The 51369-nt window shown below is 44.4% G+C and carries 55 protein-coding genes, 4 tRNA genes and 2 rRNA genes; 23 read left to right on the forward strand and 38 right to left on the reverse strand.

Annotated elements, in window-relative coordinates:
* The 4 genes from O8C68_09645 to O8C68_09660 all read right to left on the reverse strand — a co-directional run.
* Positions 1-707 (reverse strand): 23S ribosomal RNA (locus tag O8C68_09645); the annotation flags it as partial.
* Between the two features lie 171 nt (positions 708-878).
* Positions 879-951, reverse strand: a tRNA-Ala gene (locus tag O8C68_09650).
* A gap of 104 nt (positions 952-1055) precedes the next feature.
* Positions 1056-2524 (reverse strand): 16S ribosomal RNA (locus O8C68_09655).
* Positions 2525-3163: 639 nt separating this feature from the next.
* Positions 3164-3238 (reverse strand) — tRNA-Met (locus O8C68_09660).
* A 105-nt stretch (positions 3239-3343) separates the two neighbouring features.
* Between O8C68_09660 and O8C68_09665 the strand changes: the two genes are divergently transcribed.
* From O8C68_09665 to cofD, 3 genes are read left to right on the forward strand one after another with little or no spacing between them, the layout of a single operon-like run.
* The gene (locus O8C68_09665; protein ID MCZ7396063.1) at positions 3344-4342 is read left to right on the forward strand and encodes an ATP-binding cassette domain-containing protein; all 999 of its coding nucleotides are present in this window, start codon (positions 3344-3346) and stop codon (positions 4340-4342) included.
* Positions 4339-5106 (forward strand): ABC transporter permease, encoded by a 768-nt coding sequence (locus O8C68_09670; protein ID MCZ7396064.1) that lies wholly within the window; start codon positions 4339-4341, stop codon positions 5104-5106. Before O8C68_09665 ends, O8C68_09670 begins: the two co-directional genes overlap by 4 nt.
* A 1-nt stretch (position 5107) precedes the next feature.
* Complete coding sequence (gene cofD, locus O8C68_09675) at positions 5108-6022, forward strand: 2-phospho-L-lactate transferase (protein MCZ7396065.1); 915 nt, start codon at positions 5108-5110, stop codon at positions 6020-6022.
* Here cofD and O8C68_09680 read toward each other — a convergent pair.
* Both O8C68_09680 and O8C68_09685 read right to left on the reverse strand, forming a co-directional pair.
* The gene (locus tag O8C68_09680) at positions 6002-6310 is read right to left on the reverse strand and encodes a hypothetical protein (protein MCZ7396066.1); all 309 of its coding nucleotides are present in this window, start codon (positions 6308-6310) and stop codon (positions 6002-6004) included. The genes cofD and O8C68_09680 overlap by 21 nt on opposite strands.
* The gene (locus O8C68_09685) at positions 6310-6528 is read right to left on the reverse strand and encodes a dodecin family protein (protein ID MCZ7396067.1); all 219 of its coding nucleotides are present in this window, start codon (positions 6526-6528) and stop codon (positions 6310-6312) included. The genes O8C68_09680 and O8C68_09685 overlap by 1 nt, the downstream gene beginning before the upstream one ends.
* A 127-nt stretch (positions 6529-6655) precedes the next feature.
* Between O8C68_09685 and O8C68_09690 the strand changes: the two genes are divergently transcribed.
* Entirely contained in the window at positions 6656-6784 is a 129-nt protein-coding gene (locus tag O8C68_09690) for a hypothetical protein (protein ID MCZ7396068.1), read from the forward strand.
* On the opposite strand, the gene O8C68_09695 is transcribed toward O8C68_09690, so the two are convergent.
* Positions 6781-7605, reverse strand: a complete 825-nt coding sequence (locus O8C68_09695) for a hypothetical protein (protein ID MCZ7396069.1) — start codon at positions 7603-7605, stop codon at positions 6781-6783. The genes O8C68_09690 and O8C68_09695 overlap by 4 nt on opposite strands.
* An 89-nt stretch (positions 7606-7694) precedes the next feature.
* Between O8C68_09695 and O8C68_09700 the strand changes: the two genes are divergently transcribed.
* Positions 7695-8003 (forward strand): MTH1187 family thiamine-binding protein, encoded by a 309-nt coding sequence (locus tag O8C68_09700; GenBank protein MCZ7396070.1) that lies wholly within the window; start codon positions 7695-7697, stop codon positions 8001-8003.
* Here the strand turns inward: O8C68_09700 and O8C68_09705 are convergent.
* Positions 8000-8776, reverse strand: a complete 777-nt coding sequence (locus tag O8C68_09705; GenBank protein ID MCZ7396071.1) for an MBL fold metallo-hydrolase — start codon at positions 8774-8776, stop codon at positions 8000-8002. The genes O8C68_09700 and O8C68_09705 overlap by 4 nt on opposite strands.
* Positions 8777-8860: 84 nt before the next feature.
* On the opposite strand from O8C68_09705, the gene O8C68_09710 reads away from it, so the two are divergent.
* From O8C68_09710 to O8C68_09720, 3 genes are all read left to right on the forward strand, one after another.
* The gene (locus tag O8C68_09710; GenBank protein ID MCZ7396072.1) at positions 8861-10771 is read left to right on the forward strand and encodes a molybdopterin biosynthesis protein; all 1911 of its coding nucleotides are present in this window, start codon (positions 8861-8863) and stop codon (positions 10769-10771) included.
* A 39-nt stretch (positions 10772-10810) separates the two neighbouring features.
* Positions 10811-11794, forward strand: coding sequence for a hypothetical protein (locus O8C68_09715; protein ID MCZ7396073.1), 984 nt, complete (start codon positions 10811-10813; stop codon positions 11792-11794).
* Between the two features lie 94 nt (positions 11795-11888).
* Positions 11889-12095 carry a DUF5371 family protein gene (locus tag O8C68_09720; GenBank protein ID MCZ7396074.1) on the forward strand — a complete coding sequence of 69 codons (207 nt, stop codon included), beginning with the start codon at positions 11889-11891 and terminating at the stop codon, positions 12093-12095.
* 3 nt (positions 12096-12098) lie between these two features.
* Here O8C68_09720 and endA read toward each other — a convergent pair whose 3' ends face one another.
* The gene (endA, locus tag O8C68_09725) at positions 12099-13154 is read right to left on the reverse strand and encodes a tRNA-intron lyase (GenBank protein ID MCZ7396075.1); all 1056 of its coding nucleotides are present in this window, start codon (positions 13152-13154) and stop codon (positions 12099-12101) included.
* A gap of 3 nt (positions 13155-13157) precedes the next feature.
* Positions 13158-13514: a DUF192 domain-containing protein gene (locus O8C68_09730; GenBank protein MCZ7396076.1), complete on the reverse strand. Its 357-nt coding sequence runs from the start codon at positions 13512-13514 to the stop codon at positions 13158-13160.
* A 56-nt stretch (positions 13515-13570) separates the two neighbouring features.
* Between O8C68_09730 and yciH the strand changes: the two genes are divergently transcribed.
* Positions 13571-13879, forward strand: a complete 309-nt coding sequence (yciH, locus tag O8C68_09735; GenBank protein ID MCZ7396077.1) for a stress response translation initiation inhibitor YciH — start codon at positions 13571-13573, stop codon at positions 13877-13879.
* A 115-nt stretch (positions 13880-13994) separates the two neighbouring features.
* Here yciH and O8C68_09740 read toward each other — a convergent pair whose 3' ends face one another.
* The gene (locus O8C68_09740; GenBank protein ID MCZ7396078.1) at positions 13995-14822 is read right to left on the reverse strand and encodes a F420-dependent methylenetetrahydromethanopterin dehydrogenase; all 828 of its coding nucleotides are present in this window, start codon (positions 14820-14822) and stop codon (positions 13995-13997) included.
* Positions 14823-14968: 146 nt separating this feature from the next.
* Here O8C68_09740 and O8C68_09745 point away from each other — a divergent pair, with 146 nt between their 5' ends.
* The 3 genes from O8C68_09745 to O8C68_09755 all read left to right on the forward strand — a co-directional run bounded on the left by O8C68_09745 (position 14969) and on the right by O8C68_09755 (position 17004).
* The gene (locus O8C68_09745) at positions 14969-15502 is read left to right on the forward strand and encodes a hypothetical protein (protein ID MCZ7396079.1); all 534 of its coding nucleotides are present in this window, start codon (positions 14969-14971) and stop codon (positions 15500-15502) included.
* 40 nt (positions 15503-15542) lie between these two features.
* Positions 15543-15983: an FAD synthase gene (locus O8C68_09750; protein ID MCZ7396080.1), complete on the forward strand. Its 441-nt coding sequence runs from the start codon at positions 15543-15545 to the stop codon at positions 15981-15983.
* Positions 15984-16098: 115 nt separating this feature from the next.
* Complete coding sequence (locus O8C68_09755) at positions 16099-17004, forward strand: right-handed parallel beta-helix repeat-containing protein (protein MCZ7396081.1); 906 nt, start codon at positions 16099-16101, stop codon at positions 17002-17004.
* 29 nt (positions 17005-17033) lie between these two features.
* Here the strand turns inward: O8C68_09755 and O8C68_09760 are convergent, their stop codons facing one another.
* A complete protein-coding gene (locus O8C68_09760) occupies positions 17034-18173 on the reverse strand; it encodes a pyridoxal phosphate-dependent aminotransferase (GenBank protein ID MCZ7396082.1) in 1140 nt (379 codons plus the stop codon).
* A gap of 50 nt (positions 18174-18223) precedes the next feature.
* On the reverse strand, positions 18224-18556 hold the full coding sequence (locus O8C68_09765; protein ID MCZ7396083.1) for a hypothetical protein: 333 nt from the start codon (positions 18554-18556) through the stop codon (positions 18224-18226).
* 654 nt (positions 18557-19210) lie between these two features.
* Between O8C68_09765 and O8C68_09770 the strand changes: the two genes are divergently transcribed.
* Entirely contained in the window at positions 19211-23821 is a 4611-nt protein-coding gene (locus O8C68_09770) for a CehA/McbA family metallohydrolase (protein ID MCZ7396084.1), read from the forward strand.
* 26 nt (positions 23822-23847) lie between these two features.
* Here O8C68_09770 and O8C68_09775 read toward each other — a convergent pair whose 3' ends face one another.
* The gene (locus O8C68_09775; GenBank protein ID MCZ7396085.1) at positions 23848-24762 is read right to left on the reverse strand and encodes a ribonuclease Z; all 915 of its coding nucleotides are present in this window, start codon (positions 24760-24762) and stop codon (positions 23848-23850) included.
* A 60-nt stretch (positions 24763-24822) separates the two neighbouring features.
* Positions 24823-25006, reverse strand: a tRNA-Tyr gene (locus O8C68_09780).
* A gap of 89 nt (positions 25007-25095) precedes the next feature.
* Here O8C68_09780 and O8C68_09785 point away from each other — a divergent pair.
* Positions 25096-25170: transfer RNA gene (locus O8C68_09785), tRNA-Arg, on the forward strand.
* A gap of 121 nt (positions 25171-25291) precedes the next feature.
* On the opposite strand, the gene O8C68_09790 is transcribed toward O8C68_09785, so the two are convergent.
* The 17 genes from O8C68_09790 to O8C68_09870 all read right to left on the reverse strand — a co-directional run bounded on the left by O8C68_09790 (position 25292) and on the right by O8C68_09870 (position 37312).
* A complete protein-coding gene (locus O8C68_09790; protein MCZ7396086.1) occupies positions 25292-25576 on the reverse strand; it encodes a GYD domain-containing protein in 285 nt (94 codons plus the stop codon).
* 140 nt (positions 25577-25716) lie between these two features.
* Positions 25717-26964 (reverse strand): nickel pincer cofactor biosynthesis protein LarC, encoded by a 1248-nt coding sequence (larC, locus tag O8C68_09795; protein MCZ7396087.1) that lies wholly within the window; start codon positions 26962-26964, stop codon positions 25717-25719.
* Positions 26965-27038: 74 nt separating this feature from the next.
* Complete coding sequence (locus O8C68_09800) at positions 27039-27614, reverse strand: GNAT family N-acetyltransferase (protein ID MCZ7396088.1); 576 nt, start codon at positions 27612-27614, stop codon at positions 27039-27041.
* Positions 27614-27796: a hypothetical protein gene (locus tag O8C68_09805; GenBank protein MCZ7396089.1), complete on the reverse strand. Its 183-nt coding sequence runs from the start codon at positions 27794-27796 to the stop codon at positions 27614-27616. Before O8C68_09805 ends, O8C68_09800 begins: the two co-directional genes overlap by 1 nt.
* A gap of 286 nt (positions 27797-28082) precedes the next feature.
* Entirely contained in the window at positions 28083-28994 is a 912-nt protein-coding gene (locus O8C68_09810) for a DUF475 domain-containing protein (protein MCZ7396090.1), read from the reverse strand.
* Between the two features lie 69 nt (positions 28995-29063).
* A complete protein-coding gene (gene mtrH / locus O8C68_09815; GenBank protein MCZ7396091.1) occupies positions 29064-30014 on the reverse strand; it encodes a tetrahydromethanopterin S-methyltransferase subunit H in 951 nt (316 codons plus the stop codon).
* 23 nt (positions 30015-30037) lie between these two features.
* The gene (gene mtrG / locus O8C68_09820; GenBank protein ID MCZ7396092.1) at positions 30038-30268 is read right to left on the reverse strand and encodes a tetrahydromethanopterin S-methyltransferase subunit G; all 231 of its coding nucleotides are present in this window, start codon (positions 30266-30268) and stop codon (positions 30038-30040) included.
* Positions 30269-30272: 4 nt separating this feature from the next.
* Positions 30273-30488: a tetrahydromethanopterin S-methyltransferase subunit F gene (locus O8C68_09825; protein ID MCZ7396093.1), complete on the reverse strand. Its 216-nt coding sequence runs from the start codon at positions 30486-30488 to the stop codon at positions 30273-30275.
* A 13-nt stretch (positions 30489-30501) separates the two neighbouring features.
* Positions 30502-31224, reverse strand: coding sequence for a tetrahydromethanopterin S-methyltransferase subunit A (mtrA, locus tag O8C68_09830; protein ID MCZ7396094.1), 723 nt, complete (start codon positions 31222-31224; stop codon positions 30502-30504).
* A complete protein-coding gene (gene mtrB, locus O8C68_09835) occupies positions 31224-31535 on the reverse strand; it encodes a tetrahydromethanopterin S-methyltransferase subunit B (protein MCZ7396095.1) in 312 nt (103 codons plus the stop codon). The genes mtrA and mtrB overlap by 1 nt, the downstream gene beginning before the upstream one ends.
* A gap of 2 nt (positions 31536-31537) precedes the next feature.
* Positions 31538-32308: a tetrahydromethanopterin S-methyltransferase subunit C gene (mtrC, locus tag O8C68_09840; protein MCZ7396096.1), complete on the reverse strand. Its 771-nt coding sequence runs from the start codon at positions 32306-32308 to the stop codon at positions 31538-31540.
* Complete coding sequence (mtrD, locus tag O8C68_09845; protein MCZ7396097.1) at positions 32305-33063, reverse strand: tetrahydromethanopterin S-methyltransferase subunit D; 759 nt, start codon at positions 33061-33063, stop codon at positions 32305-32307. Before mtrD ends, mtrC begins: the two co-directional genes overlap by 4 nt.
* Positions 33063-33965, reverse strand: coding sequence for a tetrahydromethanopterin S-methyltransferase subunit E (gene mtrE / locus O8C68_09850; GenBank protein MCZ7396098.1), 903 nt, complete (start codon positions 33963-33965; stop codon positions 33063-33065). Before mtrE ends, mtrD begins: the two co-directional genes overlap by 1 nt.
* A 105-nt stretch (positions 33966-34070) precedes the next feature.
* On the reverse strand, positions 34071-34949 hold the full coding sequence (locus O8C68_09855) for a universal stress protein (GenBank protein ID MCZ7396099.1): 879 nt from the start codon (positions 34947-34949) through the stop codon (positions 34071-34073).
* Positions 34950-35009: 60 nt separating this feature from the next.
* Positions 35010-36101, reverse strand: coding sequence for a DUF1646 family protein (locus O8C68_09860; GenBank protein MCZ7396100.1), 1092 nt, complete (start codon positions 36099-36101; stop codon positions 35010-35012).
* Positions 36102-36126: 25 nt separating this feature from the next.
* The gene (locus tag O8C68_09865; protein ID MCZ7396101.1) at positions 36127-36972 is read right to left on the reverse strand and encodes a DUF2099 family protein; all 846 of its coding nucleotides are present in this window, start codon (positions 36970-36972) and stop codon (positions 36127-36129) included.
* A 1-nt stretch (position 36973) separates the two neighbouring features.
* Positions 36974-37312 (reverse strand): hypothetical protein, encoded by a 339-nt coding sequence (locus O8C68_09870; protein MCZ7396102.1) that lies wholly within the window; start codon positions 37310-37312, stop codon positions 36974-36976.
* Between the two features lie 64 nt (positions 37313-37376).
* On the opposite strand from O8C68_09870, the gene mqnB reads away from it, so the two are divergent.
* Together mqnB and O8C68_09880 are read left to right on the forward strand one after the other, a co-directional pair.
* Positions 37377-38081, forward strand: a complete 705-nt coding sequence (gene mqnB, locus O8C68_09875; GenBank protein ID MCZ7396103.1) for a futalosine hydrolase — start codon at positions 37377-37379, stop codon at positions 38079-38081.
* On the forward strand, positions 38078-38905 hold the full coding sequence (locus tag O8C68_09880; protein ID MCZ7396104.1) for a 1,4-dihydroxy-6-naphthoate synthase: 828 nt from the start codon (positions 38078-38080) through the stop codon (positions 38903-38905). The genes mqnB and O8C68_09880 overlap by 4 nt, the downstream gene beginning before the upstream one ends.
* Here O8C68_09880 and O8C68_09885 read toward each other — a convergent pair.
* A complete protein-coding gene (locus O8C68_09885; GenBank protein MCZ7396105.1) occupies positions 38902-39213 on the reverse strand; it encodes a hypothetical protein in 312 nt (103 codons plus the stop codon). The genes O8C68_09880 and O8C68_09885 overlap by 4 nt on opposite strands.
* A gap of 326 nt (positions 39214-39539) precedes the next feature.
* On the opposite strand from O8C68_09885, the gene purN reads away from it, so the two are divergent.
* From purN to O8C68_09905, 4 genes are all read left to right on the forward strand, one after another.
* Positions 39540-40148, forward strand: a complete 609-nt coding sequence (purN, locus tag O8C68_09890) for a phosphoribosylglycinamide formyltransferase (GenBank protein ID MCZ7396106.1) — start codon at positions 39540-39542, stop codon at positions 40146-40148.
* 15 nt (positions 40149-40163) lie between these two features.
* Positions 40164-41408 carry a serine hydroxymethyltransferase gene (locus tag O8C68_09895; protein MCZ7396107.1) on the forward strand — a complete coding sequence of 415 codons (1245 nt, stop codon included), beginning with the start codon at positions 40164-40166 and terminating at the stop codon, positions 41406-41408.
* Positions 41408-42283 carry a bifunctional methylenetetrahydrofolate dehydrogenase/methenyltetrahydrofolate cyclohydrolase gene (locus O8C68_09900; protein MCZ7396108.1) on the forward strand — a complete coding sequence of 292 codons (876 nt, stop codon included), beginning with the start codon at positions 41408-41410 and terminating at the stop codon, positions 42281-42283. The genes O8C68_09895 and O8C68_09900 overlap by 1 nt, the downstream gene beginning before the upstream one ends.
* Positions 42284-42381: 98 nt before the next feature.
* On the forward strand, positions 42382-42666 hold the full coding sequence (locus tag O8C68_09905) for a non-histone chromosomal MC1 family protein (protein ID MCZ7396109.1): 285 nt from the start codon (positions 42382-42384) through the stop codon (positions 42664-42666).
* 121 nt (positions 42667-42787) lie between these two features.
* On the opposite strand, the gene O8C68_09910 is transcribed toward O8C68_09905, so the two are convergent.
* Positions 42788-42970 carry a hypothetical protein gene (locus O8C68_09910; protein MCZ7396110.1) on the reverse strand — a complete coding sequence of 61 codons (183 nt, stop codon included), beginning with the start codon at positions 42968-42970 and terminating at the stop codon, positions 42788-42790.
* A 201-nt stretch (positions 42971-43171) separates the two neighbouring features.
* Between O8C68_09910 and O8C68_09915 the strand changes: the two genes are divergently transcribed.
* Genes O8C68_09915 through engB form a run of 3 tightly spaced genes read left to right on the forward strand, consistent with a single transcriptional unit; the run spans position 43172 to position 46433 of the window.
* Positions 43172-44929 carry a hypothetical protein gene (locus tag O8C68_09915; GenBank protein MCZ7396111.1) on the forward strand — a complete coding sequence of 586 codons (1758 nt, stop codon included), beginning with the start codon at positions 43172-43174 and terminating at the stop codon, positions 44927-44929.
* Complete coding sequence (locus tag O8C68_09920; GenBank protein MCZ7396112.1) at positions 44926-45861, forward strand: DHHA1 domain-containing protein; 936 nt, start codon at positions 44926-44928, stop codon at positions 45859-45861. The genes O8C68_09915 and O8C68_09920 overlap by 4 nt, the downstream gene beginning before the upstream one ends.
* Positions 45858-46433, forward strand: coding sequence for a GTP-binding protein EngB (engB, locus tag O8C68_09925; GenBank protein MCZ7396113.1), 576 nt, complete (start codon positions 45858-45860; stop codon positions 46431-46433). The genes O8C68_09920 and engB overlap by 4 nt, the downstream gene beginning before the upstream one ends.
* A 5-nt stretch (positions 46434-46438) precedes the next feature.
* On the opposite strand, the gene O8C68_09930 is transcribed toward engB, so the two are convergent.
* The 4 genes from O8C68_09930 to O8C68_09945 form a co-directional block, all read right to left on the reverse strand.
* The gene (locus tag O8C68_09930) at positions 46439-47239 is read right to left on the reverse strand and encodes a methyltransferase domain-containing protein (protein ID MCZ7396114.1); all 801 of its coding nucleotides are present in this window, start codon (positions 47237-47239) and stop codon (positions 46439-46441) included.
* 10 nt (positions 47240-47249) lie between these two features.
* The gene (locus tag O8C68_09935; protein ID MCZ7396115.1) at positions 47250-49331 is read right to left on the reverse strand and encodes a DUF2298 domain-containing protein; all 2082 of its coding nucleotides are present in this window, start codon (positions 49329-49331) and stop codon (positions 47250-47252) included.
* Positions 49332-49333: 2 nt separating this feature from the next.
* Positions 49334-50518 (reverse strand): hypothetical protein, encoded by a 1185-nt coding sequence (locus O8C68_09940; protein ID MCZ7396116.1) that lies wholly within the window; start codon positions 50516-50518, stop codon positions 49334-49336.
* Positions 50519-50603: 85 nt separating this feature from the next.
* Positions 50604-51369 (reverse strand): S-layer protein domain-containing protein (locus O8C68_09945; GenBank protein ID MCZ7396117.1); only part of this gene is annotated, 766 nt, incomplete at its 5' end.

Below are 51369 nucleotides of genomic sequence, written 5' to 3' on the forward strand. Positions count from 1 at the left end.
GCTTCGGCTGCTCTTTCAATTAGCCTCGCCACTTGGGTACACTCCCTGGCCCGTTCTTCAAAACGTAATATACAACGCTGGCAGTATAGCCCGTACTAATGCCTCGCGACATATTCCTTCGCTATACAGATCCTTTCACGCTGTATCGCTCCATCACCATCCGATTTCAGGCGCTTTGCACCTCCCTTCTTGGGGTACTTTTCAGTTTTCGTTCACACTACTACTACGCTATCGGTCTCAAGACGTATTTAGTTTTGGAAATTGATGACTCCCAAATTCCCGCGAGAATTCCGACCCACGGTACTCAAGACCAAGCCACAGTCCACCAGTTTACGTCTACGTGACTATCACACTCTATGGTCTGACGTTCCAGACAAGTTCAACTTCGCTGGTTTGCACTGTATATGGCCTGGCTTATGACACTACATCTCCCTATCCTTTCGGTAGGGATTCGGTTTAAACTATGCCGTTTTCACTCGCCGTTACTGGCGGCATCTCTATTGATTTCTTTTCCTGCCCCTACTAAGATGTTTCAATCCGGGGCGTTCCCGATCCTTTCGGATCAGCACTTGCGCACTGAGAGGTCTCATTAGGAGATCCTCGGTTCAAAACCTCCATGCGGTTCGCCGAGGCTTATCGCAACTTGGTACGTCCTTCTTCAGCGCTTGAGCCGAGCCATTCACCGGATGGTATAATTTGCCAGAACACGCTTCACTACATTCAGTTAGCGTCCGGGTTGCGCTTATACACGGTTTCATTTAGCATAATTTTGGTCTAAAATCGCTAATCTACCCTTCCGCAGCGGCATTACACCGCTGAGTGCATTGGTAAGTCCCCGTCATGCCCTGTATTTAAATACGGGGAGTTTCGAGGTCTAATGGACTCGCTGGGACTCGAACCCAGGGCCTCCGCCTTGCAAAGGCGGCGATCTTCCAACTGATCTACGAGCCCTTTCTCGTGGTCTCGTATGGCCCACGAATCTTTCTCTGTTGGCTTGACAGTTTTTCGGTTTCCAATCGATAGACAATTTGTAGCACACGTTTGTGTGCTGCGTTAGGAGGTGATCCAGCCGCAGATTCCCCTACGGCTACCTTGTTACGACTTAACCCCACTCGCGAAGCCTAAATTCGAACTTGTTAAAGCAAGCCCTCATTCAGACCTCACTCGCATGGTTTGACGGGCGGTGTGTGCAAGGAGCAGGGACGTATTCACCGCGTGATGTTGATACGCGATTACTACGGATTCCGGCTTCATGAGGGCGAGTTGCAGCCCTCAATCCGAACTAAGGCTGGGTTTAGGAGATTACCATCACCTCTCGGTGTAGGTGCCCATTGTCCCAACCATTGTAGCCCGCGTGTAGCCCGGATGATTCGGGGCATACTGACCTACCGTAGCCCGCTCCTTCCTCCGCTTTAGCAGCGGCGGTCCCCACAGTGTGCCCATCTCTCTTGCGAGAATGCTGGCAACTGTGGGCACGGGTCTTGCTCGTTGCCTGACTTAACAGGATGTCTCACGATACGAACTGACGACGGCCATGCACCTCCTCTCAGCGAATTCGGTAAGGTCTTTAGCCTGACCTTCATATTGCTGTCTGACCCGGTAAGCTTTCCGGCGTTGAATCCAATTGAACCGCAGGCTCCACCCGTTGTAGTGCTCCCCCGCCAATTCCTTTAAGTTTCAGCCTTGCGACCGTACTTCCCAGGTGACTCGCTTCAAGTTTTCACTGCGGCACCAGATGCGGTCGCACCGCACCTGACACCTAGCGAGCATCGTTTACAGCTGGGACTACCCGGGTATCTAATCCGGTTCGTGCCCCCAGCTTTCGTCCCTCACCGTCGGACCCGTTCTGGTGGGATGCCTTCGCCATCGGTGGTCCCCCAAGGATTACGAGATTTCACCCCTACCCCTGGAGTACCTCCCACCTCTCCCGGTCCCAAGCCTGTCAGTATCTCTTGGACGCCTGACGATTAAGCCGCCAGATTTCCCAAGAGACTTAATAGGCCGGCTACGGACCCTTTAAACCCAATAATAACGGCTACCACTCGGGCCGCCGGTGTTACCGCGGCGGCTGGCACCGGTCTTGCCCGGCCCTTGCTAACCACTGTTGTTTGGACAGCGGGACAGCCAGTACTAGGTACTGGCACTCGGGGTCCCCTTATCGCTATTTCTAGCAGTGTAAAGTTTTCGCGCCTGCTGCACCCCGTAGGGCCTGGATTCATGTCTCAGAATCCATCTCAGGGCTCTTGCTCTCACAACCCTTACCCGTCGTAGGCTAGTAGGTACGTTACACCCACTACAACCTGATAGGCCGCAGACCCATCCTTGGGCACCGGAGTTTTGGACCAAGGAACATTCCAGTATCTTTGATCTATCCGGTATTAGTCCCAGTTTCCCGGGGTTATCCCGGACCCAAGGGCAGGTTATCCGCGTGTTACTGAGCATTACGCCGAGGGCTTACCCCTCTCAACTCGCATGGCTTAGTCGGACCCCGATAGCAGTAGCCTCTGGCAGGATCAACCAGAATTGTTTGATATCTCGTTGATATCTGCACACGAAGTATTGTTTAAACTATCGGAATTTTAGGAGGAACTATTATATAAGGTACAATAGTTCCTTGTTAATTCCTATCTATCGATTGGAATTAACCGAACTGTCACGCCAACGTCAGACGAGAACATCCGTTCTTGTCTCCATTTAATGTATCATGGTTGGAAGACAGCCCTTCACATTCAGGTGTTACCTATAATCCGGGCCGACGCCAAATATTTACCATGAATTAAGGCGGTGATAAAAAGTTGTTTTTAAACAACATTCCTCTGTGATTAGTCCTCGTATTTATATACGAGGTCTCTTTAACACATAGGAAACATCATATCTGTCTTTTACCGTATATAACACTTTCCCTCGTGTATGATTTTATACACGAGTTCATCGTTTTTTATACATAATCAGAACGTTTTCTGATCTGCATATTTTGTATATATATGGGCTTGGCAGGTTAGTGCCGAGCTTCCGCCTCTACCATTCCATCATATATAAGAGTTGCGGGCGGCCAGCGCCTGCAGCTGTACCACGGTTCCATTACGCAAACTTTGTGTTTACAATTGCAAACTTTATGCGCCTATTCGCAAACATTATGGCTCCTCACAACAACAGCTATGTATAGCGGGGAATGGATTCGAACCATTGATCTACGGGTTATGAGCCCGTCGGGATATCCTGACTACCCTACCCCGCTTCTGGAGTAAAAATAGCATTCTTGAATATGAATGATAAATGATAAAGACTTCGGTTACGGGTTTGGGAATAGCTCTATAATCTTTAAAATAAATACTGGGAAAACATGCTCTATGCCGTTGAAACGTCAGGGATAACGAAGCACTTCGATGATATTACTGCTGTAAATGGGGTCAGCATCGCTGTAAAACCGGGTGAATTATTCGGGCTCCTCGGTCCGAACGGGGCAGGAAAAACCACGCTCATAAACATGCTCTCCACGATGACAGAACCCTCAGGCGGCAGCGCTTTTGTATGGGGTTTTGATGTGAAAAAACAGGAAGAGTTAGTGCGGCAGAACATCGGGATGGTATTCCAGGATACCACACTGGATGACCGCCTCACCGGGAGGGAGAATCTCGACCTTCACGGCAGGCTCTATGGTCTTGACAGTAAAACCAGAAAAAAAAGGATAAAAGAAGTTCTTTCGCTCGTTGAACTCACGGACAGGGCAGATGCTCTCGTCAGGACATATTCAGGCGGAATGATGAGACGCCTTGAAATCGCACGCGGGCTTATGCACCACCCAAGGGTCTTATTCCTTGACGAACCCACACTGGGGCTTGACCCGCAAACGCGAAATCATATCTGGGAATATATAAAATCCCTGAATAAAGAGGAGGGTGTGACCATCATGCTCACCACGCATTACATGGAAGAGGCTGACCACCTCTGCCACAGGATTGCGATAATCGACAATGGCGAGATTGTTGCACTCGATACACCTGAAGCCCTGAAAAGCATGCTCGGCGGAGATGTCATCACCCTGGAAATTGAAAACCCCGATAATTTAGCCCGCCTTTGCGACCTCTATAAAAAAAATGGGTGCGCAAACATAATTTCACAGAAAAAGAACGAGGTCTTTATTACGGTAAAGGAGGGTGAGCGCCAGATTCCCCATATACTGGCTCTTGCCTCGAATGCAGGCATATCCATTCTTTCGGTCAGCCTGCGGAAACCCACACTGGATGATGTATTTCTTCATCACACGGGACGAGCCATAAGGGATAAAGAAGCAAGCGAATTAGAACAGGTTGGATATAAGATCCGGGCACGGAGGAAATGATGGTAAAAAAGGCGGTCAATACGGTCTATACCATGTGGCTGCGGGAAATGCTCCGATTCTCGCGTTCCAAATCGCGTATCATTGGCGCTCTTGCAACCCCGCTTTTTTTCCTGGTCATCCTTGGGGCAGGATTCAGTTCGTCTTTCCCGATCCGCGGAGGCGGGGCTTCTTACACAAGCTATCTTGCGCCGGGTTTAATAGGCATGGCGGTGCTTTTTTCATCACTGATGGGAGGGGTGTCAATTATATGGGACAGGGAGTTCGGCTTCCTTAAGGAAATCCTCATCGCACCTGTAAGCCGTTTCTTTGTGGCGCTGGGGAAAGCCGTTGGAGGGGTTACAACAGCCATGATTCAGGGGATATTGATTATGATTATTGCATGGTTAATAGGGGTGAAATATGTCTCGATCCCGGGCGTGCTCGCAAGTATTCTTATCATGTTTATCTCAGGCATCGGGTTTATCGGGCTCGGTATTGCGCTCGCCTCAAGAATCGATAGCCACGAGGGATATCAGATGGTAATGAGCTTCCTTACGATGCCGTTGGTTCTTCTAAGCGGGGCATTTTTTCCAATATCAAACCTTCCTGAGTGGCTCAAGGTGTTTGTGTATGCAAATCCCCTCACCTATGGGGTTGAAGCGCTTCGATATTGTTTGTTCGGTGTCTCCACTATTCGAATTGAGCTGAGTATTACAGTACTGATATTGTTTGCTCTCGCCATGATAGGTCTGGGTGGAAAGATGTTCGGGAAAATGAGGGTTTGATGTGATTGTTCTTTCTGGAGGAACGGGCTCGCCCAAGCTCATCCAGGGCCTTCGCAGATTGATCCCTGATGAGAAGATTACGGTAATAGTGAATACGGCAGAGGATATTATGGTATCTGGAAATCTCGTCTCGCCTGACCTGGATACGGTCTTATATCTTTTTTCGGGTGTGCTGGATGTCGAAAAGTGGTGGGGGATTAAAAATGATACCTTTCATACGTATAATACCTTAAAAAAAATCGGCATCAATGAAAAACTTATGATAGGGGATGCCGACCGCGCAACCCATGTTTTCCGCTCGGAATTAATGCGAAAAGGAGCAAGTCTGACAGCGGCAACTATGCAGCTTTCGTTAAGAGCGGGAATTAAGGCCAGAATTCTTCCGATGTGCGATGAAAAGGTCGATACGATGATTAATACGCCAGAGGGGTTTGTGCATTTCCAGGATTTCTGGGTAGGAGCTAAAGGCGAAGCCGATGTCCTGGATGTCAGGCTAACGGGCATCGAAAAGGCAAAGCCCACGAAGGAGGTGGCAGCGGTTCTTGAGTCCGAGGACACTGTGATAATAGGGCCAAGCAACCCAATAACAAGTATCGGGCCCATCCTGGCTTTAAAAAGAATGCGAAAAATATTAGCTCAAAAAAAAGTAATCGCGGTAAGCCCGATAATCGGGAATTCACCCGTGAGCGGACCTGCAGCGAAGCTTTTGTCTGCCTGCGGATTTCCCGTTTCCTCTAAGGGTGTTGCTGAGTGTTACACTGATATTCTCGATAGACTGGTGATTGATGATAGGGATACTGCTGATGAAAATGACTTCGCTGTCAGAACTGTGAGATGCGATACACTTATGAATTCAGTTGAAAAAAGTGAAGCGCTTGCCGGATTCGTAATCAAGCTATTTAGGGATGTTAGGTAAAAGCGCAAGTCCCCTGTCCGTGAGCCTGTAGGTATCGTTCTCGATCTTGATGTAATTCCCTTTTATCAAAAAATCCGTCTGGAAATTGAATATTGCATCATCCACGCCAACATCTTTCTGGAGCTCGCCCTTCTTTTTTCCAAACACTCCTATAGCCTTAATCAGCCTGCGCCGAACCTGATGTTCCAGCGCCTTGACCATGAGTTCATGGTCTGCGACCTTTGCTTCGCGCACCGAAGGACGGCGCTCAAGCATTGCCTCAAGTTCATCGTCGCTTATTTCCGGCATCACTCGGTACCGCTAAGGAACATCTCCACCCTGCAAAGGTAGGCTGCTATTTTATTATCCCTGATTTCTACGTCAAAGCCCTTGATCGTAGCTTTTGTAATTACGCCTTTCCTTTTGAAAATCGGAAGGTCTGAGGCTTCTTCTATCGCATTCTTCGCTGCTCTCTCCCAGCTTTCCGGGGATGAGCCCACTGTGTCGATTATTTTAACGAATGGCATTCTGGTCACCGAGGGTATGTTGGGTTGGAAGATTAATAAAGGTCTCTGAGGTTTTATGGTTTAAATATAATATCAGAAAATATAACAATAATTATACCTAAAAAGCGTTATAGAGCAAAATAATTAAATGAAATCCAAGAAAGATCAAGTGGAAATACCAGAAAATATCCCCATCATAACCCCAGAAATGATGGAGAAAACCGCAATCGAAATCGCTAAAAGGCGCGCAGGGTTTAAAGATACGACCTCTGACTAATCTATTCTTTTTATCGCATCCAAAGCCAGCGTTTTATAATATTCCCTCGTAATCCCGGACGAGATTACAGAAGCCTCTTTCAAAAGCTTCTCATCATGCTTCTGCGCTCCAACCGCAATCTCGGTTTCCACTATTTTTAACAATATCGCGGATTTCTCGAAAACGTCTGCAATATCATCAGCCAGTGCTATCGCCCGTGTGATGAACCCGTAACTTCTCTCATCATTCAATTTAGCAAGCTGAGCAGCGATATCACAGAAAGCAGAAATGAAATAAACAGGCTCGATGCCTTTACTTTTTTCTATCAACTCGATTGCAGTCTCAAGCAATTCAAGCGCCCTTTTTGGATTTGCGCCTGCGTGTAATTTTGCAATATTTCGAAAAGCAGAGGAACGGTATGTGTCCAGCGGAACTTTCTCTGTTAAATTCAGGGAATAAGATAATATTTTCTCATCCTTTTTATCAATACCAATTTTTGCAAACGCAACCACAAGCTCATGCAGCGCCACCGAAAGGTCAAGGCTGTTGTCTATTCTTTCTGTTATTTTGAGAGCATTCCTGGGAATTTTCTCATCTTTCCGGTTTGTTCCAATTCTTGCCATGGCACGGATAATATCCACATAAGCCTTGGACGGGTCAATGGTAACAAGTCCTGCAGTTTTTAGGGCTTCTTCAAGATACCATGTGTCGCCTGACCGCACTGCTTCCTGAGCCAGAATCCCAACAATATTGCGGTATTTTCTTGACCGCTCCTCAGGTTCTTGAATCGCGGCAGTAGAAGTAAGCATAACCCGTATCTTATTTTTCATATCCTCTGGCATATTGCAAAATAAACAGGTGTTCCATATATAATTTTGTGAGCAACAGAAAGTATTTTGCCTCCAACGGCCTACTCAATATTGTGGTTAGTATGAAATCATTAATTACAGCGGAACTTGAGATTGTGGCTCTCGGAACAGGAGATACGGGTATGAGCAAACATATAGCCGATGCTGTGAAAGCAATAGATAAACTTGGTGTGAAATACCAGTTAACGCCTATGGGCACGGTACTGGAGGTTAATTCCATTGATGATGCTTTTCGTGCAGTAAAGGCAGCCCACGAAGTGCTGGTCAAAAGCGGTGTAAAAAGGGTGGTCACCCACCTGACCATCGATGACAGAAGGGACAATCCGAAAGGAATGGCAGAGAAAATAGAAGCTGTAAGGCGAAAGCTTTAGAACCACTTCTTGGTTTCCCGCTCATCAAAATTTACGCTCATGCTGTCGTACGCAGCGCTGACTTCTACCCCGGTTTTTTCTGAGATGTTCCTTGCCTGAAGTTCAGGGGAGGATTTCAATACCTGTAAGCCAAAATGTGTCAGTATCGCCCTTTTCGGTCTTATCTCATTGATCAACTCAGCTGCCTCGTCTATATTGAGATGGCGGATTTTCTTGTTCGTTTTCATTCTCACAACATTGATTATCAGGAAATCAACACCCTTGTAAGCCCCAGCCAGTTCAGGAAAATATTCTGTATCCGGTATATAACCGAGGCGCCCGGAGCTGAAAGTGTAAATCGCCCCGTATGTTTCAACAGGGTGCATATTCTGGAGCGGGAACCCGATTTTGATACTCCCAAGAGTTATTTCCATACCTTTTTTTATTTCGGTTATTTCAACAAAAGGTCGTATGTATTGAAGCACCACAGGATCGGAATTCAGGCAATCGGAAGGCACAATTAGCCTTCCTCGTGGTTGGAAACCTCCCAGCGTCATTGCTTCAACCATGACATTGACATCGTTTGAATGGTCGATATGCCTGTGGGATAATATAATTGCATCAAGGTTTCTCGGCTTGAGGTGGAGCTGGTGAACCATGACGAGCGAACCCGGTCCAGGATCCTGTAGTATATTCACGTCGTCCAGTTTAAGCCAGAAACCTCCGCTTTTGCGCAGCTGGTTGAGCACCACCATCCTTCCGCCACCCGTTCCCAGAAAAGTTACACTTGACATATATCATTAAATGTAGAAGTTATACAAAAAAATATCTGAATTGTTCAGGATTGGATAAACGATTTAACCGATGGATTCGTGATAATGGGTGTGAGAGAATTCAGAAAACTCGTTACTGTGGATGAAGCAAAGGGCATAATCCAAAGCCTTGATATCCATCCTCGTATAATTGAGGTTGAGCTTGAGAACTCTCTGGGATGCGCTCTTGCCGAGGATGCCGTTTCTGAGGTGGATGTACCTCCTTTTAACAGGGCTTCGATGGACGGCTATGCGGTTTGTGCCTCTGATACCTATGAGGCGAGAGAGGATAGACCTGTACGTCTTGGGCTTGCGGGCTCAATCCCGGCCGGGATAAATCCTGATTTTCGCATAAGGAAAGGAGAATCTGCTGAAATTGCAACAGGTGCTGTAATGCCGGAAGGTGCTGACTCTGTGGTTATGGTGGAGTACACAAGTGTTGACACAGAGCTGCATGTCAGGCGCCCTGTTTCCATCAATGAAAATGTAATGCCCGCAGGCTCGGACATAATGGTCGGGGAGAGGGTTTTGAAAAAGGAAACACTTCTTGGCGCAAGGGAAATCGGGGTGCTGGCAGCAATCGGCAAAAAAAAGATTGGTGTTTATGGATTGAATGCTGGAATAATCTCCACGGGCAACGAGCTTGTGGAGCCGGGCTGTGAACTCCAGGCGGGAAAAATCTACGATATTAATTCTTTTTCTCTTTTTTCGGCAGTAAAGGAGTGCGGAGGAAATCCTGTTCGTTACGGCATAGTAGGGGATAATGATAATGAGATAAAGAGCACCTTGCATGAAGCTGCGCAAGACTGCGATATTATCCTTACTTCAGGAAGCACATCGGCAGGTTGGGGCGATATCATGTACAGGATAATAGAGGAGAATGGCACGCTTCTTGCTCATGGAATAGATATTAAACCAGGAAAGCCTGTTATAATTGGAATGCTATTCGGAAAGCCTTTTTTCGGTCTTCCGGGATATCCAACCTCCTCACTTATCATTTTCAATGAATTTGTAGCCCCGCTTATCAGGAAAATGACGGGTAAAAAAGAGGAGCGCATACAGGTAAAAGCAACATTGTCTGCGAGGATACGCCCTGAAGGACGAACCCAGCTTCTTCCCGTTGGCATTGTGAGGGGCTTTGCTTACCCGATTGAGAAAGGTTCTGGCGCGATTACCACACTTTCAGAAGCAGACGGTTTCATGGAGATTCCTGCAAACGTGGAGATGCTAAAATCAGGCGAAACTGTAAACGTTACGTTATTTGGAAAACCTGAAGCTGTGGATTTATTATTCGTGGGCAGCCATTGTCTGGGGCTTGATACGCTTGCCGATTTGACAGGATTGAAAATCCGTGTGATCAATGCAGGCTCTTCCGGGGGCTTGAGTGCAGTAAGAAATGGAATCGCTGATATCGCCGGGGTACATCTCCTGGACGAATCCGGGGTGTATAACATTCCATATCTTGAAAGGTTTGGAATAAATAACGCCGTCATCGTCAAAGGATACAGGAGAGAACAGGGCTTGATTGTAAGAAAGGACAGCAAGATAACAAAATTTGAAGATATAATCAATGCAAGGATTATCAACAGGAATACAGGTTCAGGGACAAGGGTAATTACAGACCGCAAGTTCAGGGAGGTTGCGAATAAGCGCGGCATATCATTTGAAGAACTTACAAACAGCATAAATGGCTATTATACCGAGGCAAAAACCCACAGCGCTGTAGCTGCCGCGGTTAAACTTGGAAAAGCGGATGTTGGAGTTGGAATCCGTCCTGTAGCCGAGCTGAATGGATTGAAGTTTATTAAAATTGCAGATGAAGAATATGATTTTGTCATACCTGTGAGACTTCTGGACAGCAGGGGGATAAGGGTCTTCCTTGAGGTGCTCCGCGGAAAGAAATTCAGGGAAAAACTGCCTCCAGGAATTAAGGTGTATGAGAGAACAGGGGAAATCTTGTATTCTCCGGCAGCGTAAACATTATTAGTCTTCATGTTAAAAAGGAAGAAGAATTTAATGGCAACCAAGAGATTTTTTATTTATTTCCTCATGATGTTGATAGCCGCTTATCCGGTATCTGCGGCAGAAGTATCCCTCAACAGGTGGGTGTTGAACGTAACGCTGCACGATGACGGAAAAGTTGAAGAGGTAATACAGGCTGAAATTGAGAATTCCGGTTCTCTTCCTCTTGATGGTTTTTCGTTTGTGGTTCCTGCATCCGGTGTCACAATTATATATGATTTTGACCATACCTCAAGTTTTACAGGGCAGGTGGTGGAACAGCAATCGGTTCCGGGTGGAACGAAGATAATAGTCAATTTCAACAGCTCGGTTGAAGCGGGAAAGAAATGGGATGGGCGCATTGGTTTTACAGCGGAGAACTGGGCTGCAAGTGTGGGTTCGAATTATTCTATTGAAATCCCTGTTGAAGCACCGCAAGCAATTGTTGCAGGGAAAAATATCGATATCTCAGTTCCTGGTGAAGCAGAAATAAGAAGCCAGGTATTCCTTCCAGCAGCGGTTGAAGTCACGTCTGTAACTCCAAAACCGTTTAAAATCCTGTTCCAATTCGATCACATGGTTCCAACGTGGTCGCCTGAAACCCTGCATGCCGGAGATGTAATACAAATTAAAAGCTCATTCTCAAGCGTATTGAATAAAATAGTAAAGACCGATGAAAAATGGAGGGCGTTGAAAGCGCAGATTAATACAGCAAAGGCACAGGGGATTAATGTTTCGGAAGCGGAAACCCATCTCAATAATGCCGAGGATTACAATACCAACCAGGCGCTTCAATCATTCTGGAAAAACGAAGACAAGGTTGCCCTGGAATATGTTGGATATGCAAATGATGAACTGAATCAAACAGAAAATAGCCTTTCAACACCCAAAGGAACAGAAAGCCCACAAGAAACAGCCGGTGGCAAAAAAACCCCGGGGTTTGGAGTGGCTGGATTGATTCTTGTATTGCTGATTTATTTAGTAGTTAAAAAGAAATGATACTAAACTCTCAAACATCATTTAGTAATGCTTAAATAATATGATGATGATGCTGAAATAAAGGGGAAAATACATTTCATGAGGTGATATAAATATGGCTAAAATAATGCATGCACAGACGGTTCTTACAGTAGATGATATCGAAGCCCTGAAACAAAAAACAGGAGAGAGCAGTACCAAGGATGCTATTTCAAAAGCAGTTACGCATTACCTTGAGTGCGAGTACACAGAGGTAGAAGATATGTGGGCTAAGAAACTCGAGAAAATAGTTAAGCGTAAACAGAAAGAAGAAGAGCAATAATTATTACAGCCTCATTCTTCCGATAACAATAAAATCAACCTGCGATTCGACCACGCCGTACATCATTTCCTTTCTCACGCTGTTGGCAAGCCGCACCGCGCGGGAAAGCTGCTGCAACGAGAATATATGGTTGTGCTCTATGGCATGAACAAGATAATCCGAATGTGATAATCCGGACAGGGTTTCAAAGTTCTTGTAGACCCTGAAATGTGTTCCGAATTTGAATCCTGTTTTGGGAACAAGTCCGCAGTTTCTCAATTCTTCATAGACTGCATATTTTATCATGAAATCGGATTCGATTTCGGATGCAAGTCTTGAAAACTCAGAAAAATCCAGCCTCGCATTGTTTCTTTTTTCTATACCCAGAATACCGTTGTTAAGAAGATAACACGATTCAACAAGCGATAGCTGAAGATGTCCTTCATCCATGGGTTTGCCGAAAAATCCGCTGTCTAAAAGGGTGGATGAGGCGTCAGAATCCCATACCACAACCCTGTCTTCAAGCAGGCTTGCTGTTGCCAGCAATTTATCCAATCTTAATTTGCATGAACCTGATAGTATTGTTCTTCTCGCCTCGTAGTAAGTAATGTCGCTTTCTTCATCCACTATCGCGAGAACCAAACGCTTCTTTAGGTTATCCACTGTTTCAAGATGCTTTTCCAGATCTGAAAACAACAGTGGGATCCTCTCCGAAGTCACAAAAATAAAAAATTCTGCAGGAGTCTTCCCCGGATGTCCGCCGCGAGGATAAACCCTGAAACCAGTTACACCGGGCTGGACATAATAGCCCCGTTCTCTTAAATCTTTATAAACAACATAAAGCAATTCAAAATTTTTCAATATGTTTGAAGCTCTCAGGAAAAATTGTTTAAAATCAAGCTCTTCTCCCTCAGACTCGACTGTTATTTTTCCGAGATAGATAAGATAAGCACCCTCGGTGAGGGATACTTCAAGCTTATCGTCCCTGGGGCGTCCGTAAAAACTTGTGTTATATAATTCCTCGACCGCTCTCTTTTCAATTATTACTGCATCTCCATCCAATTTTCCGTATAAGGTCATATCCTAAGTCTCTTCGAATTCCATTTGCCCGCCAATGGAAAGATTGTATTTTTCGATTGTACCGGCTTTCATTTCAAGGACATACTTGATGTTCTTCATGGCTTTAAATCCAATCCAGGGAGCCAAACAGGCAAGTCCCGAGATCTTTTTTTTCTCATCTAAAAAAATAACGTTGATAGGAGAAAGCACAAAGAGCATGTGGACATTAATAGAGGATGGTTTTTTTAATATAAAAATCATCGAATAATCAGGAGGAATACTTTTACGAAACATCAAACCCAGGGTCTGCTGGAGTTTTGTTTTCGCAAATTCTACGCTCTTCGCTATCTCTTTACCATTATATTTTAATACGGGAAGCATCAAGTAGCTATATAACACTCCTGTGTAATATAAGAATGGAGGTATTAACCCAATAAATGAGTTCAGAAATGTGTACTGTTTGTGGTTTGCCGAAAGAGCTTTGCATATGCGAAGAAGTGGCAAAAGAACAGCAGAGAATTGTTGTAAAGATAGATACGAGAAAATATAAAAAAGAAGTGACAGTAATAGAAGGTCTTAATCCTACAGAGATTGACTTGCAGGAGTTGGCGACCTATCTAAAGTCTAAATTCGCATGCGGTGGAACGATAAAGGACAATGTGATCGAACTTCAGGGAAACCATAAAAGCCGTATGAAGGATGTTCTTATTAAGAAGGGTTTTTTACCTGAGCAAATTAAGGTATAAGTCCCAGGGGATAATGTTGCCGGCATAAATTGCATGGATAACTTATGCTGCCGTATATTTTTTTAATTCCAGAAAATAGGATCAGGAAGTGAAGTCACTTCCTGCTGTATTTATATTACTGCGGTTTTTCAAGCAGTTTTGTCTTGGTTAACAGTCTTCCGTCCTTTGCGTGCGGTTTCCGAAGTACCGAATCATTTGCCTTTTCCATCTCACGTGCCTCGTCCGCAAGCTTTGCCGCAGCGCGCATTGCCTCATGTCCCGCGGCTGCTGTGGTCGCAATCTGGTCAACCTCTTTCAATACAAAGCATGCCGGGAAATCAATTTCCGCAACCTTGGTGGCTATGTGTAATGCTGCCAACGCCTTGGCTTTCGCATATGGATTTCCGAAACCCGCGATTTCCACGCATTTCTCAGGTTTTGCAAGAACTTTTGGCAAAGACAATGGCTTTGTGCCTGCAGCCACCTGGTCTATTACCTTATCTATCTCTGTCTGGACAAGCCTGATGGCACCGCATACGGACAATACCTTTAATGCATCGCTATTGAAAGACGCCATCTCAACACAGTCAAGGAATTCTCTTTTTGCCCCGATTAAGGGGTCAACTGGCAAAATTATATAGCCAAAGCCTGCCTGTTCCAGTTTCTCCCTGTCCTCTTTCTTGGTTGGACCGTCCGAGACAACTATTGTGGGAGTGTCTTTATAGATATCGCGCGCTGCCGTTGGGCCCGGGGCGCTTGAATTGGGGCTTATCATGACCGCAAAATCGGGCTTCCAGTCCAAAAAGTATTTCGTATCCGAAGCCTCGTCCTTTCCCATCTTTGCCCCTGTTCCGAATACCCTGACCGCAATTCCCTCTCTCGCCGCAATCTCGTCAAGCAATAAATCTATTACCTGTGAGGTGCCGAGATTTCCAAGTTTTATAAATCCGACTTTAACGACCATATTGATCACAGGATGAGATTTGCTTGGTTTATTTATAAGGTTTTTGAAATTGTTCTGCTATTCTGGAAGATATATAAAAATTAATAAACCCAGCCGTGATTAAGTAAGCAAACAACGAACTCATACGAACTGGTACGAACTCTGATATGATAAAACCAAACTCAATCCTGGAAATCAGTTGCGGTGGGCACTCAAAGCTGTACGAGACCAGAGGTAAGGAGTGGGAGATGTTCGTGGGCATTGACATCAACATGAATTTATGCAAACAGGCAAAGAAACAGGGGCTTGTGGTGGTATGCTGCGATGCCTTCAACCTTCCATTCAAGCCAAAATCCTTTCAGGACGCGTATATCCAGTGCTTCACAGCGCTTCTTGAAAAAGACGCTTTCAGCGAGGCTTTCCAGAAAAGCCAGTACGATGATTTCTGCGAATTCATGGGTAAAGAAATAGATTATGCGTGGCAGGTGATAGACCCCTTCTACGAGCTATTGCTGGAATGCAAGCAGGTGAGCGAGCATATAATATGCCTTCCCTCATGCAATCTTGAGATGAATAAGTATCTTGTGAATGCTGTCAAGAATTTGCCCAGTGTTACCATCGATGTGGATTTTTCCGAGAAGTGGGGCAAGAAAAAAGCATGCGTGATGTATCTGGAGATTGACTGCACCATCCACGTCTAATTACAAACATTTTTAGCAATTAAAAATAATCATGTTGCCTATGGTCAGAGTGCTTGCAACAGGTACGTTTGATATCCTCCATCCAGGCCACCTCAGGTATCTTTCAGAAGCAAAGGCTCTGGGCGATGAACTCTATGTAATCGTGGCTCGCGACTCGATGGTGAAGCACAAGCCAAAGCCCATTGTGCCCGAAGGGCAGAGGCTTGCGATGGTTGCAGCGCTCCGTATCGTGGACAGGGCAGTGCTGGGAAGTGAAACAGATATGTTCGAGCCTCTTCGGGAGATAAAACCTGATATCATCGCCCTTGGTAAAAACCAGTTTTTCAATGAAAAAGAGCTGGAAGCCCGGTTAAAAACACACGGCATAAATGCAAAGGTTGTAAGAATAAAGACGTTCGAGGAGTGCGAACTCTGCAGCAGCGGGGCGATTATTAAGAGAATACTCATGAGGAACAGGCTGCATGACAACAAAACAATTTAAGCGATAATCCATTTCGTCTCGCAAGTTTTTTATAGTTTTGGACTGTTGTAAAATGGTGGTGGGCTTTCTCAGGGTTATCGAGAGTTCATCATAAGTGGAGGAGAAGTGGTAAAAAATGATAACTAACCATGAAGGGCATGTCCGCATAATCACGATTGGAATAACGATGCTGGGAATCTTTTTATTGGCAGGTGACGTAAGTGCAGCAACTCCTGTCAGCTCATGCGGAGTTATTTATTCGCCAGGTGAATATGTGCTCACCCGTAGCATAATTAACAGCACTGCGATTTATTGCATTAACATCATCTCAAGTAACGTAATCTTCGACGGCGCAGGATACACGATAGATGGCACAGCTACATCAGGCACCAAAGGCGTGTATGTTTACAACTCATCAAAGTCGCTTACAAATGTGACGGTAAAAAATCTGAAAGTGACAGATTGGTATTATGGTATCTATTATGTAAACATACAAACCGGAAGCATAATCAATAATACCGCAAGCTCGAATGTCTATGGAATCCTTCTCTCTCAATCCAGTTATAGCATCTTAAACAACAACACTGCAAGCCTGAACAACATTGGAATCATGCTTTATCAATCCAACTACAATACCTTAACCAGCAGTACTGCAATTTCAAACGATTATGGGATTGACCTGTCATCCTCCAGCTATAATATGCTTATTAGCAACAATGCCTCTAATAACCGCAACTATGGCGTTTTCCTGTTCTCTTTTGGGTTCACTGGCAATTATAACATCATCTACAACAATTACTTCAACAACATCAACAACTCCCGTATATTAAGTATTCCGAATTCATGGAATACTACAAAGAAAGCAGGTACAAACATCGTCGGAGGCCATCATATTGGCGGAAACTTCTGGGGTAATCCGAACGGCACAGGCTTCAGCCAGACCTGCACAGATAGAAATGGAGATGGGATATGCGATTCGCCTTATACGCTTTTTAGCAACAATATCGACTATCTTCCGCTTGCATATAAATCAAAATACTAAAGTAGTAATGCAAATGGAACAGTATTTAATTATAAAACCGCTTCCATTCGCCGGAGAGCTTCCCTTATGCGCTCCTGTGAGGTTGCATACGATATCCTTATAAAATCATTTCCAGCTTCACCGAATGCTGCCCCTGGCGTGGTAGCAACGAATGCTTTATTGAGAAAAAGTTCAGCCACCTTTTCACCGCTTCCATACGCGCTCACATCAGCAAAGGCATAGAAAGCCCCATCCGGCATGGCACATTTTATACCGAGTTCATTCAATCCTTTGATGAGCACGTTCCTTCTTGCCCTGAATTCCGCTACCATGTCTGCAACACAGCTCTGGTCGCCCTGAAGCGCAGCCATGCCGGCATACTGCACGAACGAAGTCGCCTGGCTCACAGAGTGCGAGTGCAGCTTGAGCATCGGCTCGTAGATTGTCTTTGGCGCGCTCACATACCCGAGTCTCCATCCCGTCATGGCATATGCCTTTGAGAACCCGTTGACCGTGATCGTCAGCTCCTCCATCCCATCAAGTGAGCCTATACTTATGTGTTCTCTGCCGTAGATGATTTTTTCATAAATCTCATCTGATAACACCGTGATATTCTTATCAACCGCAAGGTCAGCAATCTCTTTCAGCGTGTCTCTGCCGTACACGCTGCCTGTGGGATTGCACGGGCTGTTTATAACTATGAGTTTTGTCTTTTTTGTTATGTGCCCTGCTAACCCTGCGGGTGTAAAACCATTATCCCGATTTGTAGGCACCCAAACCGGTTTTGCGCCTGCGAGTTTTATACACGGCTCGTATGAAACCCAGGCAGGGTCGAACAGGATTGCTTCATCGCCATCCTCGAGCACAGAGAGCACAACTTCAAAGATAGCCTGCTTTGCTCCCGGGGTTACTATTATATTGCCTGCCTGTGCAGCGATGTTATTCTCTTTTTTGAGCTTGTCTGCGATAGCCTTTCGCAGTTCAGGGATTCCTGGTGAAGGGGTGTAATGAGTATCCCCCCGGTCAAGGGACGCCTTCGCTGCATCGATGATATGCTGTGGCGTGGTAAAATCAGGTTCCCCGAGGCTGAAGCTTATTATGTCTTTGCCCTGGCTTTTCAATTCACTTGCAAGATTTGATATTCGAAGCGTCGCCGACTCTGTGATGTTTTGCAGTCGTTTTGCAGTCATAAAGTGTAACTCACAGACGAATTTCCTTATATTTAAGCCATTCTGAAGAATTAAATCACAAAGTCTTTCTCAAGCTTGAGTGAATAGAAAAATATCGCTTCACCTTCTGGTACATCCTTCCACAGGTTTTTATCCACGCAATCCTCCCCCAGTTCCTTGACAAGACCAGCGTAGGTGACAGCCGCGATTTTATCAATGTTTACAGCTATGTTCTCAAGCCTGCCATTGGTTGCATTTCGTACCCTGTACACCCCTTTATTGAAGAACTTGTTGGAGATCAGCGTGCTCTTGCCGCGCTCTTTCGCCTCATTTATTTTAAACTCATCCATATCAAGAACGTGTCCGATTCTTTCTATGTCCAGTTTAAAAGTTGCGGAGTTCAATGCTATCGCTCAATGAGTATGTATTTGCGGGTATTTAATGTTTATTTACTTGGGGAAGCTGAGATACGCATTCTGAGAAATTTAAGAAATATAATAAATATGTTAACTATAAATAATGACTGATTTATATTAAACTAATTTCAAAAGCTTTTTATACTTTTTGGGATATACTCACCCAAGTTTGGTGAGCTTATAAAAAACGTATCATTGGGAGCCATCAGCGGTGGATAGTGTAAAAACGTTGGTATAAGAGCCAGTGGACTTGCCTTGGAATAATGCACTGGCATAGGCGGATGTAGCCAGCTTCTGGCGCGAATATACGGAGATGTTAAAACTGAGCTTTAATAACGCATTGAGGTGGTACATAAAATGGTGGTGGGCAGTAGGGATAGTGTGGTTTGTTAGTTTTTTCGTACTAGCATTTGGTGGTTTTGGTATTATTGGAAAATTTCTTAACGTTCTTCATGTAACAATATCCAGTGCAACACTCAAAAATATAATTCTTACTGTTTATTTTCCAGGGTATCTCTTCACTTTGGTTTTTAAAGGATTGGATATGGGTTATTACGCTATTTTACCTATGTTCATTTTTTTCTTAGCTCCATGTTGTATTTTGGCTATAATCTTCAAATTGATTCTATGGTGGAACGACAAATGAAATCATTTAATTGTACTGTTGCATTTTTGTTATGTTTAATCCTTGCTCCAACTAGTTTTGCAGAATCGGACGACAATGTAGAATTAACATTGGATATTATTGACCACATACGCGATCCAGTTCCATATCCAGGGAATATTGAAATTGCTTTTCTTGGGAGTTCTAATGAAACAATTTTTTTGAAAGAAATCACAGTGGATTGGGGAAATAAAAACATATCAATAATCACTTTAAATAAAACTCTTACAGGAATCGGAAGCGATTACCAGAAATTGCGTAATATTAGTTCTACACGGCAGCAAAATTTAACTCCATCAGATATTTCAGCACTCAGTGCAAGGATTTCTGAAGGGGTTTACAGAGAAAAAATAATCGTAGATCCCAGTAAAATTTTTAATGACGGATTCGCGCCTGATAGGGAAAAAATAATTCATCTTGAACTTTTTTATATTTACAACAATAAAAGTAAAGCTATAAGTAAAGATATCGTGCTAAAAATTCTGCCTGAGATTATCGAACCGCAGATTAAAGCCGATACAAGAATCTCGATATCATCAATACCCATAGCAAGTAGTAGTTATTATTATGGGGATTTGCATGTCCATAGTGGATATAGTTCTTTGATAGGTGGCTACGATGGAGATATGCTCACACCTGATGATGCATGTTCATATGAATTACAATCGTGGTGGGGTTCAACAATTCCCGATCTCCGAGATCAGGCACAAGCTTTAGGTCTTAATTGGTTTTCTCTTACTGATCACAGTTATTGCCTTGACCCTGACAAGTTTAACAATGTGAGAGATTGGAGTCAGGGAAATTCCACTCCAGATTTCATAATAATTCCAAGCGAAGAGTTAAGTGTACAGGACATGCCGGATGACGGTTCTGATGGCGAGCCTTTCTGCAATTACCCAAATAACGATAACGTCGCCCATCTTGGCGCGCATGCTATCTCCACATTTATTCCAGGAGGCATGTGCAACGGACAAATCAGCGCCCAGCAGGGCATAGACGAAGTAAAAAGTTTGGGCGGGTTTCCAATAATAAACCATCCTTTTGGTGGCGATTTCGGATACTGGCAGGTCGATGCTTGGGATTGGGAAGCCAATCTAAGTACAAGTGGAGAAACCGGAGTTGAGATATGGAACGGCGAATCACCAGATGAAGTCTCGATAAATTTCTGGGTGAGCAGATTGCTTCGAGGGCTTAAGACCTATGCATTCTCAGGAACAGATGAACATGGAGGGGCTTCTGATGAGGTTGTCAACGGAGTCTATGTTTCAGGTTCTTTCAACAAGGCGAACCTGATAGATGCCTTAAATAAAGGTCATGTCTTTATCTCCAACGCTCCTTTCCTTTCCCTCAAGAGCCGCACCGACCCTAATATAATGATGGGCGACACCGTTACGGTGAATACAGGCGATGCTGTTGAATTTTCGGTTATTCTGAATCCCCAGAGCAGCGGCAGGCTCACCGTCCACAAGGGCGTGATAGGCGAAAACATAGAAGATAATGAAGCAGGCTGGCCGAAGATATATGACAATCTGGATGCTGGAGAAACCATTTTTTCAGATAAACCAGATAAGAAGTCGTATTATCGAGCAGAATACGCAGCTACTGACGGAAGCGACCTAAGTGCTTATACTAATCCTATCTGGATAAAACCAAAAGGTCGTACAGGCGGTCCAGATTCTTTCGGCTACACGTTCAAAGACAGCAATAGCATAGGCGGCCCTGGCTATGAATGGATTGAGATTTCAGGAACTGGAGCCGAGGTTTTAAGCGACAGTGATGATGAGGTGGTAGATAATATCAACATTGGATTCTTTTTCAATTACTACGGAACAGATTACAGTCAATTAGCTATTGCTAACAATGGTCTGCTGTTCTCAAGCGGTACAACATGGCAATATGTAAATGAGCCGATCACACAATCACCCTCGGTACATGGATTTATTGCACCATTCTGGGATGATATTATAACCTATGATGATCGAGGAGCAGGAACGATATACTATCAAACAATTGGTACAGCCTCAAACAGAATGTTCGTGGTGGAATGGTATGACAATAAGCATTATGGTAGTTCTGATTCCGGTGTCACTTTCGAGGCAATACTTTACGAGGGTTCCAATAATATAAAATTCCAGTATAAGGATGTTGACTTTGGAAATGTGTATTATGCAGTAAGCGGAGATAATCCGCCTTATAATAACGGCGGATCAGCAACAGTCGGCATAGAAGGTCCTTCAGGAGATATTGGTTTGCAGTATTCATTCAATGAGCCGGTAATTACTCCTGGCTTGGCTATTCTCTTTAAATTTCCGCAATATGCAGGCACCAATTTATACCTCTCCAAGCAGGCGCCAGTGAGTAAAGATAATGAAAGCACTATGTCATATACGCTGTTCTACCATAATTTCGCAGATACGATAGCTCAGAATGTTGTACTTGAAGATACCTTACCTGCTGAAGTTGGATTTATATCAGCGTCAGATAGTGGGAGCTATGAATCCCTAACAAGGAAAGTAACGTGGAATATAGGAGGTGTAGCGCCAAGTGGTAACGGCTACAGGACTGTAACAGTCAGAATCCCCCAGAGCATGGTAATTGGAAGCGTTATCCGGAACAATGCAAGAATAAACACTTCGAATCTTGAAGTTAGATACGATGATAATGAAGCGTATGCACTGACAAAAGTCACAGGTTCGACTCTTCCTCCAAATGTGAGTGTCGAACCAAACAACGGAGGTCTCACGCCTTCAGTTGTTTGGCACACTCCAACCACCTTCGCATACTATAGTTCATGTGCAACAGATGTAGGGATAAATATTCACATCAGTGATGGTGGCCCTGATATAACAGGTACTTTGGTGGAAAGTTCGCCTAACAATTGGACATACACCACATCATTCGAAAGAAAAGGAGCAGCTGTCGTCACCTATATCGTCACAGGTTGCACTGTACCATCTATTTCCTTCAATATTTACATCGACCCTTCAGGATACATCTATGATGCAAACTCGGGCAATAGAATTAGCGAAGCAAGTGTCTGGCTGCAGCGCCCGGATGGCGAAGGAGGATGGGAGAATGTGTCTACAGGTCAAACTCCCCCAATAATTCAGCCTGATATAAACCCTCTAATCACAGGTGCAGATGGGCAGTATCAATGGGATGTCTTAGCAGGGTCTTATCGTGTGCATGTTGAAGCACTTGGATATTATCCAGCAGATAGCATCGTGGTGAGCGTACCACTACCAGTGGCCGATCTTCACGTTGGATTGATCCGTATGCCCGATACAAGGCCTCCTGCCAGCGTAACTAATTTGCATAATACCACCTTTGCACAGACCTATATTAACTGGAGCTGGACGAATCCTGAAGATACAGATTTTGCTGGGGTTGCGATATATCTGGATAGTGTTTTCCAGTTAAATATTTCCTCGCCAATGAATTATTACGAAGCAACTGGATTATCTCCGGATACGCTATATGAACTCGGCACGCACACATTGGATGCTTCAGGTAATATAAATTGGACATGGGCTATTCACACTGCAAGAACAGCGCCGTTGGATATGACGCCTCCAGCAACAATAGCTTTATTATCTGGAATCCGGGGCAATAACGGTTGGTACATTTCGGATGTCCGTGCGATTCTTACAGCAGCAGATAGTGAAGGAGGCTCAGGCGTTGATAAGACTGAATACAGCTTTGATAACACAACTTGGATTAAATATACTACCCCGTTCAACATAAGCAGCGAAGGAACAACGGCAATTTATTACCGCTCGGTGGATAACGCTGACAATGTTGAGTCAACCAATACTCAAGTAATTAATATCGACAAGACACCGCCGGACATCAGCATCACCGATGTGATTGATGGTGGCTTCTATAATAGCAATGTAACCCCCCGCATAGCCATTACGGATACGACCCTTAATAATAAATCAATTACTCTGAATAGTGCTCCATATATAAATGGGACTATTGTTTTTGCAGAAGGAAGCTATACGTTAGTTGCCTATGCGAACGATATTGCAGGGAACAGTGTCACGAAGATTTTGAGATTTATCATCGACAAGACACCCCCTGAAGTAGCCATCAGGTTCGATACGGACTCAAAGGACATTAAGGTATATGATAACGAGACTGGAATCGGGGCAAACTATGTGGCAATGCCCTCGAAGGATGGTAAGGAAGTACCAAACGAGGACAATGAGGCGGGCTGGGAGCTAAGGCAGTACACCCTCAAAGATATTGCAGACAACGCGCTTGTGGTTGTCTTGAAGCACAAGAAAAAAGGAAACGAAGCCAGAGTCGAACTTATCAGTATTCAATACAACGGCGCAGCTGCTATAACTACTACAAAATACGAGATGCATGTAAAGTACTCTGAAGAAAAAAATTCACTCAGGGAATTGGAGCAGAAGTTTAGTGCTAAGAATCTTTTTGAGGCTGAATCGAAGTACAGTGCCAAGAAAGATGAAACAGAAATAAAGGCTAAGATTGAAGGACAAAAGGAGCAGAAAGAGTCTCTGGCAGGAATTGCAATATTGGAGATATTGACTGAGGATGGCAGTTTAAAATTCAGATATTAACTCTTCTCATTGCCACTTACGAGTTTTTATTTATCAGAGAGCGGTATCTCTATCTCCATCAATTCTTCTGCAATCTTGACGTTTTCAAAAACCTCTTTTGCATCCTGCAGCAAAGGCTCTGTGCTTTCCGAATACCTTGAACTGATATGAGTTAATACCAGCTGTTTTACCTTCGCCTTTTTTGCAAGAAGAGAAGCTTCCCTAGAGGTTGAGTGTTTTGTTTCAATAGCCCAATCTTTAAGCTCCTCAGCAAGCGTGCCGTCATGGATGAGTAAATCGGCTTTATGGCTTGCTTTTTCTATGGATTCACACGGTCTGGTATCGCCGCTGTAAACGAGCTTCCGACCGGGGCGAGGCTTCCCGACAATCTGGGAAGGCAATATCTTCCTGCCGCCTATTATAACCGGCTCACCTTTCTGGAGTTTTGAGAAAAGAGGTCCTTCAGGCACTCCAAGTTCGATTGCTTTCCTCCTGTTAAACCTGCCTGCACGTCTTTTCTCCTCAAGAACATAACCAAGACTTGGGATACCATGATCAGTAGCGACAGACTTTATGGAATAATCCCCTTTATCAATGATGTCGCCGTCTTCCATCTCATGTGCATTTATGGCAAATCCGAGATTGTAATAGCCCAGGTCGATTAAGAGTTTTACCATCTGCTTTGTCCATTTTGGACCGTACATATCCAGCGGTTCGGTTCTTCCATTAAAAGACATCGTCTGTACGAGTCCTGGGATTCCGAGGAAATGGTCTGCATGGAAATGAGTGATAAATATAGAATTGACCTTCATGCCGGTTTTTGCCCGCATCATCTGCTGCTGCGTACCCTCGCCGCAGTCAAACAGCATCGTTTCTCCTTCCCTGTTGATTAATATTGCAGAAGGGTTGCGGTTTGGCGTTGGAAGGGTACCGCCTGTGCCGAGAAAAGTTACACGCAGCATGAGGTGCTTATTTGCGTTTGTGCTTTAAATAACTCACTTATTGAAGAAGATGGAAAAATATCCCGCCTCCCAGACTCGAACCGGGGACTTCGCGGTGCCTGCGCGTTAATGTGTGCATAAACCGAAACTTCGGTTTACCGCGTTGGGGTATGCGAAGCATACCCCGCATTTGATAAACCTTTCTTAAAGGTTTGCACATGAACCAAACTACAGCCGCGCACTCTGACCACTGAGTTAAGGCGGGATGGGCTTTGAATAAGCACAGATATACTTAATTCTTTCTTTCGTAACGATAAATTAAAGACGACACACTTATATTAAGCTAACTCCCGAGGGCGCGTGGCCTAGTCAGGATAAGGCGGCAGCCTCCTAAGCTGTACACCGGGGGTTCGAATCCCTCCGCGCCCGTATAAGAATTATATAATCATAGCTCGCCCTCCACAGGTTCAGATATGCTTCCCTGCTCACCGAAAGACAATGTGAGATGAACGGAATACGACCTCTACATAACTTTTCCCTGTATGTCAGCTCATCTAAGTGATTCGATGAACTCGTCGATGGGTAACGCTTTGTATGTCGCTGTTTTGATGCTGCCGCGGGATAAAATTTCAACAATTGCTTTGCTGACCGTGGCTTCATCATCCGCTTCTACGATGGTCAAAAAGTCAAAATTTCCCAGGACAGCGTACTGATCCAGCACATTTACCCCCATGTCTTTGAGCTCGGCATTAACTTCTTTCACTCTGCCGGGGTTCTTCTTGAGTGTCCTGGCACCTTCATCTGTCAGGTTTGAGATTATTATATATCTTGCCATAGGTTTTACCTCCAATTCCCATTATCTAATTAGGGTTTTCCTGTATTTAAAAATAAGCTTTGATTACATTTTTATCCGACTTAGTATAGGGGATTATTTTGCCATAATTTTTTTGAATTTTTATAAGCAAACAATTTATACTAATTCGAATTAACGGAGGCGCTCTTCCTTTTCTCCCGTCCTGACACCGATCTTTCTGTCTTCAATGTTCTCCGCGCCTCCTCCTCAGCAAGTCGAATAACTTCCCTTATTGGAATACCGGACTCATGGGCTATATCCTTGCAGTCCTCAAACTCAGCCGAGATGTTCAGTAGAACGCCCCGTAAATCTCTTGCAATCTTGACGGCGACTGAAAAAACCCTGTTTTTTATTGTAATGTTCACTTTTCCCATCTCTCGGTGTGCAATCAGTCTGTGTTTTATGGGGATTATCCTGACACCGAGAGAGCCTGTTTCTTCGATTATTTTTCGCGCAAGCCTGTCCGAATCCTCTGGTTTTGCGATGACCTGAACAATACTGCCGCTTCTCCCTTTTTTCATGGTAGCCGGTAATATGGCAACATCCAGCGCGCCCGCCTTAAGCAATTCCTCTATCAGATTTCCAAGTACCTGACCTGTGACGTCATCCACGTTGGTCTCAAGCATCTCGATCCTGTCCTGGATAAGTGCTTCATCGATCTCGCCTGCGATTATCCGCAGTACATTTGGAAGAGGCAGGTCTCTGCTTCCTGCACCATAGCCTATTCGCTCAGTCTTCATCTGAGGGCATTCGCCTTTTTCGTTGACGAAATGGGCAAGGAGAGCAGCTCCGGTGGGCGTGAGCAATTCCCCCTCGACAGGTCCCAACTGCCATGGCAGGGAATATTCCGCCAGAATCTCAAGCGCTGCAGGTGCAGGTACAGGAAATTTGCCATGGGAGAACTCAACAAGTCCCTTGCCCACGGATATCGAAGTGCAGTAAATTCTGCAATTTTTTAAACCCAGGTCGTGAAAGGCGGCACATGCGCCAACGATGTCTGCAATCGCATCCTCCTGCCCGAGTTCATGGAAATGCAGTTTTTCAAGTGTTACGTTGTGGATCTTTGCTTCTGCTTTTCCAAGGATGTTGAAGACTGAAACCGCATCCGATTTTATATCAGAAGGAAGGTCAAGGTTTTCCACGCGCTCGATGATTTTCGAAAAAGTCAGGCTTCCTTCTTTTTTCGTTGATACGCTGGCTGAATAACCTGAAATGCCTTTTTTTGTGGTTTTTGAAAACTCAACCTCGACATGGGAAGCAAGTTCCATGGCTTCTTTGACTTTGCCAGCGTCTGCTCCAATATCGAGGAGAGCGCCGATAATCATATCGCCAGAAGCGCCTGAGAACGGGTCGAACAGGATGGCTTTCATCGTTCCAATCTTATATTCTTATTAGGATTTATAAACACTGTCTGGATTTATAGAAGCTGCATGGGGGGCTTCTATTATCGCCTCACTTGTTTATTCTCAAATTCTTTAAGAGATTCTTTTGGCTGCATCATTACAACTATCGGATACATATCAAGGTACATCTTGGGAAATTCGCTTTGCCTATATCTTTCTACAATTTTAAAACCAAGTTTTTCATAAAAACTTATTGATTCATGCTTTGAATCAACTGTAAGATACCGACATCCAATTATTTCAGACACAGATAAAGCTAATCCTATTGATGCAAGTACCAAGAATCTCCCAATGCCTTTTCTTACAAATTTTCTATCAACCGCAAGCCTTGCGATTTTAATACTTGGATATTTCCTATAAGGATAACCCTCAATTCCATCATGTTCATCTATTGTTTGAACCTCAATGGTATCCGCAACAATTGAAAAATATCCTACGATGCTCTTTTTCCAGCAGCATAGATATGTTCTACTTATCAGGTCTTCTTGGTCTTTTAAAGAATCGTTTTTAAAGAAATCGTTTAAATCGTCATTCGTAGATTCAAAAGAAGTAAGTTCATGTTTTTTGCTTAAAACCAATATTTGAAGCTCATCACGCGGGATTTGTTCAATTCCCATTAACGTTTAAAATTGGTTTTATGGATTCGCTTGGCTTCTTTGAACATCTCTATCTGTTCTTTGGTGACTTTTGGGTTCTTTCTATCTTCCCAGAACCGCTTAGCATCGTCACCTTCTAAAACCAATCCTAACTCTACAGGTTTTGCCATGTCCTTTCCTGCCAGCTTAAGCCAGCATACCATAATAGGCGTTATGGTAGGATAAATGTTATCATGACATCTATGACTATGACATCTACAAAGATATATGCCTATCTAACCATTTATTTATTCATTTTACCTTTATCTGTATTGAATTTATGGTAAACGGCTCTATTTCTACCTGCGACCTTCGATTGAACATTTCAGACATTATCATAAATCTGATAATTATAAAAAGCTCTTATATTTAGGAAGTAATCTCATAAAACCGTAAGATAAAAATTATAAATGCTCGGATTCCTTCAGAGAACCATCATGAAAAAATAAATCACAAGCATTTACGAGATTTATAGAAGAAATACCCTATCACGCCGATTGTTATTACAGGCGACACCCACTGCGGAAATATATATCCGAAACTATCAAGCACCATTATCATCCCTAGGAAAAATATGGAATACATTGCCCCGTTTTTAAGGTAAATGTATCTCTTCACATTCTCAATATTGCTTACAGTAAGCTGCCTGACCACATAGGCACCCATCCCGTTGCCGACGAGAATCAGCGGAACCGAAAGCGTAAATGCAAAAGCTCCGACCACGCCGTCGATAGAGAACGTCGCATCTATCACCTCGAGGTAGAGGATTTTACTCCAGTCGCTCATGGTTTCACCGCCCATGAGCTCTTTTTCATGCACCTCTGCGTTCTGTTTAAACCCATGGGTTATGAAAAAGGCTGTTGAACCAAGTACAGCCCCGAACGCCATAAACGGTTGCTGCTTTAGCGAAAACCACACAACGACCGCAAGAATAATAGAAACTATGGCGAAGAACCATGTCCCATGCTGGTGGAAAAATCTCTCGCCTCTGAGGCCGTAGTTTTTAGCCTCGATAAACAGCCAGTGGAAAAAAAGGAAAATAAGAAAAATCCCTCCTCCAACAAGCAGAAAAGGTGAAGAGGCCTCAATTATCTCCTTTATCTTCGGGTCTTCGCTGAACGTTGCTGTCAGAGCGCCAACTGCTCCAAGGGATGGATTTGTTGCCCAGACGATTAGCCAGGGCAGCATTCCCCTGATAACAAAAACCGCAAAAAGCAACCCATAGGATAAAAACCAGCGCCTTGCCCTGAGAGACATCGTGGAAAGCACTTCAGCATTAATCACCGCGTTATCGATGCTGCTTATGGTCTCAAAAAGAATAAGACCCGCCACTGTCAGGAGAATCGAGAATATATCAAGCATTTACTTGTATAAATCTACAATATAGTCTATAAACTATATGGAAAAAGAAGAAAGAAAATCGGTGTATCTCTACACCAATTTCTTTATTGGATGCACCTCAGCCAGCACGCTCAAGCCAAGGTCTTTTGCTGTCTCAGCCAGCATGATATCCACCATTGCCACGGCTGGAAACACCTTCTTTACGTTCTCAATCGGTCCGTAGAGAAGGAAATTTGCACCCATGATCTGCGCCACGAGGTTCGTGCCAATGTCCACAGGCGGCCAGGACTCTGTCTTTGCATCAGGGTCTGTTTTCTTGTACTTCTTCATCCAGTCCCAGGCTGATGCCATGTTATGGAAGCCTCCGCCCACAGGAAGCCCGAGCCTTCCTTTAATAGCAAGAACTGATCTGATAGTAGCTCCTGCGCCTGCCCCCAGAGGCGTTGCCGCAACATCCACCAGCGGTCGTGTAATTCCAACTTCTTTTGCCACATCGAGCATGCCTTTTGTCTGTCCTGTGCCTCCTTTCTCAAGGATTTCAAGTTTGCCTTCAACGCTGGGATTTGTGGCGTTGAATGCGAGCACGATGGCAGAAGTGAGCTTGCTTTCCTTAAGCGCTTTTATCTCTTCTGCGCCTATGCTGGCATTGATAGAGTTGTGTATGGCGCGCTTTTCAACACCTATCTCTCTGGCATATCGCGCTGCCGCTGCTCTTGTAGCACCGTCTGATGAATCCACAAGGAAAGGGATATCGTCGCATATATCCACGAACCAGTTGATGTAGTTCTTAATAGCCTCAGGTGTCTCGCCCACAAGCTGGTTGAAATACGGAAGACCTGTAGTATCTCCCATCACCTGCTGTGTATTCCACAGTTTCTCTGCTGCCGCTTTATCGAAAACACCCTTGTCCTCATCTGAAACGATCTTATGTTTCAGGTAGAACATCGTACTGACAAGTACCGTAGGATATTCTCCCGGCTGACCGCCGACTTTTATCTTGCCGAATTCAAACACTTCTTGTTTCTTATCATATCTAAACATCTTAGCACCTCATTTAACATGCTCTAACTGAATATTCTTGGTAGCACGCGTAAAAGCAATATATACGCTATAACTACCATTAGTGCGGTGACTATTCCATACAGAATTCCAATATCTCTTCCGAGTTTTTTTCCGTATCTCTGGTGTATCTCTGAATTGGTGAACTCGATTTTTTCCTCTATCTCGTTCAGTTTCGTCAGTATCTCCTTGTAGTCCTCAGGGTCTACTATTACCGTTGGGATTTTGTCTGTCATTGCATCACCTCAATACCGGAATCAGTACCATCAGCAATACCACAGCAAAGCCGATTATGAATCCAATAAAACCAGTGGCACCTACGCCTGACTCAAGTTTCTGGTTTCTCGCAATAAGCTGCCCACGATAGCGGATATCGTCTATAAGCGGTTCTATTTGCCCCATTGAAGGAGATACAACCGTCGGTACGCCCTTTCCATATTCGTATTCTTCTGCCATCTCAAACACCTCTTTATATTAATATTGTCAGTATTATCCCAAGGATTATGAATCCCACGACCAGACCTATCATTATGCCTTCTATTTTTCCTGCATAGATGCCGGACATCAGTTTATTCAGGTTACCGATTTCGATTGACTGGTGCTGGATTCCCTTTATCCTTGCCTGGACTGTGGCTATCTCGGCAGACATGGGTTTAATGCCGCCAACCTCTTCGGCTTCCTCCTTCTTCCCGACCTGGATGATCATGGGCTCGCCTGCAAATGCTCCGGGGTCTCTCGCTGCAAGCTCTTTTACCTTGGCAACGATGGTTCCCTCGTCCTCAGTGCCGAGCATCTCCACTACCTCAACCTGTGCCTGGAATCTCTTTACAGAATCGTCGGGCAGGTTTTCAATATAGGGTATAGCGCCTGATGCTTTAACAATGCGGTTATCCTTGACGCCGTTCTTGTGGAGCATTACTATCGCTTCGCCGGAGATATGCCCTTTGACCTCCGTACCTGTGACAAGCAGGAAGCGTATGTTGGGATTGGAAATTACATTTGCGACGATTTTTTCTATCCCGAGATTCTCTGTTTTATGCGGTCCTGTAATCGAAGCTCCGGCAGCAAGCTGCGCCGCGCCTTTGACATGCGAGCCGCATGTTGTTACAGCTACGGGATTCTCCGGGTTTCCTGCTTCATATTCTCCTCTAACAACAGGCCATCCTGCTGCAGGTTTGACTTTATTCGCCATTATATCCCTCCTACCTTCAAAAGAACAAGTAACAGGAAAGATATAATGAATCCTATTATTGCACCGTAGAATGCATTGGTGAGAATCCCGGCGTTATATGCTGCTCGCTCCCTTCCTGGGAACATGCTCAAAAGCGGCGCATTGGGCTCAAGCTGGTTCATCATGTCCGTGACGACTTTATCAAGTTCATCAAGCTGTGTTCTCACGCCGTCGAGCGAATATTCAACCTCGTCTTCCCTCTCTTCTGCGATTACACCTGTTGCTGGATTTAAAATAAGATGCAGCTCAGGTGCCACCCGTATATGACTCATGTTTATGCCTCCGTCTTTGGTAATAAACCTGTTCCGGCAACCACCGCAGCATCTTTATAGACTTCATCCCAGAATTTCTTGTAAAAGATGAACCACAGGATTATTCCGAGCACGATGGTAATAACTGCCGATGTTCCGAGGGTCATAAGTGCAGCTATGCCCATCAGTGTTGTGGTGATCGCACCTGTGGATACCGCAAGGTAGAGCAGTCTTTTCTGTTTTTCATCAGGTCCGAGACAGGCGTTGAACGGATGCGCCATTGCCAGTGTTCCTACCCAGATTACCGCAAGTATTACACCATTACTGAAAACCCTGGGAATAAAGTCGGCAAACACGTAATCTCCGGCTACTGAAGCGCTATAACCGAGGATGATTAAAACGCCTGCTCCTGCGATTTCAGTCATGCCGCGAATCATTATCGGAATTCTCATCTTTATTATGTTCTGGGCAATCCAGCCTATTATGAGACCGATTATCACTGCTACTATCAAGGCAAGTACAGGACCCGCAAGTATCCGAGACTTAACGACTGCAAGACTGAACATGGCAGCAATGATGCCCATTCCAAGGGCTAACTGCCCTATGGATGGCACGCCAGTCCCAAGACCATACTTGGCAACGCGCCTTACTGCATCAGCACCCCATATTACTGCGCACATTGCCCCGAGTGCTCCTGCTGTGGGGAAGTAAGGGGACAGGTATATTCCAACCAGTCCTCCGATTATTCCCAGTGCCATCAGTTTGTTTGGTGAGATTTCTTTAATCTCGCTCATGCTACCATCCCTCCTACAATCAGTACTGCCACGACTCCACTTATCAGACTCACAATGAAGCTTGAGACTGCATCCTTTGGAAGAACGCGCCTGAACTTGGGGTCGTGGAATCCTTCAATGGTGCCTGCCACGCCATAGGATGGGATAACAGAATTCACGTAGAATACGCCCATGGTGAATACACCTGCCACCGCGGCAGCGCTCAGTTTAGCCGTCTCGGGATCGGGTATTATTGCAGCCAGAGCGCCGTGGTATATTCCATAAAGTACATAGTAGATCAGTGAACCCCCTATTCCGCCGAGTGCAGCGCCTATTAATCCGCTCACAAAGCATACTGTCGGAACTCCATGCCCCTGGGTTCCTTTGGATATATAGATATCCTGACGCGAGCCTGTGATGGGGTCGCGTTTAACCTGGGCTGAAGCAAACGGCACTCCTATGCCATATGCGTACATAATACCGCATGCAATCCCCACACTTGCCATCATTATCATGGAACCCATTGCTCCGGCAGCCAGTACCAGAGCAACCGATGCACCGGGTTCATTGGTATACAGGTGACTTGCTGTTAACAGGCCCACAAGACCTGAACCTGCTGCCAGTTCCACCGTCCCTGTACCGATTCCTGTAGCCTGAGCCATTGCAGCCGGTGCACCGCCCACAGGAATGAAGTGGACAGCAATACAGATGAGAGTACCGCTGATGGCTATCAGGAGAATGTTTGTAAGTGTTACCGGGTCGATTAATGAAACCATTATGCTCTTGCCTCCTTCTCAATTTTCTCTTCTTTATAAGGGCCGTATTGATTTTTCATCTGGACTTCCAGCAGCCTGTTCAGGATGACCATCACAACCACGATGATAAAGCCTGCAATTATCGTTTTCCATACATATCCAAAAATTATTACAGGCCAGAGCGTGAGAAACACGGTGAGACCAAAACCAATACCGGTTGCAGGTCCTCCGAATTTTGCGCAGAACCAGACATTATCTATACTGTTCCTGAGCCCTGACTCTCCTTTCCTCACGATGCGCCCCGAAAGCGCTGTATTCAGCCCGACGCCGAACTCACGGTTCTGGTACTGTCGCTCTCCACCATAATGCACATCACCGACTGCTGAACCAATGCATCCTACCGTTATTCCCCAAATTAGTGCCAGGAACGGAATCGGGAACGGGAATCCAAGCAGCGTAAACTGGAGATATGCTATCGCCACAATGCAGAAATTAGCAATAAAATTATGCGAGATAATAGACGGCGTCGTATACCTCAGCATGTCCATGTAGAGGGGCTGCTTGAACCTGCTCTGGCTCGCTATCCTGCCTGCATGTGCGGTTGTTGAAAAAATGCCGTAAATGATTGCTGCGACAAAAGCGCCTATTATTATCGTTGTCAGTGGATAAAACTTAGCATTTAAAAGTACCACTGTTACAACGCCGCTGGTCACTCCTGAAAAACCGTAGCTTACAGGCTCGCCTGAAATTGCCTTATTATATATTCGATGCAAAAAACCCATTTGAGGAGCTAATTGTACCTGGGAGTTTGCATTGCTCTGGGAACCTACATCAGTTTCCAAATCCTCCATGCAACCCGCAATAGCAGCAAGCGCTCCCATAAGTGCCAATACAGCCATGCCCATGGTTATGTCTAAGACCATTTATTTTTCCTCCTATAACTGAAAATCACCATTAAAACTATCTGGCTAGTTTTAACGGACTACCTTATTATACGTTATAAATCTTTCGAATTGTCGTGCTTGTTTTTATAAAGTGATTTTTTTTATTTTTGCCCTCACAATAAGAACAGGTCTCTTTGTATTCTTAACCACATCAAAAGCCGTATCTCCCAACAATAATTCTTTGAACCAACCTTTGCCATGAGAGCTCATCGCTATCAACGATGCGTCTTCATCCTCGGCTACCGAGCAAATCTCCTCTGCCGGGCTCCCCACACGGACATGCGCCTTTACCTTAAAGCCCGCACTGCTAAGTTCATCATCGAGGTCATCAAGCTTCTTCTTTGCTTCCTGAACATTAGCTTCTATTTCCTCCTCAGTTTCACCTCTGGTGACCACATGCACCAGTTCTATCTCTTCTATACTATCCAATTTTCTTAATAATGATAGTGCCTTCTCAGCAGGCTCAGAAAAATCAGTGGGATAAACCACTTTTGAGAAAATCTTATCGCAGAACTTTTGAAGTTTTTCTCCCTCAAGGCTCTCTACTAATTTATAACGCATGAGAAGGACATCTGTCTTTGCATGGCGCAGTATATCAAGTGCGACACTTCCAAGAAGTAGACCCTTGATGAGGCTTTTCCCATGGGCATTCATAACGACTAAAGAAACTTTTTCCTCAGCTACAGTTTCTAGAATGGAATGTGAAACACCACCTTCTGTTATCACCTCTACCTTTGTTTTGACTTTTAACCCGATACTTTCAAGATGTTCTTTATGCTCCTCTAAATGAATCCTGGCATCCTCGATATGCTGTCCGTGAAGCCAGCCATGCTTTGAAGGATGCGTTGCATCAACAACATGCAAAACCACCACTTCTTTTACCCCAGGAATCTCACCAATGCATTCAAGGGTTTTCTGCGCATACTCTGAAAGATCTGTCGCAAATAACACCTTTTCAAACATAATATCCTCCTATATTTTTTTAAAATACTTCAATTTAGTGATTTTGGCTCCTGAATAAAGTTAAATTTTCAGTGCAAACAGAATGATAAAGTACGCAACCATTATCCCTCCTCCGAGCGGGACGCCCAGCTTCGCCCATTCCTTGCTGGTTATACGCAGCTTGTTCGCTGCGATGATATTCGGAATGTTTCCAGGAATTAACATCCCGCCTGCAATCAGCAATCCCATAAGTGCGCTGTTAAGTTGTAATGTCGACATGCTTTTGGTAATCTCAGCTGAAGCAAGTGTGGCATTATCCAGTATGGCAGAGACGGTGTTTACCCAGTACAACATCTGGGGCACCAGGAATTTAATGTACCACTCGGTAATCGGTATAAAGCCGATTCCCAGAAAGACGAGAGCCATAACGAAAATATATACTTTGAATGCCCGAATCCCGACATCTTTTAATGTTTCTTTTTCATCCTCAGGCGCTAGAACCTCTGCTTTTTGCTTTTTTCCAGCAAAAAACATGCTGATAATTCCAAGAGCAATTACGCCGGGAATTATGTATTTCCCGATTCGATAGAACAGATACCAGAAATCCTCCTGTAATTTGGTTTTTATTACAATCGTGGCTAAAGGCTCACCCACCGGCGTCAGCGCTGCGCCCAGACCGATAGCAAAACAGGCAATTATTACAAGGTTTATCTTGGCTTTGCGGTTTAATTTTAAGGCGGTGATAATTTCTACGAGGAGCAGGGCGGCTATTATGGCAGTTATGATGCTCGATAATAATCCCAATACAATAACTACCAGAAAGACAAATACCTTTAACGGGACTTTATTGAGTATCGAATCCGTAAAGACCTTAAGTTTGTCGCGACCATAATGAAAAAGCAGCCCTGCTAATAAAACAGCCAGGGTGATTTCAATTGGATCAACGATTGCTTTTTCGACCAGTCTAAAATTCCAGTTTGGTAGGATTTCACCCGGGTCGTTTGATGATACGCGTAATAATACAGTATCGAGTGTAACGGCGAAGATACCCATGGAAAAAAGAAAAGCTTCGAGATTGTGTTCAATTTTCTTGACCAAAAATGGTCCCAGCAACACCATCAGGAATATGACAAACAAACCTGCTGCGAGTATTATGTCAGGCGTCTCTGGCAATTTCAAATAAGTCCCTCCTTTATTTTTATCCAAGCGGTCTGGGCTGCTTATGCTCGGGCAGCACAGGCAAATGCGCCGTGCTTATGAGAATGGGCGAATCAACTTCCTTTGCCCGCTCTAAAAGAAGCTCTTTTCCTTTCTGCGTTATGGCAAACATGGGAACTGATGTGCCTGCCTGAAGGATTGGTTTTACTACATCTCGCACAATCCTTGAAGCGCATCCTGTGATTATATCCATTTTTCCAAGAAACTCAGCCTCCTTGCACCCTATTCCTGTGAGGTGCGCCCCTATCAGGATTAAATTGACATTATATTCTTTTTCTATCTCGCGAAGTTCCCCGGCTTCCCCAACCACGGTTACGCTGACTGCTATATTCTTATACCCGAGTTCGCATGCCGCTCTGGCACCTGCAACCTGGTCAATCCTTGCGCTTTCCTTATCAAGAACAATGCCTCCCCGTGATTCTATGCCGTCGATTACTTCCTGTATCGGCTCTGTTTCAATAAGCCCCGACATCAAAGCCCCCATGCCCTGCACCAGTTCAGGATTGCGTGTAATAACCGTGCCTGCGCCGTCGCATACCGTGACCGTGGAATCAATCATACCGTGCCTAAGAGCGGTCATCATAATCTCGCTTGCCCCAAAATTAACAAAAACCCCGTAGTCAAACCTTCTTTCCGGGGTGAACATGCCAAGCTCGCGGATCCTGTATTCCATATTCTTTTTTGCCTCTTCTGCCGTGAGCTTTGAGACATTGGCAACTTTGTCGAACACTGGGCACCAGTCTGCAACCGGCTCCCCGACTTCAATCACTTTCCCGTCTTTCACAACCACGCGGGTTTTCCCGAAGAGTTCCATCACGTGCGGCATTTCAATCACCCACGAACTTATAAAGTTCAAGCAGTTCAGTGGCTTTTACTGTTGAGAGCCTCATGCCCACCACGTCGATGAGGGCATCAACATGCTCTTTTCTAACGCAGTGAAGGCTCTCCATCCCTTCGAAAATAAGGTTGGCAATATAGTTCAATTCATCATCTGACAGTTTCATGAGCCTTTCTCTAAAGTCTTGTGGCGACGCGCTGACATGCTGACTCACAGGTGGTAACACAGACCTGAATTCCCATCCTGCGTGCGCGCACGTCGGGTCAACAAGCTCTGGCGCAAGCTTTCTTAGAAGCATTAAGTCCCTGGAACTGAGCTTTCGTGCCATTGTATCAGGTTATGCCTGCATGCTTATAAAAGCTTTATTTCATCGGGCATTTATTAGACCATATATGAATATAGCCCTTATCGTGCCTACACCCGTTGAGTCTAGGGAACTGAGGCGCGAAATCAAGCCGATGCCGCATGATGAATTAAAAATTATTTCTGATGGAGAATTGCACGGGAAATCCATTACCTTTACCCACTGCGGTGTAGGCAAAGTCAATGCCGCCCACTCCGCAACCCTGATGCTGGAGAATTATGATATAGATTTAATGATACTGTTTGGTATCGCAGGCGTGTATAGCGCCAAAGGCGCTAAACCAGGCGATGTTGCTGTTGCCGGGAGCGAGAACTACGCCGAGGAGGGGGTATTAACAAAGGAGGGGTGGAAACCAATGGAGGTCATAAGCCCGCTTTTGAAAAATCAAAAGGAATATTTCAATACCTTTCCGGTCGACCCGAAGCTTTCCGGGCTCGCACTAAAAGTATCATCCGACCTGGGTTTTAAAGTAACCTCAGGCAATTTTGTAACAGTTTCCCAGGTCTCTGGAACCAGTGAGAGCGGGGAAATCCTGAAGAAGCGCTTCAACGGCGTATGCGAGAACATGGAAGGTGCTGCCGTGGCTCATATCTGTACGCTGTATGGAGTACCGATGGTTGAGATTCGAGGCATAAGCAATATAGTTGAAGACAGGGATATTAAAAAATGGAACATACCGCTTGCTGCCTCGCATGCAAATAAGGTAGTGAGCCAACTCGTTAAAAATTTATGACAAAACTTTCCCTGGGCTATTCACCATGCCCCAACGACACATTTATCTTCTATGCTTTAGCCCATAAAAAGCTCAGAATGGATGTGGAATTCTCTGAAATATTGAGGGATGTGGAGGGATTGAATAAACTGGCTTTGAACAGGGAACTGGATGTCACCAAAGCCTCCTTTTATGCCTTTGGTTTTTTGAGAGAGAATTACTGCCTTCTTCATAGCGGCAGCGCGCTTGGGCGGGGATGCGGGCCTCTTGTAGTCGCTAAAAACCCCATGAGGATTTCCGAGCTTGCCAGTTCAAGGATAGCAATTCCTGGAAAGATGACCACAGCCTATCTCCTTCTGCAGCTCTTTGCACCAGGGATAAAAAAGATAGTTGAGATGCCTTTTGAGCGCATCATGAACGCGGTCAGCCTGGGAACTGTGGATGCTGGATTGATCATCCACGAAGGCAGATTTACGTATCCAAAATATAATCTTGTGGAGCTCCTTGACCTGGGAGAGTGGTGGGAGGAGGAAACTGGCTTGCCGATACCTCTTGGCGGGATTCTTGCAAAGAGGGAATTGGGCGCGGACACGATAAAAAAAATAGATGCTCTCGTTAAAAAGAGTGTTGAATATGCGTTTCAAAATCCTGCGCTAACACGAGAGTATATCAAGAGCAATGCACAGGAGCTGGATGACGATGTAATAGAGCAGCACATCCGGCTTTATGTGAACGATTATACACTGGAGATTGGTGATGGTATTATCGCCATCGAAAAACTCTTGAAAACTGCAGAAGAGTTACATTTGATTCCGCATTCTGATAAACCTGTTTTCATTGCTTAAAAGAAGCTCTTTATCATCTCGTCCCTTGACTTTTTGTTATTACTGCCATCGCTTATCTTGATTATTTTCTGGGCTTTCCTTTTCGCCGGAGGGCAGCCTGAACATTCATAGATGAAATGGATAAAACCTGTTTCCGGGTTCTCCACGGTTTTCTTATGTTCATATACCGTATTACATTCAGGGCATACGCCGACTTTAGGAACGATTTCATTGCAATGCCCGCACTTGCACACCACAACGTCTATGACTTCGTTCTTAGTGTTTATGGCAGATAATATGTACTCGTCGTTTTTCAATTCAGGAGGCATGTTATATTCAACTTAATAACCAAGGGTATATTAAATCTTGCGAGTTTATTACGGTAATTCCAAAATCATGCATAACAAAAGCTTTATTCGTTTTTAAGTTATACCATATAGCGAGGTGAAATGTTTGACCGAACATATTCCATCCAAAATTAATTATTTAGTTGCTCTTGAAAAAGCCTGCTTACAATGTGGCGATAAGCACCAACCGGATTGCCCCGTGGGGATGGCAAAAGCTCAAATCAAAAGCACTTGCGACGTATTAACTGAATTTTACAAACACAGATAAACCAAAACCTATTATATTCCCGAAGGCGTAAGAGCCTCCCGTGGCGAATATAGCAGTGCTTGCTTCGGGAAGAGGTTCAAACCTTCAGGCAATCATAGACAGTATTGGAAATGGCTATTTGAAAGCGAAAATCACGGTGGTAATCAGCGACATCGGCGACGCATATGCGCTGGAGCGCGCAAGAAGGCATGGAATAGAAGCTGTTTTTATTGATCCGGAAAAATTCCCGTCAAGGGAATTATACGAAAAAGAGGTTCTGAGGGTTTTAAGAAAACATGATGCTGAGCTGGTGCTGCTCGCCGGCTACATGAGAGTTGTTGGAAGGGCACTGCTCAAAGCCTATAAAAACCGCATGCTCAACATCCATCCAGCGCTCCTCCCTACCTTTCCCGGTCTTCATGCGCAGAAGCAGGCTTTTGACCATGGCGTGAAAGTTGCTGGTTGCACGGTTCATTTTGTGGACGATACGCTGGACAATGGACCCATAATCCTGCAAAGATGCGTGGAAGTGAAGGAGAACGATACGCCAGAGACGCTTGCGGACAGGATACTCGAACAGGAGCACAAGATTTATCCCGAAGCCGTGAAATTGTTTGTCGAAAACAGGCTGCGTATAGAAGGACGTAAAGTGAAAATCATACAATCATAAAAAAAAGGAATCATTATGCCATTAAGAACCACCGACCCTGAAATTTACGAAATAATCAGACACGAGACAGAAAGACAGAGAAATAAATTAAACCTGATAGCTTCGGAGAACTACGCAAGCCGTGCAGTGCTTGCGGCTCAGGGCTCGGTGATGACAAATAAATATGCTGAGGGTTATCCTGGAAAGAGGTATTACGGGGGATGTGAGTTTGTTGACGAGGCTGAGAAACTTGCTATCGAGAGAGCCAAAAAGCTTTTCAAGGCAGAACATGTCAACGTTCAGCCCCACTCAGGCTCGCAGGCGAACATGGCTGTATATCTGGCGATGCTCAAGTGCGGGGACACAATTATGAGCATGGATTTATCTCACGGCGGGCATCTTTCCCACGGCAGCCCAGTGAATTTTTCGGGAAAATTGTTCAATATCGTGCCTTACGGCGTTTCAAGGGAGACTAAAACCATAGACTACGACGCCCTTTCTGAGCTCGCTAAAAGGCATAAGCCGAAACTTATTATCTCTGGGGCAAGTGCATATCCGCGAGAACTTGATTTTAAGCGGTTTCGGGAAATTGCAGACGAGGCAGGAGCTTTTTTAATGGCTGATATAGCCCATATTGCAGGACTGGTGGTTGCGGGCATACACTCTGACCCTGTGCCGTATGCTGATTTTGTTACCTCAACCACGCACAAAACGCTCCGGGGTCCCCGTGGAGGTATGATAATGTGCAAATCAGAATATGCCAAGGAGATTGACAAGACCGTTTTCCCGGGCATACAGGGCGGTCCTCTTATGCATGTCATAGCGGCAAAAGCTGTAGCATTCAAAGAAGCGATGAACAGGGATTTTATTGATTACCAGAAGCAAATAGTGGCAAATGCTAAGAAGATTGCATCCGAACTTGCTTCTCTGGGGTTTGAAATGGTATCAGGCGGTACGGATAACCACCTGATGCTCGTTGACCTCACGCCTCTTGGTATCACAGGCAAGGATGCTGAGGCGAAGCTTGGCGAGGCTGGAATAATATTGAATAAGAACACCATACCTTTTGAGACAAAAAGTCCATTCATCACAAGCGGGATCCGCATAGGTACGCCCGCTGCTACAACACGGGGAATGAAAGAGAAGCAAATGATGGTTATTGCACATGCCATCGATGAGACGCTTCGGAACATGAATGATACAGAAACAGTAAATGAGGTAAAGAAAACAATTCTTGAGCTTTGCAGGCAATTCCCGATCCCGTACGATGAGGCTTATTGATGCAGCTTGAAGAGGTCACAGACCCCAGGATTATAGATGGCAGGAAAATAGCACAGGGTATAGAGGAAAAAGTCAAGAAAGAGGTTGGAAAATTCATTCAGGAGCGCGGCATTAAACCTGCTCTTGCCACCATACTCGTGGGGGAACATCCTCCCTCAAAACTGTACGTCAAGCTCAAGCACTGGGCATGCAAGCGCGTGGGCATTCTGTCGGAAGACCACAAGTTCCCTGAGAGCACAAAACAGGATGAGATAATAAAGCTGATTGAAATCCTGAACAGGCGACCTGAGATACACGGGATACTTGTGCAGCTTCCACTGCCAAAGCACATCGATGAACGGGAGGTGATGATGCGCATTGCGCCAGAAAAGGACGTTGACGGCTTCAATCCCATCAACATGGGAAAGATGCTTATCGGGTGCGAGGGTTTTGTGCCGTGCACGCCCAAGGGTATTGTGCTGGCGCTTTCTGAGTTCAATATAGACCCGCAGGGCAAGGAGGTGGTGGTGGTCGGGCACAGCAATGTGGTTGGAAAGCCTGTTGCGATAATGCTGCTCAACCGCAACGCCACAGTCAAGGTATGCCATGTGTTTACCAAAGACCTGAAAAGCCACACAAGAGAAGCTGATATTCTCATTGTTGCTACAGGCGTGCGCGGCTTGATTAAAGCCGACATGGTGAAGCAGGATGCTATCGTGTTCGATGTAGGCATAACGTGGCAGGATGAAAAGGTTTACGGGGATGTGGATTTTGATGATGTTCTTCCCAGGGTGAAATTAATCTCGCCTGTACCCGGGGGTGTAGGTCCCATGACGATAGCGATTCTTATGGAGCATACGCTTATGGCAGCGAAGATGCAGACCGCCTCAAAGTGAGGGCATGTATTTGCGCATGTTTATTCATGGGAATTAGTTTTATGAGTGGATAATGTGTATTTAGTGATGCAGCGAAAGGCTGCAAGGAGATAACGAACATGGCAGAAACCAAGAATTTTGTTTTAAGAAGCAAGGATGGAACTGAGAGCAGTGTTTTCACAGGACGCCAGGCGCGGCAGGCTGCCCTTAAGGCGGCTAACCGCGTCGGGGGAGCAAAAAATAACCCGGTCGAGATCAGGCTTCGCGAGAGGGGAACAAAAAAGGTGCATATATTCCGGGGCTGGAAGGAGATGGTGAACGCACCCAAGAACAAGCCAGCATGGATGCCCGATAAGATCAATAAGCCGTTTGTCAAAAAGGTTGGAATTGAAAAACTGGATTAAGTTAGAACCAGTTAATTCTTATTTTTTTAACCAAGTATTCCAATAAGTAAAAAGTAAAGAGCAATAATAATTAACGCTCTAATAAAAATTTTTAATTAAAATATTCTGTGTAAAAATATGTTTAATATCTTTTTGGTTTGTGATTCTGGTAGCATTCCCTGCAGTATACAGGCCTATTGCCTGAGGGTACAAAGGGTACTTCAGTTTCCTGACCACAGTCTGCACATGTTGCTTTATGCATTTCTCTTGGTGCACCGAAGCCTCTGCCTCCTCCGCGGAAGCCGCCTCTTCTTTCGTTATCCATTTATATTTCTTTCCTTTATTTTTTATAACCAATTAACCTAAAAAACAGCTTTAGAGGGAAACCCTAAAAGTTGCCAAAATAAGCCAACCGATTAAATACATCAATATTGTTTACAGCATATATACCTTTTGCTTAGCTGAACGCCCAATGCAATATTTGAAAGAAAAATATATTAGTCATGAGGTTATTATTAATTTGAGAATGAGAAGGTACTTGGCAGTTATAATAATTCTGCTCTCTGCAAATCTTGCAGCGAGCTTCGCCCCCGGCGATATAGAATGGGCTTCTGGCGTGTCTGGCACACTTAATAAGGGCGGCACGCTCGTCCACGGAGAGTATATGGTCAAGGCAGTGCAATTCCCCTCGCCAGTCCCTGGAATAAAGGACATACATGGAAATATAGTCCCAGAAACCGATGTTCCCCCGTCGGTTTTAATTGAGATCTATAAAAACGGGGTACTGCTCAATACGCAGATTCTGAGTCCGGGGAGCGAGCCTTATATCGACCCGGATTATGAGGTAAAAATAACAGCCGCAGGTTTCCCTGCAAGTAACGCGCAGCTTTGGGTATATGAGTACTACAGCCCCTGGGCAACCGTATCCATCCAGAAAAGGGGACTGCCTAAACTTGATGTTACTGTTACAACGGATAAAAGTTCATACACCTCTTACGATGACATGACAATTACTGCAACAGCTACGGTAACAAACAGCGGTGATGCAAGAGCTGAGAATGTTGATCTCAATCTTAATATCGGCGATTTGCACATCAGGGGAGGCGACATCAGCCAGCTTCACCAGCATTATTATACGATGGAAGCCGGGGCAAGTCAGAGTTTTTCTGTCATCCTTGAAGTTCCGCAACTCCTTAATCAAAAATCATACAACTTGAGTGCGGATGCAAAGGGTCTTGATGTCAAAGACCTCGAATACAATGCAACAAACACTTATTACATAACTGTTTCGCCCAAAGCTATGCAGGTTACTATAAGCAAGGCTGTGAAAGACCGTATCTATCTCAATGATCCTGTAAATGTAAGCATTTCTGTGGGCAACGATGGAATATATGAACTAAAAAATATCACCGTCACAGACAGCATGAATGAAAATTTTGAACTAAAATCCAACACCCCGCTGCGATGGGTCATCCCCAACCTCAAGCCTGGGGAGGAATGGTTGGGTACGACATATTCCATCCAAGCTCTTGGAACAAGCCTTAGCGGTTTTACCATCCCGGCTGCGAATGCAACGTTCAGGTTCAATAATATATCATACACCATCTACTCCACAACAACTACGGTAGTTGTCAACGGCCCAAAAATTGTATTGAACAAAACTGTGGACAAGACTGTCGTAAATATAAGCGAAGATGTAACCGTAAATGTGAGTATCAATAACGTAGGGAATATAGTAGCCACAAACGCTGCAGTGAACGATTCATTACCAGATGGAGTAAGCTTTGTGAACGGCACCATATCATTTTTAAATGGCATGACATCTCTTGGCTCAACATCGTTGGATGTGAATACTCCGGTGATATTTAACTATACTATCAGGATGGATAAGGAAGGGGAAATTAAATTACCATCTGCTGTGGCAATATATACCGATATCGGGTACAGGGGAACCACACGCTCGGTATTAAGCTCAGAGAGACCAGTAATCACCGTGATTAATCCCAGCAAAATTACATCCACTCCTACCGGGACTCCGACTGCAATCAAGACCGTGGGTCCATCCCAAACCACGCCACAGGAGACAACCACAACACCAGAGAAAACTGAGGAATCATTTACACAGAAAATAATCCGTGCGCTCAAGGAGCTATTTCATGAACCAACAGCAAATCCACAACCCAAAGGTACTCCAGAACCCACTCCTACCCCGATAACACCTGGTTTTGATTTCGTGTTTGCACTCATTGTTTTGATTATCGCAGCGCTTTACAGGCATAAATGAGTTCAATCATTTTCACGCATGGGGACTGCGACGGTATATGTTCTGGAGCCATTGTTAAAAGCGCACTTCCAGATGCAGAGGTGTTTTTCACAAGTCCCGTGAGCCTTCTTGGCGAATTGAATAACCTCACCGGGAGCTACGACAACATTGTGATATGCGACATCGCTATTGACGAAAAGACCAGCACGGAGCTTAAACGAAAATTAAATGAGCTTGCAGAGGTCTCAAGATTAGTTTATACGGATCATCATCCTCTGCCTGAAAGCTATAATCATGCCTGGTTTTACCACAATACATGTTCAACCTCGGAACAGGCATATCGTATTTTTGAGAGAAAACTTAGTAAAGATACGAGGCGTGTGGCGATATACGGCGCCATAGGCGATTTCAGCGAAAACGCAACTGTAAAGAAATGGGAACGAGACTGGGATACGAGGACACTGTATTTTTACGCCGGAGTTTTGATTCAGGGGATAACATACGCAGGCAGGGATTATGATTACAAAAGAAGTATAGTGGATGCACTTTCAGAGGATACACCCCCGCCACAAATAGATGGTCTTCTTGAGGCTGCTGTAATTGCCTCGCGAAAGGAGGAGGAGATAAGGATTCTTGTGAGGCAAAAAGTGGTGAAATTAAGAAACCTTGCCTATGTTATAGACATCAACGGGTATATGTCTAAAACCGCAATATATGCAGCCTCTTATGGAAATGCACTCGTCGGCGTATCCTGTGAGTACAGGGCGCACAAACATGCGTATGATTTGAGCCTTCGCCTCAGGAACGGTGATGTGGATTTAAATACAATACTGCGCCGCGTGGCGTTAAACCACGGCGGTACGGGAGGAGGACATCCTTTCGCCGGAGGTGCGCGCATCCCGAGGAATCAGCTGGAAGCATTTTTACATGACCTGGATGATGCATTAGAATGAAAAACCCAAGTAAAGAGATAATATTCGTGGGGCGCTCCAACGTAGGCAAGTCCACTCTTATCAGGGAGCTCACAGGTAAGAAGCTTAAGGTGGGCAAACGCCCAGGTGTAACTCGAAAACCACTTCGCATTCCTTACCAGAGTTTCCAGATTACTGACATGCCGGGGTTCGGGTTCATGAATGGCGTACGTAAAGAAGGCCAGGAAGCTATCAAGGACAATATCGTCCATTACATAGAGGATAACGCTTCGAATATCGTTATGGCTGTATTGGTGGTAAATGCAAGCTCTTTCGCTGAAATAGTGGACAGATGGGCTGGTAGAAATGAAATACCATTGGAGATTGAACTCTATGAGTTTCTGCATGAGTTAAACATCGATGTGATTGTGGCTGCAAACAAGATAGATAAAGTTGAAGAGCCGGATAAAACACTTGATGGAATAGCACAGCGGCTTGGCATGATGCCTCCCTGGAGGCAGTGGCTTGATAAGATAGTGCCAGTGAGCGCAAAAAAAGGAAATATCAGAGGTTTAAAAGAGCTCATCCAGGATAAACTGGAAGGGAAGCGATAGGTATTTCAATTTTTTCTTCCGGATATTATAAAAAATCCTTTTTTTCTGAGCAACCATTTCAACTGAGAAAAAAGAGCTTGAAGTTTCCCTTCGCCTGTATGCGGATGCGAGCCTATGTATGCAATGTCATTTTTATTGAACCAGTCCATTACTTCGCTAACCGAATGATAGCTCTCGTGTGGATTGACGTATTTGTCTGCAGCATAAGCCTTCTCGTGCGTATTCTTAAGTTTTCTCCTGTATATCGATTTTTCAACAAACAACATCCGCCGCTCAATGCCATCGCCTGCATTCAGTGTTATCCACATCCTCCTTGCCCTGTGCGCAAATCTGCCATACCGATTATAAAGCCCGATAGTCACAGTACCTCCGGGTTTACAAAGGTCGGCGAGCACACGGAAACGCTGGTAAGGGTTGCTCGTATGATGCAGCACTCCGAGGCAGAAAATATGGTCAAACCTTTTTTCTGTCTTGAATTCTGCAATATCGCACTGCCTGAACCTGACCTGCAATTTGAATTTTTCTGCAAGTTTCTTTCCTTTCCCAAGCGATGGGCTGCAAAGGTCAATTGCGGTCACTTCGGCACCGTAATATGAGAAGTAGCACGATTTTTCTCCTGTGCCGCAGCCTGCGTCTAGCACTTCTTTTCCGCAAAGGCTTTGAGGCTCCAGTCCTGCGGTGGCAAGGATTTTTGACATGACATTGGCATGGAGTTTACCTACAAGATCGCGTTCATTGCGAATTGGAAGAGAGGGATAGGGGTATCTCTCATACAATAAATTTACAGAGCGGGCAATCTCATCCATGTTTTGCTCCTTATTGAACCTGATATATCTCCACCTCGAGGTTCTTAAAAACCAGTTTGAATTTTTCCTTTTCCTTTTCAAAAACCGGTGTTATTTTATAGCGGTCGCGCTCGACCGGTCCTATGTATATATAAGTGATATTATACTTATCTATGATGCTTTTAATTTTTTCATAATCTGGCGAAATATAGGCTATTTCCACATCACTCCTGCGTATGTTGATTTCTGTGAGATTCATTCTCCATTGATACTCATGCCATTCCCATCCAAGAATTGTGGGCAATCCTGTAAAAGCGCTTACATATGAAGTCCATGCAGACGAATAACCCGATGCCTGAAGCACAACAGGGGTTCCGTTTTTACTCCTGAGCCATTCAATCGCCTGATATTCATAGGGATGTTCATTCTTAATAGACCTCTCCCCATCTAACGTTGGTGCAACACTGAAGCCCCCTGACTGACTGATGGTAACAAAAATCGGGAAAACAGAAGCCATTAATATCAAAATACATGCAACGTATACTGCTTTCTTTTTCAACATTTCATAGAATGCATAGCTTGCGGCTATACCCCACAGAATCCATATCTGGAGATATAATTTAAAAATCGTATTAAACCTGAAATATACCAGCTTGCTCATGGTATCCCGTATGTAAAACAATTCAGCAAAAAGGCTCAATAATGCCCCTACCAGTATGAGCAGATAAATAAATTGTTTTTCAGGAACGTTCTCTTTGATCAGTCCCGAATAAGCTAAAAACACCAACGGAACTAATATTACGAGGAGTTGAAATTTAATGATAAACGCAAAAGGTATTAATACTGAAAGCCCTGCAAGCCATTTTAACCAATCTTTTTTAACCAACTGAATGTTATTTATTAAATAATACGAAATCATAAAAATAAATGTCCCAAGTATCAAAAAATAGTGGATTAGCTCCGTTCTTCCTGAAGATATCACTGCAATTTCAGAGACTTTTTGAAAACTAAGATGGTAAGGCAGATACAAGACATAACTCACAATTACAATCACTCCTGAGGTTAATATGGAATCTTTTGCCTTCTTTATTGTAAGGAATACAACTGCTAAAATGATTACAATATAAACAGGATAATCCCATGTGTTAAGCGGATAGAAAAAACCTGACATCAAGCCCAGCATAATTGCTTGGATACACGTAATTTTCCTATCGATGAGAATATTTAAAAGCACAGCCAATATTAACAACTGAAAAGAGATAGAAATCAGGTTGGGATGCAGGTCGCCTATCAAATAAGCATAATACGGCGCCTCACTGATGCTGCCAGGAATTATATTTAAGCTAGGCCACTGGCTAAATGATGATAGGCGTGTCAAAAGACTGCCATTTGGAACATAAAATTGGTGGTAGTAAGCCGGGAAAAAAAGAATCACGAGCAATTGCACGAATCCAGCCAGATTTCCTAAAAAAAGCACAAATGCAAATACAACCAATCCGAACTTTACTTTTTTTATCAACCCGAAGCCAAGGCCAAATGCAGCGCTCGCAGACAGCGCAAAAAAAATTGCAGAAGCGATATTGAATCCTGTTGGAAGCAAAGTACCGCTTAATTTCACCATGTCGGATATCAGCAAATACCCAAAATAATAATAATTAATAGGCATCCCCGAAAACCATGGATCCATTGGGGGAAAAGTAGAACTCCTGAGGATTGAATTGATGAATGACGTATCCATGAATTTTTCCCCTATTTCCCAGTAATTATCCGGACTATAAGAACGAATAATTAGAAAAATGAAAAATACTGTGACAAAAAACAATTCATTTTTAATTGCAAAAGATTTGCTTACAGTAAAACCAAATTTTCTATAAAAAACATAAGAAACCGCAGCTAACAGAAATAATGAAACAAATACTGCTGAAGTACTGTAGCCAAGACCGGAATAGGTCAAAATCCATGAGAAATATGTCAGGAAAAGAAGTCCCATAATTTTTGAGACGGCGTATCCCCGGTCTGGAAGTGCGCAGCATAAATATGCTGTGATTGGTAAAGCTATGAATCCAATAATCTCTATTACAAATAACCATGTAATAATTTCAAAAAAGTACATATTCATTTCTCATATCGTAACAAATTCGATAAAGACTCCATGTATTCTTTTGACAGCTCAACACCAAGCGACTTTCTATCTTCATAGTTTTTTATAACAACTCCTGGATCGAGTTTGATAACCTGTGTAACGTCATCACTTAGAATTTCAACCGAAACCGCGCTGTTTAGTAATAATAAAATACAAATTATAATTATAAATTTCCTTTCCAGCTTTTCGTTTAAAGCAATTAAACCCCATGGGACGGCAGGAATCAAATATGCGACCTTGTATGGGAATATAAAATAAAGTAAAATAAAAATGAGTATAGTCAACCAGCAGAAATTCAGTAAATGCCCACGTTCGGAGCTATAAAAGGGTTTATTTTTAAAAGTTAATATCGCAAAAAAAATTAGCGCTGCCAGTGCTGCTATGCCGAATAATTCCATTACCATGTTATTGAGTGACAATAGCAAAGAACCAGCTGCCATGCTAATAGACTTCCCAATCGGCGTGGTATAAAGAAAGCCGGAACCTCTGAAAAACTCAAGTTTATACCTATAGATCACTGGCAAGAACAGGAGCACTGCGGTACCGACTGCGGTAGAAATAAAAATCAAAATTTTCCTGCGATTTACTTTTTCTAAGAGACAGAGCACAACAGGAAAAATCATAAATGCCGACGTGAACCTGGTCCCGATAGCAAATCCCATCGAGATTCCTGCTAATTGGTATTTATCTGTAAATACAAAAAAAACAGCCAGTAAAATAAACATCAGTGCCCACATATAATCCATGGTTATGGTGCTGTTAATCCAGATTATTGGAATAAAAGCAAATGTAAGCAATAACAATGCTTTATTTTTTATTTCAAATACGTTAAGAATCTTCCCGAATAGTATCAGCGATATGAAAGAAACCACTGCCGTTGCTATATTTGTAAATACCCAGCCCCCTCCGATGAGTAACGAATTAAACATCTCAAAAAATGGATAACCTGGAAAGCGGGAAACGGTATAAACGTGCTCGTACCGAAGCAGATATGCTGAATTTACGACAGCGAGCACATCCTGGTCTGTGGGATTTGTAAATGCACTGAACCCAAGAGCTATAAAAGGGGCACGGGAAACCAAAAAGATTAAAGCCAGATAAACAACTGCAGGAAACCTTGTCAAATCACAATCCAAGATATCCTTTCTAAGGAGCATATCATGCAAATATTGCATGCCCTGTAATTAAACACTTCTAAAAAAGAAAAGGTGAAGGGATTGCTCCCTTCAATTATTCATTTATTTATTTTCTCTGTCTCAGCACGAGGAACGCTACTGCAAGCAAGCCTGCAATTGCTAAACCTGCCTCAAAGCCAGAGGTCTTTTGAGTCGTCGTTACTGGACCTGGTGTTCCTGCTGTTGTCATTGCTGGTGTCGTCACCATTGGTGTGACTGTCGGTGTACCGGTCATATTGCCTGTTGGCGTACCCGTTGCGCTTACTGTTGGTGTTACTGGTCCCATTCCTGTTGGTGTCGGTGTGGGTGCAATTCCTCCAATCTGGTATTGAACCACTGGGTAGAATCTCACTGTATCGCTGTCTGCTGTTCTGAAATTCATTTCGCCCATCAGGTTAACGGCGGTATCCCTGCTCAGGGTCACTGTGTTATCGGTGTTCTGCAAGATAATCGGCTCGGTAGCCTGTACCTTGAATACGCCGTAGACGTCTCCGCCCTTAAGCTCTGTGATTGAGGTATCGACTGCCCATGTGTATCTTAGCTGCACCATGTCGCTGGTCGCACCTGCAAATACGCTGTCGATGAATGTTACGAACAGCGGTACGTCAGATTCTCCGCCGATATTCTTCTCGACGTAGGTATACATCTGACCCTGCTGGACTACATTATCGTCTTTCTTGACGCCGTCCTTGCTCAAGGTGAGCCAGACCTGTCTCGGGGATGCTTTGGCATCTATGGAGTTGGCTGTCAATGTCCAGCCTCCGCCGATATCCCATGTATCGCCCACTGTCATGGTCTTCTTGTCAGACGAGGAGTTTTGCTGCTCGATTATG

Source organism: Candidatus Methanoperedens sp., assembly GCA_027460525.1.
Classification (GTDB): Archaea; Halobacteriota; Methanosarcinia; order Methanosarcinales; family Methanoperedenaceae; genus Methanoperedens.

Bases quoted from the DNA above. Each gene is read 5' to 3' on its own strand.
- O8C68_09665 (MCZ7396063.1), top strand. From the start codon at position 3,344: ATGCTCTATGCCGTTGAAACGTCAGGGATAACGAAGCACTTCGATGAT.
- O8C68_09670 (MCZ7396064.1), top strand. From the start codon at position 4,339: ATGATGGTAAAAAAGGCGGTCAATACGGTCTATACCATGTGGCTGCGG.
- O8C68_09680 (MCZ7396066.1), bottom strand. From the start codon at position 6,310: ATGCCGGAAATAAGCGACGATGAACTTGAGGCAATGCTTGAGCGCCGT.
- O8C68_09685 (MCZ7396067.1), bottom strand. From the start codon at position 6,528: ATGCCATTCGTTAAAATAATCGACACAGTGGGCTCATCCCCGGAAAGC.
- O8C68_09690 (MCZ7396068.1), top strand. From the start codon at position 6,656: ATGAAATCCAAGAAAGATCAAGTGGAAATACCAGAAAATATCCCCATC.
- O8C68_09695 (MCZ7396069.1), bottom strand. From the start codon at position 7,605: ATGCCAGAGGATATGAAAAATAAGATACGGGTTATGCTTACTTCTACT.
- O8C68_09700 (MCZ7396070.1), top strand. From the start codon at position 7,695: ATGAAATCATTAATTACAGCGGAACTTGAGATTGTGGCTCTCGGAACA.
- O8C68_09705 (MCZ7396071.1), bottom strand. From the start codon at position 8,776: ATGTCAAGTGTAACTTTTCTGGGAACGGGTGGCGGAAGGATGGTGGTG.
- O8C68_09710 (MCZ7396072.1), top strand. From the start codon at position 8,861: ATGGGTGTGAGAGAATTCAGAAAACTCGTTACTGTGGATGAAGCAAAG.
- O8C68_09715 (MCZ7396073.1), top strand. From the start codon at position 10,811: ATGGCAACCAAGAGATTTTTTATTTATTTCCTCATGATGTTGATAGCC.
- O8C68_09720 (MCZ7396074.1), top strand. From the start codon at position 11,889: ATGGCTAAAATAATGCATGCACAGACGGTTCTTACAGTAGATGATATC.
- endA (MCZ7396075.1), bottom strand. From the start codon at position 13,154: ATGACCTTATACGGAAAATTGGATGGAGATGCAGTAATAATTGAAAAG.
- O8C68_09730 (MCZ7396076.1), bottom strand. From the start codon at position 13,514: ATGCTTCCCGTATTAAAATATAATGGTAAAGAGATAGCGAAGAGCGTA.
- yciH (MCZ7396077.1), top strand. From the start codon at position 13,571: ATGAGTTCAGAAATGTGTACTGTTTGTGGTTTGCCGAAAGAGCTTTGC.
- O8C68_09740 (MCZ7396078.1), bottom strand. From the start codon at position 14,822: ATGGTCGTTAAAGTCGGATTTATAAAACTTGGAAATCTCGGCACCTCA.
- O8C68_09745 (MCZ7396079.1), top strand. From the start codon at position 14,969: ATGATAAAACCAAACTCAATCCTGGAAATCAGTTGCGGTGGGCACTCA.
- O8C68_09750 (MCZ7396080.1), top strand. From the start codon at position 15,543: ATGGTCAGAGTGCTTGCAACAGGTACGTTTGATATCCTCCATCCAGGC.
- O8C68_09755 (MCZ7396081.1), top strand. From the start codon at position 16,099: ATGATAACTAACCATGAAGGGCATGTCCGCATAATCACGATTGGAATA.
- O8C68_09760 (MCZ7396082.1), bottom strand. From the start codon at position 18,173: ATGACTGCAAAACGACTGCAAAACATCACAGAGTCGGCGACGCTTCGA.
- O8C68_09770 (MCZ7396084.1), top strand. From the start codon at position 19,211: ATGAAATCATTTAATTGTACTGTTGCATTTTTGTTATGTTTAATCCTT.
- O8C68_09775 (MCZ7396085.1), bottom strand. From the start codon at position 24,762: ATGCTGCGTGTAACTTTTCTCGGCACAGGCGGTACCCTTCCAACGCCA.
- O8C68_09790 (MCZ7396086.1), bottom strand. From the start codon at position 25,576: ATGGCAAGATATATAATAATCTCAAACCTGACAGATGAAGGTGCCAGG.
- larC (MCZ7396087.1), bottom strand. From the start codon at position 26,964: ATGAAAGCCATCCTGTTCGACCCGTTCTCAGGCGCTTCTGGCGATATG.
- O8C68_09800 (MCZ7396088.1), bottom strand. From the start codon at position 27,614: ATGGGAATTGAACAAATCCCGCGTGATGAGCTTCAAATATTGGTTTTA.
- O8C68_09805 (MCZ7396089.1), bottom strand. From the start codon at position 27,796: ATGGTATGCTGGCTTAAGCTGGCAGGAAAGGACATGGCAAAACCTGTA.
- O8C68_09810 (MCZ7396090.1), bottom strand. From the start codon at position 28,994: ATGCTTGATATATTCTCGATTCTCCTGACAGTGGCGGGTCTTATTCTT.
- mtrH (MCZ7396091.1), bottom strand. From the start codon at position 30,014: ATGTTTAGATATGATAAGAAACAAGAAGTGTTTGAATTCGGCAAGATA.
- mtrG (MCZ7396092.1), bottom strand. From the start codon at position 30,268: ATGACAGACAAAATCCCAACGGTAATAGTAGACCCTGAGGACTACAAG.
- O8C68_09825 (MCZ7396093.1), bottom strand. From the start codon at position 30,488: ATGGCAGAAGAATACGAATATGGAAAGGGCGTACCGACGGTTGTATCT.
- mtrA (MCZ7396094.1), bottom strand. From the start codon at position 31,224: ATGGCGAATAAAGTCAAACCTGCAGCAGGATGGCCTGTTGTTAGAGGA.
- mtrB (MCZ7396095.1), bottom strand. From the start codon at position 31,535: ATGAGTCATATACGGGTGGCACCTGAGCTGCATCTTATTTTAAATCCA.
- mtrC (MCZ7396096.1), bottom strand. From the start codon at position 32,308: ATGAGCGAGATTAAAGAAATCTCACCAAACAAACTGATGGCACTGGGA.
- mtrD (MCZ7396097.1), bottom strand. From the start codon at position 33,063: ATGGTTTCATTAATCGACCCGGTAACACTTACAAACATTCTCCTGATA.
- mtrE (MCZ7396098.1), bottom strand. From the start codon at position 33,965: ATGGTCTTAGACATAACCATGGGCATGGCTGTATTGGCACTTATGGGA.
- O8C68_09855 (MCZ7396099.1), bottom strand. From the start codon at position 34,949: ATGTTTGAAAAGGTGTTATTTGCGACAGATCTTTCAGAGTATGCGCAG.
- O8C68_09865 (MCZ7396101.1), bottom strand. From the start codon at position 36,972: ATGCCGCACGTGATGGAACTCTTCGGGAAAACCCGCGTGGTTGTGAAA.
- O8C68_09870 (MCZ7396102.1), bottom strand. From the start codon at position 37,312: ATGGCACGAAAGCTCAGTTCCAGGGACTTAATGCTTCTAAGAAAGCTT.
- mqnB (MCZ7396103.1), top strand. From the start codon at position 37,377: ATGAATATAGCCCTTATCGTGCCTACACCCGTTGAGTCTAGGGAACTG.
- O8C68_09880 (MCZ7396104.1), top strand. From the start codon at position 38,078: ATGACAAAACTTTCCCTGGGCTATTCACCATGCCCCAACGACACATTT.
- O8C68_09885 (MCZ7396105.1), bottom strand. From the start codon at position 39,213: ATGCCTCCTGAATTGAAAAACGACGAGTACATATTATCTGCCATAAAC.
- O8C68_09895 (MCZ7396107.1), top strand. From the start codon at position 40,164: ATGCCATTAAGAACCACCGACCCTGAAATTTACGAAATAATCAGACAC.
- O8C68_09900 (MCZ7396108.1), top strand. From the start codon at position 41,408: ATGCAGCTTGAAGAGGTCACAGACCCCAGGATTATAGATGGCAGGAAA.
- O8C68_09905 (MCZ7396109.1), top strand. From the start codon at position 42,382: ATGGCAGAAACCAAGAATTTTGTTTTAAGAAGCAAGGATGGAACTGAG.
- O8C68_09910 (MCZ7396110.1), bottom strand. From the start codon at position 42,970: ATGGATAACGAAAGAAGAGGCGGCTTCCGCGGAGGAGGCAGAGGCTTC.
- O8C68_09915 (MCZ7396111.1), top strand. From the start codon at position 43,172: ATGAGAAGGTACTTGGCAGTTATAATAATTCTGCTCTCTGCAAATCTT.
- O8C68_09920 (MCZ7396112.1), top strand. From the start codon at position 44,926: ATGAGTTCAATCATTTTCACGCATGGGGACTGCGACGGTATATGTTCT.
- engB (MCZ7396113.1), top strand. From the start codon at position 45,858: ATGAAAAACCCAAGTAAAGAGATAATATTCGTGGGGCGCTCCAACGTA.
- O8C68_09930 (MCZ7396114.1), bottom strand. From the start codon at position 47,239: ATGGATGAGATTGCCCGCTCTGTAAATTTATTGTATGAGAGATACCCC.
- O8C68_09935 (MCZ7396115.1), bottom strand. From the start codon at position 49,331: ATGTACTTTTTTGAAATTATTACATGGTTATTTGTAATAGAGATTATT.
- O8C68_09940 (MCZ7396116.1), bottom strand. From the start codon at position 50,518: ATGCTCCTTAGAAAGGATATCTTGGATTGTGATTTGACAAGGTTTCCT.